The organism is Sphingomonas sp. DMC8, assembly GCF_056314185.1.
In genome coordinates, this window is record NZ_JBQUYV010000004.1 from 166,028 (window position 1) to 223,698 (window position 57,671).

Annotated in this window: 45 protein-coding genes (1 of these 45 cut by a window edge); 26 read left to right on the forward strand and 19 right to left on the reverse strand. The window is 66.3% G+C overall.

All coding sequences use genetic code 11. The features are described from left to right. Together ACT53K_RS10305 and ACT53K_RS10310 are read left to right on the forward strand one after the other, a co-directional pair. Nucleotides 1-541 carry the 3' portion of a TIGR02186 family protein gene (locus ACT53K_RS10305; protein WP_476228744.1) on the forward strand. The gene continues 182 nt to the left of window position 1, outside the view, so 541 of the gene's 723 nt are visible here — the last part of the coding sequence; its start codon lies beyond the left edge, outside the window; the stop codon is at nt 539-541. 79 nt (nt 542-620) lie between these two features. Then, nucleotides 621-2,306 carry an ATP-binding protein gene (locus ACT53K_RS10310; RefSeq protein ID WP_476228535.1) on the forward strand — a complete coding sequence of 562 codons (1,686 nt, stop codon included), beginning with the start codon at nt 621-623 and terminating at the stop codon, nt 2,304-2,306. Nucleotides 2,307-2,347: 41 nt separating this feature from the next. Here the strand turns inward: ACT53K_RS10310 and ACT53K_RS10315 are convergent, their stop codons facing one another. After that, nucleotides 2,348-3,850 carry a M23 family metallopeptidase gene (locus ACT53K_RS10315; protein ID WP_476228536.1) on the reverse strand — a complete coding sequence of 501 codons (1,503 nt, stop codon included), beginning with the start codon at nt 3,848-3,850 and terminating at the stop codon, nt 2,348-2,350. 249 nt (nt 3,851-4,099) lie between these two features. Between ACT53K_RS10315 and ACT53K_RS10320 the strand changes: the two genes are divergently transcribed. From ACT53K_RS10320 to ACT53K_RS10340, 5 genes are all read left to right on the forward strand, one after another. Continuing rightward, nucleotides 4,100-6,577 carry a helicase-related protein gene (locus tag ACT53K_RS10320; RefSeq protein ID WP_476228537.1) on the forward strand — a complete coding sequence of 826 codons (2,478 nt, stop codon included), beginning with the start codon at nt 4,100-4,102 and terminating at the stop codon, nt 6,575-6,577. Then, on the forward strand, nt 6,570-6,866 hold the full coding sequence (locus ACT53K_RS10325) for an RNA-binding S4 domain-containing protein (protein ID WP_476228538.1): 297 nt from the start codon (nt 6,570-6,572) through the stop codon (nt 6,864-6,866). The genes ACT53K_RS10320 and ACT53K_RS10325 overlap by 8 nt, the downstream gene beginning before the upstream one ends. A gap of 66 nt (nt 6,867-6,932) precedes the next feature. Next, nucleotides 6,933-7,271, forward strand: coding sequence for a ferredoxin FdxA (fdxA, locus tag ACT53K_RS10330; RefSeq protein WP_476228539.1), 339 nt, complete (start codon nt 6,933-6,935; stop codon nt 7,269-7,271). A 267-nt stretch (nt 7,272-7,538) separates the two neighbouring features. Further along, nucleotides 7,539-8,072 (forward strand): CarD family transcriptional regulator, encoded by a 534-nt coding sequence (locus ACT53K_RS10335; RefSeq protein ID WP_010545041.1) that lies wholly within the window; start codon nt 7,539-7,541, stop codon nt 8,070-8,072. 117 nt (nt 8,073-8,189) lie between these two features. Then, the gene (locus ACT53K_RS10340) at nt 8,190-8,906 is read left to right on the forward strand and encodes a head GIN domain-containing protein (RefSeq protein WP_476228540.1); all 717 of its coding nucleotides are present in this window, start codon (nt 8,190-8,192) and stop codon (nt 8,904-8,906) included. A gap of 94 nt (nt 8,907-9,000) precedes the next feature. On the opposite strand, the gene pdeM is transcribed toward ACT53K_RS10340, so the two are convergent. Together pdeM and ACT53K_RS10350 are read right to left on the reverse strand one after the other, a co-directional pair. After that, nucleotides 9,001-9,663 (reverse strand): ligase-associated DNA damage response endonuclease PdeM, encoded by a 663-nt coding sequence (gene pdeM / locus ACT53K_RS10345; RefSeq protein ID WP_476228541.1) that lies wholly within the window; start codon nt 9,661-9,663, stop codon nt 9,001-9,003. A 41-nt stretch (nt 9,664-9,704) separates the two neighbouring features. After that, nucleotides 9,705-11,093: a M20/M25/M40 family metallo-hydrolase gene (locus ACT53K_RS10350; protein ID WP_476228542.1), complete on the reverse strand. Its 1,389-nt coding sequence runs from the start codon at nt 11,091-11,093 to the stop codon at nt 9,705-9,707. A gap of 119 nt (nt 11,094-11,212) precedes the next feature. Here ACT53K_RS10350 and ACT53K_RS10355 point away from each other — a divergent pair, with 119 nt between their 5' ends. After that, a complete protein-coding gene (locus tag ACT53K_RS10355; RefSeq protein WP_476228543.1) occupies nt 11,213-12,601 on the forward strand; it encodes an esterase-like activity of phytase family protein in 1,389 nt (462 codons plus the stop codon). Between the two features lie 47 nt (nt 12,602-12,648). Here the strand turns inward: ACT53K_RS10355 and ACT53K_RS10360 are convergent, their stop codons facing one another. Then, a complete protein-coding gene (locus ACT53K_RS10360) occupies nt 12,649-14,334 on the reverse strand; it encodes a glycoside hydrolase family 125 protein (protein ID WP_476228544.1) in 1,686 nt (561 codons plus the stop codon). A gap of 558 nt (nt 14,335-14,892) precedes the next feature. Here ACT53K_RS10360 and ACT53K_RS10365 point away from each other — a divergent pair. Further along, complete coding sequence (locus tag ACT53K_RS10365; protein ID WP_476228545.1) at nt 14,893-18,015, forward strand: TonB-dependent receptor domain-containing protein; 3,123 nt, start codon at nt 14,893-14,895, stop codon at nt 18,013-18,015. A 148-nt stretch (nt 18,016-18,163) separates the two neighbouring features. Further along, the gene (locus ACT53K_RS10370) at nt 18,164-19,696 is read left to right on the forward strand and encodes a tryptophan halogenase family protein (protein ID WP_476228546.1); all 1,533 of its coding nucleotides are present in this window, start codon (nt 18,164-18,166) and stop codon (nt 19,694-19,696) included. Between the two features lie 111 nt (nt 19,697-19,807). On the opposite strand, the gene ACT53K_RS10375 is transcribed toward ACT53K_RS10370, so the two are convergent. Beyond that, entirely contained in the window at nt 19,808-21,262 is a 1,455-nt protein-coding gene (locus ACT53K_RS10375) for a glucoamylase family protein (RefSeq protein WP_476228547.1), read from the reverse strand. 10 nt (nt 21,263-21,272) lie between these two features. Continuing rightward, a complete protein-coding gene (locus ACT53K_RS10380; protein ID WP_476228548.1) occupies nt 21,273-22,274 on the reverse strand; it encodes a LacI family DNA-binding transcriptional regulator in 1,002 nt (333 codons plus the stop codon). Nucleotides 22,275-22,442: 168 nt separating this feature from the next. Between ACT53K_RS10380 and ACT53K_RS10385 the strand changes: the two genes are divergently transcribed. Then, nucleotides 22,443-24,725, forward strand: a complete 2,283-nt coding sequence (locus ACT53K_RS10385) for a glycoside hydrolase family 3 N-terminal domain-containing protein (RefSeq protein WP_476228549.1) — start codon at nt 22,443-22,445, stop codon at nt 24,723-24,725. 16 nt (nt 24,726-24,741) lie between these two features. Here the strand turns inward: ACT53K_RS10385 and ACT53K_RS10390 are convergent, their stop codons facing one another. Then, entirely contained in the window at nt 24,742-25,371 is a 630-nt protein-coding gene (locus ACT53K_RS10390) for a trimeric intracellular cation channel family protein (protein WP_476228550.1), read from the reverse strand. A gap of 80 nt (nt 25,372-25,451) precedes the next feature. On the opposite strand from ACT53K_RS10390, the gene ACT53K_RS10395 reads away from it, so the two are divergent. Then, nucleotides 25,452-26,102 (forward strand): YoaK family protein, encoded by a 651-nt coding sequence (locus ACT53K_RS10395; RefSeq protein WP_476228551.1) that lies wholly within the window; start codon nt 25,452-25,454, stop codon nt 26,100-26,102. A gap of 116 nt (nt 26,103-26,218) precedes the next feature. On the opposite strand, the gene lpdA is transcribed toward ACT53K_RS10395, so the two are convergent. The 6 genes from lpdA to mdh all read right to left on the reverse strand — a co-directional run bounded on the left by lpdA (nt 26,219) and on the right by mdh (nt 34,317). Continuing rightward, the gene (lpdA, locus tag ACT53K_RS10400) at nt 26,219-27,610 is read right to left on the reverse strand and encodes a dihydrolipoyl dehydrogenase (protein WP_476228552.1); all 1,392 of its coding nucleotides are present in this window, start codon (nt 27,608-27,610) and stop codon (nt 26,219-26,221) included. A gap of 94 nt (nt 27,611-27,704) precedes the next feature. Then, a complete protein-coding gene (gene odhB / locus ACT53K_RS10405; RefSeq protein ID WP_476228553.1) occupies nt 27,705-28,904 on the reverse strand; it encodes a 2-oxoglutarate dehydrogenase complex dihydrolipoyllysine-residue succinyltransferase in 1,200 nt (399 codons plus the stop codon). 2 nt (nt 28,905-28,906) lie between these two features. After that, nucleotides 28,907-31,837: a 2-oxoglutarate dehydrogenase E1 component gene (locus tag ACT53K_RS10410; RefSeq protein ID WP_476228554.1), complete on the reverse strand. Its 2,931-nt coding sequence runs from the start codon at nt 31,835-31,837 to the stop codon at nt 28,907-28,909. A gap of 63 nt (nt 31,838-31,900) precedes the next feature. After that, nucleotides 31,901-32,785: a succinate--CoA ligase subunit alpha gene (sucD, locus tag ACT53K_RS10415; RefSeq protein WP_476228555.1), complete on the reverse strand. Its 885-nt coding sequence runs from the start codon at nt 32,783-32,785 to the stop codon at nt 31,901-31,903. After that, on the reverse strand, nt 32,786-33,385 hold the full coding sequence (locus ACT53K_RS10420; RefSeq protein ID WP_476228556.1) for a hypothetical protein: 600 nt from the start codon (nt 33,383-33,385) through the stop codon (nt 32,786-32,788). Beyond that, nucleotides 33,355-34,317 (reverse strand): malate dehydrogenase, encoded by a 963-nt coding sequence (mdh, locus tag ACT53K_RS10425; RefSeq protein ID WP_476228557.1) that lies wholly within the window; start codon nt 34,315-34,317, stop codon nt 33,355-33,357. Before mdh ends, ACT53K_RS10420 begins: the two co-directional genes overlap by 31 nt. Nucleotides 34,318-34,587: 270 nt before the next feature. Between mdh and ACT53K_RS10430 the strand changes: the two genes are divergently transcribed. The 4 genes from ACT53K_RS10430 (at nt 34,588) to ACT53K_RS10445 (ending at nt 38,509) form a co-directional block, all read left to right on the forward strand. Continuing rightward, entirely contained in the window at nt 34,588-34,932 is a 345-nt protein-coding gene (locus tag ACT53K_RS10430; RefSeq protein ID WP_476228558.1) for a hypothetical protein, read from the forward strand. Next, nucleotides 34,932-36,071 (forward strand): glutathionylspermidine synthase family protein, encoded by a 1,140-nt coding sequence (locus ACT53K_RS10435; RefSeq protein ID WP_476228559.1) that lies wholly within the window; start codon nt 34,932-34,934, stop codon nt 36,069-36,071. Before ACT53K_RS10430 ends, ACT53K_RS10435 begins: the two co-directional genes overlap by 1 nt. A 96-nt stretch (nt 36,072-36,167) precedes the next feature. After that, complete coding sequence (locus ACT53K_RS10440; RefSeq protein WP_476228560.1) at nt 36,168-38,198, forward strand: M13 family metallopeptidase; 2,031 nt, start codon at nt 36,168-36,170, stop codon at nt 38,196-38,198. 185 nt (nt 38,199-38,383) lie between these two features. Then, nucleotides 38,384-38,509, forward strand: a complete 126-nt coding sequence (locus tag ACT53K_RS10445) for a hypothetical protein (protein ID WP_476228561.1) — start codon at nt 38,384-38,386, stop codon at nt 38,507-38,509. Between the two features lie 93 nt (nt 38,510-38,602). Here the strand turns inward: ACT53K_RS10445 and ACT53K_RS10450 are convergent, their stop codons facing one another. Then, nucleotides 38,603-40,198 (reverse strand): peptide MFS transporter, encoded by a 1,596-nt coding sequence (locus ACT53K_RS10450; protein WP_476228562.1) that lies wholly within the window; start codon nt 40,196-40,198, stop codon nt 38,603-38,605. Nucleotides 40,199-40,326: 128 nt separating this feature from the next. Here ACT53K_RS10450 and ACT53K_RS10455 point away from each other — a divergent pair, with 128 nt between their 5' ends. The 5 genes from ACT53K_RS10455 (at nt 40,327) to adhP (ending at nt 44,233) form a co-directional block, all read left to right on the forward strand. After that, entirely contained in the window at nt 40,327-40,908 is a 582-nt protein-coding gene (locus ACT53K_RS10455; protein WP_476228563.1) for a nitroreductase family protein, read from the forward strand. 37 nt (nt 40,909-40,945) lie between these two features. Beyond that, nucleotides 40,946-41,308, forward strand: coding sequence for a GntR family transcriptional regulator (locus ACT53K_RS10460; protein WP_476228564.1), 363 nt, complete (start codon nt 40,946-40,948; stop codon nt 41,306-41,308). A 10-nt stretch (nt 41,309-41,318) separates the two neighbouring features. After that, nucleotides 41,319-41,582 carry a hypothetical protein gene (locus ACT53K_RS10465; protein ID WP_476228566.1) on the forward strand — a complete coding sequence of 88 codons (264 nt, stop codon included), beginning with the start codon at nt 41,319-41,321 and terminating at the stop codon, nt 41,580-41,582. An 84-nt stretch (nt 41,583-41,666) separates the two neighbouring features. Further along, nucleotides 41,667-43,187, forward strand: coding sequence for an aldehyde dehydrogenase family protein (locus ACT53K_RS10470; protein WP_476228567.1), 1,521 nt, complete (start codon nt 41,667-41,669; stop codon nt 43,185-43,187). 20 nt (nt 43,188-43,207) lie between these two features. Next, nucleotides 43,208-44,233 carry an alcohol dehydrogenase AdhP gene (adhP, locus tag ACT53K_RS10475; RefSeq protein WP_476228568.1) on the forward strand — a complete coding sequence of 342 codons (1,026 nt, stop codon included), beginning with the start codon at nt 43,208-43,210 and terminating at the stop codon, nt 44,231-44,233. A 143-nt stretch (nt 44,234-44,376) separates the two neighbouring features. On the opposite strand, the gene ACT53K_RS10480 is transcribed toward adhP, so the two are convergent. Continuing rightward, complete coding sequence (locus ACT53K_RS10480) at nt 44,377-44,808, reverse strand: endonuclease domain-containing protein (RefSeq protein WP_476228569.1); 432 nt, start codon at nt 44,806-44,808, stop codon at nt 44,377-44,379. A 69-nt stretch (nt 44,809-44,877) separates the two neighbouring features. Then, complete coding sequence (locus tag ACT53K_RS10485) at nt 44,878-46,572, reverse strand: acyl-CoA dehydrogenase (RefSeq protein WP_476228570.1); 1,695 nt, start codon at nt 46,570-46,572, stop codon at nt 44,878-44,880. Between the two features lie 48 nt (nt 46,573-46,620). Between ACT53K_RS10485 and ACT53K_RS10490 the strand changes: the two genes are divergently transcribed. Continuing rightward, nucleotides 46,621-47,556 (forward strand): L-threonylcarbamoyladenylate synthase, encoded by a 936-nt coding sequence (locus ACT53K_RS10490; protein ID WP_476228571.1) that lies wholly within the window; start codon nt 46,621-46,623, stop codon nt 47,554-47,556. A gap of 348 nt (nt 47,557-47,904) precedes the next feature. Here the strand turns inward: ACT53K_RS10490 and msrA are convergent, their stop codons facing one another. After that, the gene (msrA, locus tag ACT53K_RS10495) at nt 47,905-48,450 is read right to left on the reverse strand and encodes a peptide-methionine (S)-S-oxide reductase MsrA (RefSeq protein WP_476228572.1); all 546 of its coding nucleotides are present in this window, start codon (nt 48,448-48,450) and stop codon (nt 47,905-47,907) included. Nucleotides 48,451-48,515: 65 nt separating this feature from the next. On the opposite strand from msrA, the gene galE reads away from it, so the two are divergent. Then, nucleotides 48,516-49,514 (forward strand): UDP-glucose 4-epimerase GalE, encoded by a 999-nt coding sequence (gene galE / locus ACT53K_RS10500; RefSeq protein ID WP_476228573.1) that lies wholly within the window; start codon nt 48,516-48,518, stop codon nt 49,512-49,514. A gap of 46 nt (nt 49,515-49,560) precedes the next feature. Here the strand turns inward: galE and pepN are convergent, their stop codons facing one another. Further along, complete coding sequence (gene pepN / locus ACT53K_RS10505) at nt 49,561-52,152, reverse strand: aminopeptidase N (RefSeq protein WP_476228575.1); 2,592 nt, start codon at nt 52,150-52,152, stop codon at nt 49,561-49,563. Nucleotides 52,153-52,317: 165 nt separating this feature from the next. On the opposite strand from pepN, the gene ACT53K_RS10510 reads away from it, so the two are divergent. The 3 genes from ACT53K_RS10510 (at nt 52,318) to ACT53K_RS10520 (ending at nt 56,596) form a co-directional block, all read left to right on the forward strand. Beyond that, on the forward strand, nt 52,318-53,970 hold the full coding sequence (locus ACT53K_RS10510) for a M28 family metallopeptidase (protein ID WP_476228576.1): 1,653 nt from the start codon (nt 52,318-52,320) through the stop codon (nt 53,968-53,970). Nucleotides 53,971-53,995: 25 nt separating this feature from the next. Further along, nucleotides 53,996-55,636 carry a M28 family peptidase gene (locus tag ACT53K_RS10515; RefSeq protein WP_476228577.1) on the forward strand — a complete coding sequence of 547 codons (1,641 nt, stop codon included), beginning with the start codon at nt 53,996-53,998 and terminating at the stop codon, nt 55,634-55,636. 141 nt (nt 55,637-55,777) lie between these two features. Then, nucleotides 55,778-56,596 (forward strand): Rossmann-fold NAD(P)-binding domain-containing protein, encoded by an 819-nt coding sequence (locus ACT53K_RS10520; RefSeq protein ID WP_476228578.1) that lies wholly within the window; start codon nt 55,778-55,780, stop codon nt 56,594-56,596. Here ACT53K_RS10520 and ACT53K_RS10525 read toward each other — a convergent pair. After that, nucleotides 56,506-57,417, reverse strand: a complete 912-nt coding sequence (locus tag ACT53K_RS10525; protein WP_476228579.1) for a DMT family transporter — start codon at nt 57,415-57,417, stop codon at nt 56,506-56,508. The genes ACT53K_RS10520 and ACT53K_RS10525 overlap by 91 nt on opposite strands. Between the last annotated feature and the right edge of the window lie 254 nt (nt 57,418-57,671).

The following is a 57,671-nucleotide window of genomic DNA, read 5'->3' on the forward strand; positions in this document are numbered from 1 at the left end:
GGTGGTGGTTCGCGAAAAGGAAAAGGTCGCCGGTATCTGGGTGAACGCCCAGCGGATGCGCTATCGCTCTGCGCCCAGCTTCTATGCCGTGGCGTCGTCGCGGCCGATCCGCCAGCTGGTCGACGAGCGGTGGCGGGCGATCTACGAACTGGGCGTCGACAGCCTGCAGCTTTCCCCGGCATCGGGCGCTGCGCCGGACGTGCAGGCGCGTTTCGACCACGGGCTGGTCGATCTGCGCAGGCGTACCGGGCTCTATTATGAAGCGCCGGGCGCCGTGGAGATCACCGACGGCGTGCTCTATCGCGCCCGGCTTACCATCCCCGCGCGCGTGCCGGTGGGGCGCTTCACGGCCGAGACCTTCCTGATCCGCGACGGGCGCGTGCTGGCAGCCGCCGTGCGGCCGATCGAGATCCGCAAGTCGGGATTCGAGCGGTTCGTCGCGATGGCGGCGGACCGGCACATGGTTGTGTACGGGCTGACTGCCGTTGCCCTTTCCCTGCTGTTCGGCTGGGGCGCGGGCGCATTGTGGCGCCGTTTCTGACGCCATTTTCCGCGCGCGAACCCAATTTTTACTTTCTGTGCGCATGTTTATTGCGCCGGGGGGCTTCGGGGGCAGACCAATGGAAGGGTTTGGCGGAGTGCAGGGGTTTGAAGGCGCGACGCCTGTTGCGGCGCGGGACGCAATTGCGCCGTTGATGCCGGTGGCGGCGAATCTGCAGGCGATTGGCGTGGTGATGGAAATCGCCGGCGCCTCGAGCCAACTGGTGTTCGACATCGCCGAGCTCGACGCCTTGGCCAGCAATCCGGATGTGGCGATCGCCAGTGCGGGCCAGGTCGGTGGCCTGGTGAAGATTCGCATGGGCACGCGCTGGCTGGTGGCCAGTGTCCGCGCCCTGCGGCTCGATGCCAAGGGCGACCGCATTATCGCTACCGTCGATTATATGGGCGAAGGCGATGAGGAGCGGCTGACGGGCAAGCTCTATCAATTCCGCCGCGGCGTCACCCGTTACCCCGTGCCGGGCGCCGATGTGTTTCCGGTCAACACCGCAGACCTCAAGCAGATCTATGCCGCGACCGAGCGCGCGCATATCGAGATCGGCACGGTGTATCCGACGCGCGACATTCGTGCTGCGCTCTATGTAGATGCGCTGCTCGGCAAGCATTTCGCGCTGCTGGGATCGACCGGTACCGGCAAATCGACGGCGACGGCGCTGATCCTGCACCGCATCTGCGAGCGGGCGCCCGAAGGCCATATCGTCATGATCGATCCGCATGGCGAATATGGCGCGGCGTTCAAGGACAACGGCGCGCTGTTCGACGTGTCGAACCTGCAAATGCCCTATTGGCTGATGAACTTCGAGGAACATTGCGAAGTCTTCGTGACCAGCGAGGGTTCGGACCGTCAGGTCGATGCCGATATTCTCGCCAAATGCGTGCTCCAGGCGCGGGGGAAGAACCGGCTGGGGCAGGAGATCGGCAAACTTACCGTCGATGCGCCGATCCCGTATCTGCTGTCCGATCTGACCGCCATCCTCCAGCTCGAAATGGGCAAGATGGACAAGGCGACCGACACGGCGCCGTATCTGCGGCTGAAGGGCAAGATCGACGAGATCCGCGGTGATCCGCGCTATGCCTTCATGTTCTCCGGCATGCTGGTCGCCGACACGATGGCGTCGTTCCTGTCGCGCGTGTTCCGCCTGCCGGGGAACGGCAAGCCGATCTCGATCATCGACGTGTCGGGCGTGCCCAGCGAAATCACTTCGGTAGTGGTCGCGGTGCTGAGCCGCATGGTATTCGACTATGCGATCTGGTCGCGCGGCGAAGCGCGGCGGCCGGTGCTGCTGGTGTGCGAGGAAGCGCACCGGTACGTGCCGAACGAGCGCAATGCCGATCGTTCCTCGGTCGGGCGCATCCTCAGCCGCATTGCCAAGGAAGGCCGCAAATATGGCGTGTCGCTGGGGCTCGTCACCCAGCGCCCATCGGATCTGGCCGAAGGCGTGCTGTCGCAGTGCGGCACGATCCTGTCGATGCGGCTTAACAACGATCGCGACCAGGCGTTCGTGAAGGCGGCGATGCCCGAAGGCGCGCGCGGCTTTCTCGATTCGATCCCGGCGCTGCGCAACCGTGAGTGTATTGCCGTGGGCGAGGGCGTTTCCACGCCGATCCGTCTGTCGTTCGATGCGCTGGACGAAGCGAAGCGGCCGGCGTCGGACGACCCGCTCTTCTCCGAACTGTGGCGCAATGTCGGCGGCGAGGAGCAGATACTGGAGCGGACGATCCGCCGCTGGCGGGCGCAGGGCAAATAATCGCCTGCCGGCCGCCGCTTCAGCGGCGGCGGCGCGCGCGATCAATCGTCGCTATCGTCTTCGCGCTGGGCGCCATGGCCCACCGGCACGGCGAGCAACTGGTTCAGCTTGGCCCGGAAGGCGCCGAGCGCGCTGCCGGTCAGCTGGTGCACCGTGCTGAACGAGACGGCACGGGGGTTGACCGCGACGCCGTTGCGGGTCGTCTCGAAATGGAGGTGCGGGCCGGTCGACAGGCCCGAATTGCCGCTGGCGGCGATCTGCTGGCCGCGCCGGACATATTGGCCGGGATGCACCAGGATGCGGCTGAGATGGGCATAGCCGGTGCCGAAGCCCTGGCCATGGTCGATGCGCACCAGATTGCCATAGCCCGACGAGCGCGCAGCGATGCGCACCACACCATCGGCGGCCGCGAATACCGGCGAGCCCCAGGGTGCGGCGATGTCGATGCCCTTGTGCATGCGGGTATAGCCGAGGATCGGATGCATCCGCATGCCGAATGCCGAGGAGAAGCGGCCATTGACCGGCATGGCCATCATGCCGCTGCGATTGCCCTTGCCGGAGGCGTCGAACCACTCGGTCTTGCCGTCGCTTTCCCACGGCACCAGCTTCACGCTGCTCGCGCAGCCGGTGATGCCGGCGTACATCAGCGAGCCATATTGCACTTCGCCGGTGGCGGCGCGGGCCTGACCGAGGATCAGGTCGAACTTGCAGCCCGAGCCGAGATGCGAGACCGGCACGCGGCTGGCGACGGTGCGCAGGAAGCTTTCGACGGCCTTGGCCGGCGCGCCGGCGGCACGCGCGGCGCGGTACAGGCTCGATCCCACCAGCCCCTGTACGCGCAGCGGCGTATGGTCGATGGCGATGGGGATTTCGCGTAGCGACAGCGTCCCGCCGCTGCGCACCACTTCCAGCCGCTTGTCGAAGGCGGCGCGGAAGGCGAGATGTTCGAGCGGGCGGGGCTGCGACTTGTCGGTGCGGCGGCCCAGCGTCATGTCGAGCAGCGTGTTGCGCTGGATGGCCGACGGCGCCATCGCCTGCGCCACCAGCGTGCGCACGGCGGCGGCGTCGGTCTTGCCGACGCCCGAGCGCTGCAGCACGCCGAGCAGCATGTCGCCCGAGGCGAGCTTGGCGGTGACGGGAATCATCGGCCGTTCGGGCGTGTCGGTCAGCGGCTCTACGGCCTTGGTGGCAGCGACGTGCACGCCGGTTGCGGAGCCTTGCGAAAGCGGGTGGATCGCCTGTGCCTGCGCGGCAATGCGGTCTGCGCCTGCCAGCGGCGCCGGCACTGCGCCGAGCACGGGGCGCTCAAAGCCCGGCGCGAGCAATATCGTCGCGCCGCACAGGCCAAGGCAGGTCGCGAGGCCCCGAAACCAGGTACGGCTGCCGATGTCGGCGCCCAGGTCCGGCACAAGATCGATTTCGGAAAGCCAGTGCTGCAGCGGGCCGAACGAGAGCTTCGGCGGGGGGGCGATCGCCAGTGCGCGCGACGCTACGGTACCGCCGCCGCCGGCCAGTCCCGAACCATGATCGTCGCGAAAGAACAAGGCGTACTGCCCCCAATCCCACACATCGGCGCCGCCAAATCCCCCGGGCGACGACGAATCAGTGTAAAATTGAGGGTTTAAAGTCAAATTAAGTACCCTGTGATGCGGGTGGCGCTGCGATAGCCCGTGCTGCGCGCGGGGCGAAAGGGCAGGCGCGCGCGAAACTGTCGTGGATTAACCATCCGCATGTGCAAAACGCAATTGGGGGGAGTTGCCTAAGGGCTCGTCCGGAACGATCTTGGGAGCACGATGAGCCAGTTCGCGCGTTCACCCGTCACGGCGGTGCTTGGGCCGACCAACACCGGCAAGACCCATCTGGCCGTCGAGCGGCTGTGCGGCCATGCCAGCGGCATGATCGGCTTTCCGCTGCGGCTGCTGGCGCGCGAAGTCTATGACCGTGTCGTCCGGATGAAGGGGCCGAACGAAGTCGCGCTGATCACCGGCGAGGAAAAGATACTGCCGCCCAAGGCGCGCTGGTTCTGCTGTACGGCGGAGAGCATGCCGCTGGAGCGCGAACTGGCGTTCGTCGCGCTCGACGAGGCGCAGCTCGGCGCCGATCCGGAGCGCGGCCATGTCTTTACCGACCGGCTGCTGCGCGCACGGGGCCGGGAAGAGACGATGATCCTGGGGTCGGACAGCCTGCGCCCGATGCTCAAGGCGCTGGTGCCCGAAGCGGAAGTGATCGGCCGGCCGCGTTTTTCGACGCTCAGCTATGCGGGCGCCAAGAAGCTCTCCCGCCTGCCGCGCCGTTCGGCGATCGTCGCCTTCTCGGCAGAGGAAGTCTATGCCGTGGCAGAGGCGCTGCGGCGGCTGCGCGGCGGGGCAGCGGTGGTGATGGGCGCGCTCAGCCCCCGCACCCGCAACGCCCAGGTGGCGATGTTCCAGGCCGGCGAAGTCGATTACCTCGTCGCCACCGACGCGATCGGCATGGGCCTCAACATGGATGTCCACCATGTCGCCTTTGCCTCGCTCTACAAGTTCGACGGGCGGCGCCAGCGCCGGCTGACGATTGCCGAAATGGCGCAGATCGCCGGCCGCGCCGGCCGCCACCAGAAAGACGGCAGCTTCGGTGCGCTGCACGAGGAAGGCCCCGATGCCTTCACGCCCGAGGAAGTGCTGGCGATCGAGGGGCATCAGGTGCCGCGTCTCGACCATCTCTATTGGCGCGAGGGCGAGCCCGATTTTTCGAGCATCGACGCGCTGGTCGACAGTCTGGAGGCCAAGCCGCAGTCCGACGTGCTGCGCGCCGCGCCGCAGGCGATCGACCTTGCCGTGCTCAAGCGGCTGGCCGAAGAGGATTGGGTGCGCGCCCGGGTGCGCCATCCGCGCATGGTCGCGCGGCTATGGGCGGCGTGCGGCCTGCCGGATTTTCGCAAGCTGGGCGTCGATCCCCATGCCCGGTTCGTCGGGCGGGTCTTCGGCCACCTGTCCGAAGGGCGCGGCCATGTGCCGCACCAATGGTTCGCCGACGAAATCCAGCGGCTCGACAATATGGGGGGCGATGTCGAGACGCTGGCCGGGCGCATCGCCGCCGCGCGGAGCTGGGCCTATATCGCGCACCGCGCCGACTGGCTGGAAGACCCGGCGCACTGGGCCGAACGTACCCGCGCGATCGAGGAGCGGCTGTCCGATGCGCTCCATGCCAGCCTGACCCAGCGCTTCGTCGACAAGCGCACCACCGTGCTGCTGCGCCAGATCGGCAGCGATGCCAGCGCGCTGCCGGTGACGATCGGGCCGGAGGGCGAAGTGATGGTCGAGGAACATCCGCTCGGCCGCCTCGAAGGCTTCCGCTTCAGCGTCGCGCCCGAAGCGCGGGCGGGTGACAAAAGGATGCTGCTCGCCGCTGCCGAAAAGCGGTTGGCGGGCGAATATCGCCGCCGCGGTGCGGCGCTCGCCGAGGCGCCCGATGCGGAACTGGCGCAGGAAGGCGCGATGCTGTTGTGGCGCGGCCATGGCATCGCGCTGCTCAAGCCCGGTGCGAACATGGTGCGGCCGCGCGTCCAGCTCGATCGCGCGCTCGACGTGCTCGATCCGCAGGCGAAGGCGGCGGTGCAGGCGCGGCTCGAGCGCTGGTTTGCCGATCGCGTGCGCGCCGATCTGCCGGTTCTCGCCAGGCTCGATGCGATCACGCGCGAGGCCGAAGCGGGCGCGCCGCTGCGGGCGCTGGCGAATGCGCTGCTGGAGGCGGGCGGCATGCTGCCGCGCCGCGCGGCGGGCGCCATGGTGGAGGCGCTCGACGCCACGGCGCGCAAGCGGCTGCGCACCATCGGCATGACGATCGGCACGCTCGATATTTTTGCGCCCTCGCTGCTCAAGGCGAAAGCGGCGGCGCGGCGACGCGCGCTGATGGGGCTGGGCGACGGCCCATCGCCCAGCGCAGTCGTGCTGCCGCGCGACGCGGCCGGTGCCGATCTGATCCATGGCTTCCGCCCGTTCGGCGCGCAGGCGGTGCGGGTCGATCTGGTCGAGCGGATTGCGCGGGCGGCCCACGACTCGCGGCAGGGGCGCAAACCCTTCGCACCCGATCCCGCGCTCGCCACCTCGATCGGCATCACGCCGGACACGCTGGCGCGGCTGATGGCGCAGCTCGGCTTCCGCACCGCGCGCGGCGAAGGCGACGCGCCGCAACGCTGGATCTGGCAGGGGCTCACGCCGCTCGCCAAGCCCAGGCCGGCGGCGGTGCCCGGCAACGCCTTTGCCGCGCTGGCAGTGCTGCGCAATGGCTGAGGTGGCGATGCGGCTCGACCGCTTTCTCTGGCATGCGCGGATCGCCAAGACGCGCAGCGCCGCGCAGGCGATCTGCGAACAGGGGCGGCTCCGGCTCGACGGGCGGCGGATCGAGCGATCGGCGGCGCCGGTACGGGTGGGGTCGGTGCTCGCCTTCCCGCTATACGGCAAGGTGCGCGTGCTCCGCGTTATTGCCTTGCCCGTGCGGCGGGGGCCGCCGGCAGAGGCGCGCGGCTGTTATGAGGATCTGATCACCGATAATGCCGCAGAAGCTGCCACAGCTGATTGACGTGCGCGGCAGCGGCGCATAGCAGGGCCGGCATTTCTTCGATCGCAACCAAGGACCGTTTCTCCCATGACCTATGTCGTCACCGACGCCTGCATCCGGTGTAAGTACATGGATTGTGTCGAGGTGTGCCCGGTCGACTGCTTCTATGAAGGCGAGAACATGCTCGTCATCAATCCGAACGAATGCATCGATTGCGGCGTCTGCGAGCCGGAATGCCCGGCGGAGGCGATTCTGCCCGATACCGAGAACGGCCTGGAAAAGTGGCTGGAGCTCAATCGCGTCTATTCGGAGCAGTGGCCGAACATCACCCAGAAGGGCGAAGCGCCGGCCGATGCGGATGCGATGAAGAACGAGACCGACAAGTTCGACAAATATTTCTCTGCCAACCCGGGCAAGGGCGATTGATCGCGCCGGCGATTCGCATCGCCGGCCGCCGACAAGACCAATATGGGACAATCCTGCGCCGTTGTGCAGTTTTCTGCGCAGCGATGGTGACGTTTGGCTGGTAATTTTATTACGAGCGTGTTAAATAGCCGGTGACGAAGGCAAAGACTCGCCTTCGCCCGGAGACGCTAGCGTATGCCCCGAGTCCCGCTTGTTCGACGCGCCACGCGCGGCCGGACCTGCACCGCAATCGATCGGGGTCGGTAATTCACGAAAGGTTCCTCGCACATGGCTGCCAAGGCGCTGTCCTTCGATGTCGGCGATTATGTCGTTTACCCCAAGCACGGCGTGGGCCGTGTGATCGAGCTGCAAAAGCAGGAAATTGCTGGGATGCAGCTCGAACTCTACGTCCTGCGTTTCGAAAAAGAAAAAATGACCCTGCGCGTACCGACCAACAAGGCCGAGAGCGTGGGCATGCGCAAGCTTTCCAGCGACAAGACGCTCAAGGAAGCGCTTGATACGCTGAAGGGCAAGCCGAAGGTAAAGCGCACCATGTGGTCGCGCCGCGCCCAGGAATATGAAGCGAAGATCAATTCGGGCGACCTGGTTTCGATCGCCGAAGTGGTCCGCGACCTGTTCCGCGCCGACGACCAGCCCGAGCAGAGCTATTCCGAACGGCAGATCTTCGAAGGCGCGGCCAGCCGCCTCGCCCGCGAACTCGCCGCGATGGAAGAAATCGACGAGCCGGCGGCGCTGGAAAAGATCCTGGACATCCTGCGCAAGGCCGCAGCGATCCATAACAAGGACAAGGTTCCCGCCTGAGGCGCGAACCCGAAGGGTCGGAGCAAAAGGGGGCGAGGCCATGGTGCCGCGCCCCCTTTTCGTTGGGCATTCGATCGTGTATTAGGATAGCAATACACAAGGATGAGGAGGATCGGAATGCGCCTGTTGCTCACCGCCGCTTTGTTGCCGCTGGCCACGGGTTGCCACGCGAGCTGGGAAGGCGGCAAGGCCGCGCCCGCCAGCGGCGGCGGCGCCAATCGCAATTACGCCGCCACCGGCTTCACGCAGGTCGAATTGCGCGGTCCCGACAATGTCGATGTCAGTCTCGGCAACAGCTTCTCCGTCCGGGCTGAGGGCGATCCCAAGGCGCTCGACCTGCTCGACATCCGGGTCGAGGGCGACAAGCTGAAGATCGGCCGCAAGCAGCATAGCGGCTGGTTCCATTCGGATCGCGGTGTGACGGTGCACGTCATCCTGCCGCGCCTGACCGCCGCCGCCGTCGCCGGATCGGGCACGCTCGACGTGGCGCGTGCCGAGGGGGATTTCGATGCCGCCGTCGCGGGTTCGGGCGATCTGAACATCGCTGCGGTGCAGGCGCACAAGCTGTCGCTCAGCATCGCCGGTTCGGGCGACCTCAGCGCGGTGGGTACGGCCGACCAGCTCGATGCCTCGATCGCCGGCTCGGGCGATATCAAGGCCGCGCGCCTTTCCGCTGCCGCTGCCGACGTGTCGATTGCGGGCTCGGGCGATGTCACCGCGGCGGTGCACGGCAAGGCATCGGTGTCGATCGTCGGCTCGGGCGGCGCAGTGCTGACCGGCGGCGCGCAATGCTCGGTCAGCAAGATGGGCTCGGGCAGTGCAAAGTGTTCGTGAGGTGATGCGCGCTGGCTTGGGACGAGGGCGGGGTGGCATAAAGCTTCCCTAATCCTCCCCCCTGGCGGGGGAGGATTGGGAAACGCCACCGTCGCTACGCAGCCAGCGGAAAGCGCAGCAGCTTGTGTTCGGTTGCCACCAGCGCCTCGGCGCCCGGGCCTACGGCGCGGACGATTTCCGGGTGTCCGGCGTCCAGCCCGCCGGTGAGCGCGCCGAAGGCGGGCAGGATCAGCTTGGTCGCCGTCGCCACGAAGCAGCGGCGGGCGACATGGCGGCCGCGTACCGTCAGGCGCAGCTTGGGGTGGAAATGGCCGGACAGTTCGGGCCGCGGCTCGCCCGCCTGGGCTTCGTGGCGCAGCACCAGCCCGTCGACCACCGCCTCTTGGTGGACGGTCCCGCCGCAATGATCGACCAGCACTGCGTCATGATTGCCGGTGATCCAGTGCCAGTCGAGCCGTGCGGTGAGGCCCAGCAGCAGCGCGCGCGCCGGGTCCGGCAGGCGCGCGCAGCCCTCGCCGTCGTGGAAGCTGTCGCCCAGGCACCAGAGCTCGGCGGGGTCGAGCCGATCGACCAGCGCGCCCAGCGCCTGCAGCGTCGCGAGTGAATCATAAGGGGGCAGCATCTGGCCGGCTTTCGCGAACCAGCTCGCTTTCTCGAAATGCAGGTCGGCGACCAGCAGCGCGCGCCGCGTCGGCCAGTAGAGCGCGCCTTCGGGCAGCGCGCGCAAATCCTGGCCGGCGAACGAAAGGGGAACCATGGCGCGGCTATCCCGCGTCCGCGCGATGGCGTCAATGCCCCTCAGGCGGCGGTTTCGCCGAGCGCCCCCAGGATGCGCACCCAGGAGCGGATGCCCTTGTGGAAGCTCTTCAGCTCATATTTCTCGTTCGGCGAATGGATATTGTCGTCGGGCAGGGCGAAGCCGACCATCACGCTGTCCATCCCCAGGATCGACCGGATCGAATTGACCACCGGGATCGACCCGCCGCAGCCAAGCAGCGCGGACTTGCCCCATTCGGCATCCAGCGCTGCGCGCGTCGCGGCGAGCGGGCCGCTGTCGCTGGAAAGCGTGACGGCGGCATTGCCGGGGCCGCGCGTGAGGAACTCGGCCGAGCAATCGGCAGGCAGGCGGCTGCGGACATGCGCCTCGAACGCTGCCCAGACCTTGTCCGGATCCTGCGTGCCGACCAGCCGGAAGCTGACCTTGGCATGGGCTTCGGCAGGAATCACGGTCTTGAACCCCTCGCCGATATAGCCGCCCCAGATGCCGTTGATTTCGGCCGTCGGGCGCGACCAGCTCTGTTCGAGCACGTCATGGCCCTTTTCGCCGGCGGGCACGCTGAGGCCCACTTCGCCGAGGAAGGTATCGGCATCGAAGCCCAGCGCGTCCCAGCTCGCCCGCACCACCGGGTCGACTTCCGGCACGCCATCATAGAAGCCGTCGAGCGTCACCCGGCCATCGGCATCCTTCATCTCGCCCAGGATGCTGCACAGCAGCTGGATCGGGTTGCGCGCCGGGCCGCCATACAGGCCCGAATGCAGGTCGCGCGAGGGCCCGCGTACCGTCACCTGGCCGGCGGTCATCCCGCGCAGGCCGATGGTGATGCCGGGCGTGTCATGGTCCCACATCAGCGTGTCGCACAGCATGGCGAAATCGGCCTTCAGCTCTTCGGCATGGGCGTGGAGGAACGGCTCGAGGCTGGTCGAACCCGATTCCTCTTCGCCTTCGAGCAGCAGGGTGACGCGGCAGGGCAGGGCCCCGGTCGCATCCTTCCAGGCGCGGCACGCCTCGATGAAGGTGCGCAGCTGGCCCTTGTCGTCCGACGCGCCGCGCCCGACGACGGTGCGCGTGCCATCGGCGCGGGTGTCGATCCACGGCTCGAACGGGTCGCGCGTCCACAGCGCGAGCGGATCGACCGGCTGCACGTCATAATGGCCATAGAAGAGGATGTGTGGGCCGGCGCCGTCATGATGCGCCACCACCATCGGATGCCCCGGCGTGTCGGCCACCCGCGCGTCGAAACCGAGTTCGCCGAGTTCGGTCGCCAGCAGTTCGGCGGCGCGGCGGCAGTCGCCGGCATAGGCGGGATCTGTGGAGATCGACGGCACGCGCATCAGCGCGAACAGACGGTCGAGGCTGGCGTCGAGCTGGCTGTCGGCGCAGGCGAGAACGGGGTTCGAGTCGAGCATGGCCGGGGGCTACGCCTGCCACCTGCACGGGGCAAGCCTTGGCTGCCGCTTGTCGCCGAACTGTCATCCGGGCAGCGTAGCCCCGCTGCTGCGGGGGCGCGGGTCGGGAAGGAACAACAATGCTACGAATGCTCGCAGGGCTCGCGGCCGGGGCGCTGGCGGCGGCCAGCCCGGCCGAGGCGCAGATCGTGCTGCTCGCACAGGGTACGCTGGCTGGCAGCAGTGCCGGCACGGGCGTCGATCTTTCCGGGCTCGACTATCGACTGGAAAACGGGCTGCCTGCCAATATGCTCGGCGGAACCGGCTCCGCGCTCGCCTGGGCGGGCGGCAACCACTTCCTCGCCGCGCCGGATCGCGGACCCAATGCCACCGATTATAACGCCGCGGTCGACGATACGGTGTCGTTCGTATCGCGCTTCGATACGCTCGACATGGTGCTGACACCCGCCGCACCGGGTGCTGCGCTGCCCTTCACGCTCAAGCCGGTGCTGACCGCGACGACACTGCTGTGGAGCCCGGCGCCGCTGGCCTATGGCGACGGCACGGGGCTCGGTACCCGGAGCGATGGCAAGCCGCTGGGCGGCGGTGCCCCGGGGATCAACACGTCCACACGCCATTCTTTCACCGGCCGTTCCGACAATTTCGGCGCGGGCAGTTCGGCCAATCCTGCCGACGCCCGGCTCGATCCGGAAGGGCTGCGCGTGGCGCGTGATGGCCGCAGCGTGTTCGTGTCGGACGAATACGGCCCCTATCTGCGCCAGTTCGACCGTGCCACCGGCGCACTGGTCAAGACCTTCGCACTGCCTGCCAATCTGGCGATTGCCAAACCGTCGCCGCACGGCAAGGCAGAGATTGCGGACAATCCGTCGGGCCGCGTCGCCAACAAGGGGATGGAAGGGCTGGCGATCACGCCCGACGGCAAGACGCTGGTCGGCATGCTGCAAGGCCCGCTGGCGCAGGACAAGGCCGTTCCCGAAAGTGCGCGGATGCTGCGGATCGTCACCGTCGACATCGCGAGCGGCGCGGCGCACGAATATGGCTATCCGCTCACCGCCGGATCGGGCGTCAGCGAAATCGTGGCGGTCAACGACCATCAGTTTCTGGTCGACGAGCGCGACAATAAGGGGCTGGGCGAGGGCAGCGCTGCGAAGGTGAAGCAGCTGTTCCTGATCGACATTGCCGGGGCTGCCGACATCACCGCGCTGTCCGGCAAGGCGGCTGCCGCGAAGATGCTGGCCAAGCCGGCCGCGCCGTTCCTCGATCTGGTGGCGCTGCTGACCAAGGCGGGGATTGCCGCCACCGACATTCCCGCCAAGATCGAAGGGCTCAGCTTCGGGCCGGATGTCGCCTGTCGCGGGCAGATGCTCCACACGCTCTACATCGCCAACGATAATGACTTCGTGCCCGATCGCACCGGCCCCAGCCGCTTCTATGTGATCGGCTTTACCGATCGAGACCTGTCCGGCTTCGTCCCCCAGCACTTCGCCCTATCGGACGACAAAAAATAGGCACCCCGCAGCAAGGCGGCGCGGACGAAACGCGCCGCCCCTTCGGGTCAGTGCCGCGCCGGCCGGTCGATGCAATATTGCTCGCAAATGGCGTGGGCGACGTATCCGGCAGCGGTCGCGAAGGCGAGGCCCTGATGGTCGGGCTGGCCGTCCTCGGGGCGGACACCCTCGCTCATGATGCCCCCGTCCCATGCGCTTTCGGTCAGGATTTTCAGCGCCAGCGCGCGCCCTGCCTTCAGCCGCAGATGGTCTGCCACCGCCCAGGAGGTGGTGAAGGGCAGGCGATAGCTGCCGGGCAGGCCATAACGCTGGCCGGCAAAGCTGTAGCGATAGTTCGGCCCGTGCAGCCAGGCATAGGTGCGCTGGAACAGCGGATCGTCTTCGCTGAGGAAGCCGATATAGGGCAGCTTCATCAGCGATCCCGGCGGCACGTCCATGAAGTCGCCGCTGCTGCCGTCGACGGTGGCGGCAAGGATCGGGCCGTCGGCGCCGGGCGCACCGGCCTGCACGCCGTACCGCAGGATCGCGGCCTTGAGATGCGCGGCTTCGTCGCGGAAGGCCCGGGCGCGCGCCGGCTGGCCCTCGCGCGTGGCGATGGCGGCGAGGGTCTGCAGCGTCTGCCAGGTCAGCACATTGTCGGAAATCGAGAAGGGCTTGCGGATATATTCATCCTGCGCGTCCTGGAAGGTCGCATAGAGCCCGGTCTTCGCGTCGCGCTGTTCGGCGAGGCGTGCGGCGATCGATGCCAGCGCGGCGCGATGTCGTTCGAGCATCGCCCGGTCCTGCGTCGCGTCGAGATACTGGCCGAGCGCGATCACCGGGGCGATCAGTTCGTCCAGCTCGAACCCCTCTTCGAGGACGATGCCGTCGATGAAACGGCTGTGCACGCCGGCGTTGCGCGCCTGCATGCCCAAGGCATAGTCGAGCGCAGCGGCGGCGCGGGCCGGGTCGCTATCGAGCAGCGCCGGGAAGCTCCACAGCATCGCATCGCGGTCCCAATAGGCGGCCGAGACATAATAGCGGTTGGAGCGCGAGGTCATGCCGACGAAGTCTTCGGTGTCGATCGCGCGGCCCCAGGCGAAATAGGTGGTGAACAGCAGGTTGCGGTTCATCACCAGATCAAGGTCGGCGCGGCCGGTGGTGCGCGTGCGGCGATGCGCATCGTCGGCGGCGCGGTCGATCACGCCGTCCATGCCATAGCGGTCGATCGCTTTTTCGAGCACGCGCATCGCATAGGCGGCCGAATATTCCTCCAGCCCCGCGCCGATCAGGAAATGCATGTCGAGCGCGGCACCTGGCGCCAGCGTCTGCGGATGCACGGCGCGCAGGCCGGGATCGCCTTCCGTCCGCACCGTCGCCTGTGAACCGACATAGGAAAAGCCCCAGGCGAAATGGCTGTCGTCGGTGCCATAGTGGAAAATCGCCATGTCGGTGTCGATCGGCGTCGGCGTGTACCAGCGGCGGCCGCTGAGCGGCACCGGCGAATAGGTGACACGGTGGGTCTCACCCCAGCGCACGTCCATGCACGGCGCCACGCGAACCGGCTGGCCGCGCCGGTTATCGACTTGAAAGCGGATCACCGCGGCGCGGGCATCGGGCGGCGCGACATAGGTAAGTCGCACGCGGAGGCCGTCCGCCTCCATGGTGGCTGTGGGAATCCAATAGTCGCGCAAACTCCATTGCAACTGCGAAAGCGGCCGCGCGACACCATCGATTTCGATGCACGGCGTCATCAATGGTTTGCCTTCTGCGCCAGCAATTTCAATCAGTCCGCGATATCGCAGCGAAATCATGTTGAGATCTCGCAGTGCACCATCGCGGGCCTGGATGGACGGGAGCGCGATCCAGTCGTTTCCGGTCGGAATGACGTCGCTTTCACTCAATTTGAGAGAGACGGTTCGCGCTGCTTCCGGCCGGGTTGCGGCCAGGGCGACCGGGCACGTCGCTGTGACCATGCCAACGGAAAATGCTGCCGCGACACAGAATTTAACCTTCGTTTTCAATGGCATTATGGTTCCTCTCCTTCGCGCGTGATGCTCTGCTCTGGTGAAGACGGCGGCGATTCGAACGGCGAAGGAAGGCTGCCGTGATCCCGAGGGGAAGCGCGCTGCGTGGCGCCAGGTGAGGCTTGCGCGCAACACGTGATTCGCAACCGTACAGGCGGGGCTTGCTGGCTATTGTAACCGGTTACTACCGGTTGTAAACGGTTACTCTGGGTAACAGGAATCGCCTCTGGACGGCGGCGCGAAGCCGATGCTCCAAGAGCGAAAAGTAAAGGGGAATGGGAGAGGATGGTAAAGCATAGAACGCGTGCGTGTGCGGCGGGTATTTCCACGCTGGCAGTAAGCATTGCGCTGGCAGTTTCTGCGCCGGCATATGCCCAGACATCGCAATCGACGCTGCGCGGCAAGGCGCCTGCGGGCGCGACCGTCATGGTGACGGAAGTCGACACGGGCGCAGTCCGCAAGACCACAGCCAGCGCCGATGGCACCTATGTGATCGCAGGCCTGCCGGCCGGTAATTATCACGTCACTGCAGGCGACAAGCTGGACGCCGATGTCACCCTGGCGGTGGCCTCGGTCTCGGTCGTCGATCTTGAAGCGCCGCGTGTCGCTGCCGACAAGGACACCGTGGTGGTGGTCGGCCGGCGTCCGACCGTCGAGGTCCATTCCTCGCAGGTCAACCAGATCGTGTCGCTGCACGACATCGCCTCGCTGCCGCAGTCGACGCGCAACTTCCTCGAATTCGCCGACACCGTACCCGGCATGACCTTCACGCGCGACCAGAAGGGCAACACGTCGATTCGCGGCGGCGCCCAGCTCGATTCGGCGGCGAACGTCTACATCGATGGCGTGAGCTGGAAGGACTATGTCGGCAGCGGCGGCGGCACCGGCGGCTCCGGCTCCGGCTTCACCGGCAGCGGTGGCTCGGACGGCAATGGCGATCCGGGCAACCCGTTCCCGCAGCTCGCCATCGGCGAATACAAGGTCGTCACCTCGAACTACAGCGCCGAATATGGCGATGCATCGAGCGCGATCATCATCGCCCAGACCAAGTCGGGCACCAACCAGTTCCACGGCGAGATTTTCGGCAACTATACCGACCAGAATCTCCGTGCCTCGCTGCCGGGCGAGACCACCAAGGCCAGCCAGTCGAGCAAGGAATATGGCGCTGCGCTGGGCGGCCCGATCGTAAAGGACGTCGCGCACTTCTTCTTCACCTGGGAGCACAAGAGCCTCGCTATCTCCAACACGGTTTACCCGAGCGGTGCCGTGCCGGCCTCTGCGATCGCATTGCTGCCCCAGAACGTGTCGAACCAGTTCGGCGCGGTGACCAACCCGTTCAAGGAAAACCTCTATTTCGGCAAGATCGACGTCGAGCCGACCGCGAACGACCGGATCGAATTTACCGGAAACCTGCGTCTGGAAACCAACATCACCGGCGCGAGCGGGCAGAATGCCGCGTCGACCGCGGTTCCGTACAAGAACGACGTCAAGCGCGGCGACATGCGCTGGCAGCACAGCGCGGACAATTGGGTCAACGAGTTCCGGATCTCCTATCAGGACTCCAACTCGGCGGCGGTGACGACCAAGGCTTCGCCGCAGTTCCAATATTCCTGGTTCCCGAATCCGCCCACGGCGTTCAACAGCGAACAGAACAGCGCGTCGATCATCAATGTCGGAGGCCCCGGCTCGGGCGTCGGCATCGTCAACCGGCAGAAGGGCTGGACCTTTGCCGACAACGTTACCTTCCCCAACGTGCATTGGATGGGGGACCACACCATCAAGATCGGCGCCAGCTATGGCGCGATCACGCTGAAGACCCAGAATGCCAGCACCGACCTGGCCAATGCCACCTATTATTATGCGGTCAGCTCCGCAGGTGTCGGTCAGACGCCGTGGCAGGTCCAGTTCGCGAACGTCGTGCCCGGCTACTCGCCGAACGTCACGACGACCGACAAGCAGTACAGCGTGTACGTGCAGGACAACTGGCAGGTTAACAACAAGCTGACCTTCGATCTCGGCCTGCGCTGGGATCATGAAGAGGTGCCGGCCTATCTGAACTACGTGACTCCATCGCCGGTCGTGGCGGCGCTCAACGGGCCGTACTGCGCGCCGGTAACGTCCACCTGTACCACGACCACGTCCTATGCCCAGGCGCTGGCCACCAGCGTGCCGGGTGCGCCGGGGATCAACATCAACGATTATGTCAGCACCGGCAGCAACCGTAAGGCGCCGCACAATTTCTCGCCGCGCATCGGTTTCACCTATGACTTCCACGAAGACGGGTCATTCGTGCTGTTCGGCGGCTATGCCCGTTCGTACAACCGCAACCTGTTCAGCACGCTGGCGCTCGAAACCACCAAGATCGCGCTGAACAACAACCCGCAGGTCTTCTTCCCGTCGGCGCAGACGAACGACACGTTCGGCGGCGGCCAGTGCAAGACCCAGGCCGATATCGACCCGAACCGGCACTGCTATCAGTGGAACGATGCCTATCTGACGCCGCAGGGCCTGGCGACGTTGCAGACCAGCCCGACTTCGCATGAAGTCGACCTGATCCGAAACAACATCAAGACGCCCTATGCGGACCAGTTCAGCCTGGGCATCCGCAACCGGATCGGCGACTGGAACACCCAGGCGACCCTGTCCTACATTGCCAGCTACGACGGCATCTACGGCCATTGGGGCGCGCGCTATGCCAATGGTGCCTTCTACCAGAATGGCAGCCAGTGGGGTGCGCAGGGCGTGCCGGGCATCGGCTCGCTGATCCTGTGGGACAACGGCTTCAAGGACCGCAACCTCCAGGTCTCTCTGGCGGCGCAGAAGCCCTACACCAAGGAATCGGGCTGGAGTGCGACTGTCTCCTACACCTATTCGGCGGCGGCGCAGAACAACTCCTACGCCTATGGGTCGGCCGGGAACATGTACATGTTCGACTATCCGACGATCAACGGCTACCCGATGCAGCGGTCGACTGCCGTGCCGCGGCACCGGCTGGTGGTGGCGGGCACCTATGATCTGCCCTGGGGCATTCAGTTCGGCGGCAAGCTGTCGCTGGCGACGTCGCAGTCGGTCAGCCAGATCTATGGCTGCAATACCGGCATCCCTGGCTGTAACCCGTACAACTCCATTGGTGGCGGCACCGCCGGGATTGCCATCCTCAAGCCAAGCGATTTCCTTGGCTACAAGGATATCGACGTGCAGTTGACCAAGAACTTTACCCTGGTCAGCGGCGTTACCGCCTATGGCCGCGTCGACATACTGAACCTGTTCAACTGGAAGAACTATGATCCGTTGGCGATCACTACGACCAGCAATAACGGGATACCTGTATCCGCCGCGTACAACCCGAACGGTTCTATCGTCGGAACCCCCTTCACGGTGAAGTTCTCGGCCGGGGTGCGGTTCTGATCTAGCCCATGACTGGGGGTGCTCCGTCGGTCCTTGTGCCGCCGGAGCGCCCCTTTTCTTTTCCGCTATCTGCTGTGACCTGCCCCTTGCGTGTACTGGTTCGGCTGCGCCGCGGGCGGTATGACGGCGTGTCGTTTTCTTCGGGGGTATGATGGCGCAGCAATCGACCAGCGCACCGATCCGCAGCATTGCGGTCATCGGCGGAGGCTCTGCCGGCTGGATGGCAGCCGCAGCCATTTCGAAGTCCTTCGGGCGCAGCATCCGCGTCACGCTTGTCGAATCTGAAGAAATCGGCCTGATCGGCGTGGGCGAGGCGACCGTGCCGCACTTGTCCGCCTTCAATCGCTTGCTTGAAATCAACGAGGCGGAATTCGTCCGCCAGACGCAGGGCACGTTCAAGCTGGGCATCCAGTTCAACGACTGGGGCAAGATCGGCGACAGCTATGTCCATGGCTTCGGCACGATCGGGCGCGATCTGGGGCTGATGCCGTTCCACCAATATTGGCTGAAGGCGCGCGCGGCGGGCAAGGCGAAGGATATCAGCGCCTATTCGCTCAACACGGTGGCCGCGCCGCTCGGCAAGTTCATGGTGGCGCCCGGCGATGCGCCGCCCAATTCGCCGCTCGCCGAAATTGCCTATGCCTATCATTTCGATGCGGTGCGCTATGCCGCCTTTCTGCGCCGCCGTGCCGAAGCCCAGGGTGTGGCGCGGATCGAAGGCAAGGTGATCGCGGTCAACCGCAACGGCGAGAGCGGCTTTGTCGACAGCGTTACCCTGGAAAGCGGCGCCGCCGTTGCGGCCGATCTGTTCATCGATTGCACGGGCTTTCGTTCGTTGCTGCTCGGCGATGCGCTGGGGGTCGGCTTTGAGGACTGGACGCACTGGCTGCCGTGCGACCGGGCGCTTGCCGTGCCGTGCGAAAAGGTCGGTCCGCCGACGCCCTATACGCGCTCGACGGCGCGGGCTGCGGGATGGCAGTGGCGCATTCCGCTGCAGCACCGCACCGGCAACGGCTATGTCTATGCCAGCAACGCGATCAGCGATGACGAGGCCGCCGCCTTCCTGCTCGCCAATCTGGATGGCAAGCCGCTCGGCGATCCCCGGCTGATCCGATTCACCACCGGCAAGCGGCACAAATTGTGGGACAAGAATGTCGTTGCGCTCGGCCTTGCCGGGGGCTTTATCGAGCCGCTGGAATCGACCGCGATCTTCCTCATCCAGTCGGGCATCAACCGGCTGATGGCGCTGTTCCCGGATACGGCGTGCGACGAGGCGCTGCGCAACACCTATAACGAACAGGCGCAGTTCGAATATGAGCGCATCCGCGATTTCATCATCCTGCATTATTGCGCCACCACCCGCGACGATTCCGCATTCTGGAATCATGTGCGCACCATGGACATCCCCGACAGCCTGCGCGCCTATATCGATCTGTTCCGCGCCAACGGGCAGTTTTTCCGCAACGGCACCGAGATGTTCGGCCTGACGAGCTGGGTGCAGGTGATGCTGGGCCAGGGCATTGAGCCGCGCGCCTATCACCCGGCGGTCAACTGGGTGCGTGACGAGGACATGCTCGGGCTGGTCGGCCATGTCGAAAAGGTGATCGAGGCGAATGTCGGGCTGATGCCGCCGCACGAGGCGTTCATCGCCCGCCACTGTGCAGCGCGCGTCGACGGGTAAGGGCGCATCACGGATTCACCAGGGTGTCCCCCGGCGCCCTGGTGGAGGGCGGCCCCTGCCGCCCGAACGGACCCGGCCCGCGCCTTCGCGGGCCGGGTTTCGCTATCGCACTCAGGCCGGCGCGCGGTCGAGCCAGCCGCCGTGGAATCCGGCGCGACGCAGGCCCCGCAGGATCGGCGGCGAACGGCGCATCACGCGCCACACCGCCTCGCTGCGATAATTGGCGATCGCCATCAGGATCGGGCCCTGGTCGATCCCCAGCCAGTCGGTCGCGACCCAGCCATGCGTTGCGTCCACGCTGCCGGTGTCGAGCTTCACGCGTGTGTCGCGGAAGCTGGGGTTGAACGAATCGCGAAAGCCATAGTCGCCATAGAGGCGCGGGTCAGCCTTGGCGCGGCGATGGAGCGCCAGCCCGGCCGGAATGGCGATTTCGGGTGCGAAGGCGAGCGAGCCCAGCGCACCTGTGGGGGCAAGGGTGCCGTCGTCAAAGCCATCCGGCTCGTCGATCGGGCCGCGCGCGCTATAGCCGCGATAGGCTGCATCCGCGCCGTGGCCGGCGGCCGGGAAATTGCCCGGCCCGTCGCACGCCGTCAGGCCCCAGATGTCGCGGCCATAGCCTGACCAGCGCATCGGGTTGCGGATGCAATAGGCGCGGTTGGCGAAGGTCTCGCGACGGCTGTTCTCGAAATAGTCGAACCCCGCCGCGCGCATCGGCGCGTCGTAAATGCCGCGGAAATCGACCCAGGCCTCGGTATATTGGTGGCCGAACAGCGGCGCGAAGGCCAGGCGGCGGGTGGCCCCTTCGCCGCGCCAGAAGCGCGGATAGGGCGCACACCAGGCCTGCCAGCTGTCGTCGCGCGCGGCATGGCGCGTCGATCCCAGTGCCAGCAGATAGACCAGCTTGCCCTCGTTATACCCATCCCAGGGGCGGTCGATGAAACCCTTTTCGGGATGCCAGCCCATCGAAATCGGGGTGCGTTCCTGCTGGAACCAGTCCCATTCGGCGCGCTCGACCAGATCATAGGCAAGGTGGCGGATTTCGGCTTCGACCGGATCGGCGCGGTCAAACCAGCCGGCAGCGAACAGCGCGCCCATATGGAACAGCGAGGTATCGACGGTCGACAGCTCGCAGCGGCCATAGCGCAGGCCGGTCTGCATATCGAGGAAATGGTAGAAGAAGCCGCGATGCCCCGCCACGCCTTCGCGCGCATCGCTCATCGGCAGGCCGCTGAGGAAGCGCAGCGTGGTGACGGTGCGGTCGCGTGCGGCGCGGCGGCTGATCCAGCCCCGTTCCACGCCCAGCGGATAGGCGGTCAGCGCAAACCCCACCGCCGCAATCGAGCAGAAGGCGGGCGTCGGCCACCGATCAGGCACCATGCCGTTGGCGGCATTGGTCCGTTCCCAGAAAAAGCGGAAGGTGCGGTGCTCCAGATCGTCGAAAAACGCAGGGAGCGCGGGCCGTGCGGCGGGAGCCGCGATCGCCGGCAGTGCGGCGGCGCCGATCGCGCCGGCAACACTGCTCCCCGCGGCGCACAGGGCGGCGCGCCGGTTCATTCCTTCGGGCATTCCAGTCTCCTCAACGCGCGGTCTGGCTGGTTCCTCGTTCGATCAGCCGCGTTTCACAAAGTTCGGTGCCAATGGCAGGTTCGTCGTCCGCATCGATCTGCGCCACCAGCGCCTCGACAGCGCGCGAGCCCATCGCCGCGATGTCGATCCGCACGGTGGTAAGGTCGGCGAACCGCGCCAGCGGCACGTCGTCAAAGCCGGTAACGGCCACCTGACCGGGCACCGCCAGCCCTGCTTCGCGCAGGGCCTGCATCGCGCCCAGCGCCATCATGTCGTTGCCGGCGATGATCGCGTCCAGCGGCGCACCTTCGGCCAGCAGCATGCGGGCCAGCGCCACGCCGCTTTCCTCGCGGAAATCGCCGTTCAGCACGCGCTGCGGCAGCTCGGGTGCCAGCGCGGTCATCGCGGCGCGATAGCCCTCTGCCCGCTCGCGCGCGTCGATATTGGCCGGGTCGCCGCCCAGATGGACGATCGCGCGGCGTCCGCCCGCCAGCAGATGTTGTACCACCGCCCCAATGCCGCTGCGATTGTCAACGCGGAGCGCGAAATGGTCGTCGGTCTCGGGGCTGTTGATCAAGACGGTCGGCAGCGCCTGGGGCAGGGTGGATTCGCGCTCGGCGGCATCGAGCTGCGGCGCCATCACGATCAGCCCGTCGACGCGGCCGCGCATCGCCGCGAGTGCCTGGCGCGCCAGCACCGGGTCGGCAAGCATGCTGGACAGCAGCAGCACATAACCCTGCTCACGCGCTGCGGCCTCCATGCCGCGCACCAGCTCGCTGAAGAACTCGCCATAAATGCCCGGCAGCACGACGCCCAGCGCGTGGCTGCGTGCGGTGCTGAGGCTGCGCGCGCCGGCATGCGGCGTGTAGCGCAGGTCGCGCATGGCCGTTACCACCTTGTCGCGCGTCTCGGCCTTTACGCTGGCATGGCCATTGAGCACACGCGATACCGATGCCACCGACAGGCCGGCGATCCGGGCGACATCACGAATGGTGGCCGTGGATCGGCTCAAGCTTTTTTCCTCCCGACGCAGACTTTGCCAGCGCATTTTTAGGCGCGCCGCCGAGGATTGCCAACATTGCGACGAGCCAATAAGTAACCGGTTACAACAATCGGTCAACTGTTATGCAGCGGGCATTTTGATGCATCGCGCCAGCGGGCCATGGGAGAGAGACACGAAATGGCCATTGCTACCGTCTCGAGACGCGGCGCCATCACTGCGCTGGGCCTCGCCAGTGCCTGGGTGGCCAGTCCCTTGCGGGCTGCGCTGGTGCAGGCACATGCGTCGCTCAGCCCTCGCCACAGCGCGATGATCGACGCGCTGATGGCGCGGATGACGCTGGAGGAAAAGGCCGGGCAGCTGACGCTGCGTGCCTCGGCCTGGGGCGGCGACCGCGCCGCCGGGTTCAATCCGCCGGCTTCGGGCAATTTCGACAAGCAGGTTGAGGACGCAGTCGCCGGGCGGCTGACCGGCGTGTTCAACGGCAATGGCGCAGTGATGGCGCAGCGCATGCAGCAGGCGGTAATGACGCGATCGCGGCTGAAAATTCCGCTGCTGTTCGCCGCCGATGTCGTCCATGGCCATCGCACCATCTTCCCCAGCCCGACCGGCGAAGTGGCGAGCTTCGAACCCGAACTGGCCGAACGCACCGCCCGCATCGCCGCCTATGAAGGGGCGGGCGCCGGCATCGACTGGACCTTCTCGCCGATGGTCGACATCGCGCGCGACCAGCGCTGGGGCCGCGCGATGGAAGGCGCCGGTGAGGATGTGCTGCTCGGCCGGCTGTTCGCCGCCGCGCGCGTGCGCGGGTTCCAGGGCAAGGATCTGGCCGCCGACGATGCGATGATGGCCTGTGCCAAGCATTTCGCGGGCTATGGCGCCGTCGAGGCCGGGCTCGATTACAACAGAGTCGACATGTCGGAGCGGACGCTGCGCGAAACCTATTTCCCGCCCTTTCAGGCGGCGTTCGATGCCGGGTGCGGCACCACCATGGCGTCGTTCAACGAAATTTCGGGCATGCCCTCCACGGCGAACCACTGGCTGCTGACCGACGTGCTGCGCGGCGAGTGGAAATTCCCCGGCGTGGTCGTGTCCGATTATACGGGCGATGAGGAACTGATCGCGCACGGTGTCGCCGCCGATGGGCGCGACGCGGCGCGTCTGGCGCTGATTGCGGGCGTCGACATGAGCATGGAGAGCAACCTCTATATGCTCCACCTGCCTGAGCTGGTCCGTTCCGGTACGGTGTCCGAGGCGCTGGTCGATCGTTCGGTCCGCCGCGTGCTGGCGATGAAGGCGATGCTCGGGTTGTTCGACGATCCGTTTCGCCGCATCGATCCGGCGCGCGAAAAGGCCCGCTCCCGCAAGCCGGCGTCGATCGCGCTGGCGCGCGAGGCGGCGTGCAAGTCGATCGTAATGCTGCGCAATCAGGGCGATCTGCTGCCGCTTGCGAAATCGGCAAAGGTGGCGTTGGTCGGCCCGTTTGCCACTGGCCAGCACGACTTGATCGGCGGCTGGTGCGTCTATGGCGACGATGCGCAGGCCGTGGCGCTCGACACCGGCATGAAGGCGGCCGGCGGACAGGTGACGGTGGTGGAAGGCTGCAAGCCGGATGCCGCGATCCCCGGCGGAATCGAAGCAGCCGTCGCCGCGGCGCGCGCCGCCGATGTCGTGGTGCTGGCGGTCGGCGAGCCGCAGGACTGGTCGGGCGAGGCGCAGTCTCGCACCGAAATCACTATTCCCGATGCGCAACAGGCGCTGGCGGAGGCACTCGCTGCCACCGGCAAGCCGATGGTGGTGGTGCTGAAGAACGGCCGGGCGATGGCGCTGGAAGGCGCGATCCGCGATGCCGCGGCATTGCTCGTCACCTGGCAGCTCGGCTCGGAGACCGGCAACGCGATTGCCGATATTCTGTACGGCGTGCACGGCCCCAGCGGCCGTCTGCCGGTCAGCTTTCCGATCGCCGGGGGGCAGGAGCCGTACCATTATGACCACAAGCCGACCGGCCGTCCCAATGGGGACGGGCTGCTTGAATCGTTCAAGACGCATTATCGCGGCCTGCCCAACGAAGCGCTGTTCCCGTTCGGCCACGGCCTGACCTATGGCCGGATCGCCTATAGCGACCTGAAGCTCGCCGCGGTGATGGCATGGGAGGGCGCGCTGACCGTCAGTGCCACGCTGACCAACCATGGCAGCCGCGCCGCCGTGGAAGTGGCGCAGCTCTACATTCACGATCGGGTAGCGAGCGTCACCCGGCCGGTGCGCCAGCTCAAGGCGTTCGCCAAGGTGCCGCTGGCCCCGGGCGAGAGCCGGGTGGTGCAGTTCACGCTGCGTCGCGCCGATCTGGAATTTTTCGGCCTCGCCAATCGCCGTACGGTCGAGCCGGGGCAGTTCGATATCTGGGTGGCGCCGTCGGCACAGGCGGAAGGGGTGCGGGGCAGCTTCACCTTGCAGGCGGCCTGAACCCGCAGCGACGGTGTTACCGCCCGCCGCGATAGGCGGGCAGGCCCAGCTTCCAGATGATCGCCGCCGCCCGCAGCGCAAACCCTGCTGCTGCGGCGGCCAGCCCGGCGGCGAGGGGCGGCATGCCCAGCAGGCTGAGCGCGACATAGACCGAGGAGGCGAGCGCAGCTGCCGTCACATAGAGTTCCGGCCGCATCAGGATCGACGGCTCGCCGGCCAACACGTCGCGAATGATGCCGCCGACGCACGCCGTCACCACGCCCATCACCGCGGCCGGCACCGGCGGGATGCCATAGCCGAGCGCCTTGGCCGCGCCGAACGCGGCATAGGCGGCAAGCCCCAGCGCATCCAGCCAGGCAAAGGTCCGGTCGTTCCACCAATGCTGCGGCGTGAACCAGACGATCAGCGCCATCGCCAGGCACAGGCTGGCGACGGTCGCATCGTGCACCCAGAACACCGGCGCACCGATCAGCAGGTCGCGCACCGTGCCGCCGCCGACGCCGGTGATCAGCGCGAAGAAAGTTGCCGTCACCATCGTCTGGTCGCGCCTTGTGGCCGCCAGCGCACCCGTGGCGGCGAACACGGCGATGCCGAACAGGTCGAGCCAGGGCAGGATCGGGCCGATCTGGGGGACGGGAACGGGCATGGTCCGTCTTTGGCGCGGCGCATCGCGACAAGTCAAACGGGGTCTGGCGATACGCGCGCTGCTGGGGCAAATAGCGGGCCATGCAACGTACGGAATCTCCGCTGATTGTGATGGCGGTCTGTCTCGCGGCGCTCGCCGGGTTCGTCGATGCGCTTGCCTATACCTGTTTCGGTGGCTTCTTCGCTTCGTTCATGAGCGGCAACTCGACCCGGCTCGGCGTCGGGCTGGGTGCCTATGTGCCGGGCGACGCGGCCATGGCGGCAGCGCTGGTGATGAGTTTCGTGGCCGGTGTGATCCTGTCGAGCGTGCTCGTGCGGGCGCGGCCGGCGGCGCATCACGGTGCAGTGATGGCGGTGGTGACCTTGCTGCTGCTGCTCGCCGCGATCGTCGCCAGCATCGCGCCGGGGCCGCAGGTGCTGTTGCTGCTCGCGGCAGCGATGGGCACCGAAAATGGCGTGTTCAACCGCGACGGCGAAGTGACGATCGGCGTGACCTACATGACCGGATCGCTGGTCAAGATGGGTCAGAAGCTGGGCGCTGCGCTGATGGGCGACCGCGACCCGTTCGGCTGGGTGCCGTTCCTGGCGCTGTGGCTGGGCTTTGTCGCCGGCGCGGTATCGGGCGCATCGGCGCAGTTCCGCTGGGGCTGGGGCGCGCTATGGCTGGCGCCGATGGCGGCAGCGGTGCTGACGGTAGCGGTGTCGCGGGTTACGCGGCGGCTGCGGGGGTAGGCTCGAAAACGTTCACCCTCACCCTTCCGCGGCTGCGCCGCTCCGTCCCTCTCCCAAAGGGAGAGGGAGATATACACCTCTCCCTTTGGGAGAGGGAGGGTGAGGGTGGCTTACCCTCAGATATGGATCGGCTTGCCGCGCACGCCCATTGCCGCTTCCTTGATCGCCTCGGAATGCGTCGGGTGGGCGTGGCAGGTATAGGCGATGTCCTCGCTGGTCGCGCCGAACTCCATCGCTTGCGCGGCCTGGGCGATCATCGTGCCGGCGACGCTGGCGATCACCCATACGCCGAGCACGCGGTCGCTCTTGGCATCGGCGATGATCTTCACGAAGCCGTCGGGCTCGTGATTGGTCTTGGCGCGGCTGTTGGCGAGCATCGGGAACTTGCCGACCTTCACTTCGCCGCGTTCCTTGGCCGCTTCCTCGGTGAGGCCGACGCCGGCGATTTCGGGCCAGGTGTAGACGACGCTGGGGATCACGTCGTGGTTCACGATGCCGGTCAGGCCGGCGATGTTCTCGGCGACGGCAATGCCTTCGTCCTCGGCCTTGTGGGCGAGCATCGGGCCGGGGATCACGTCGCCGATCGCCCACACGCCATCGACCTTGGTGCGGAAGCTGTGGTCGGTCTCGATCTGGCCGCGCTGGTTGGTGGCGAGGCCGATCTTGTCGAGCGCCAGCCCGTCGGTGTTCGGACGGCGGCCGATAGACACCAGCACGCAATCGGCTTCCAGCGTCTCGGCAGCGCCGCCGGCGGCGGGCTCGAGGGTGAGGGTGGCCTTGTCGCCGTTCACCGCCACGCCGGTCACCTTGGTGCCCAGCTTGAACTCGATGCCCTGCTTCTTGAAGATCTTGTTGGCTTCCTTGCGGACGTCGCCGTCCATGCCGGGCAGGATCTGGTCGAGATATTCGACGCAGGTGACCTTGGCGCCCAGGCGGCGCCACACGCTGCCCAGCTCAAGCCCGATCACACCGCCGCCGATGACGACCATGTGCTCGGGCACCTTGGGCAGTTCGAGCGCGCCGGTCGAATCCACGACGACCTTCTGGTCGATCGTCACGCCCGGCAGCGGGGTGACCGACGAGCCGGTGGCGATGACGATGTTCTTGGCGGTGACCTTCTGGTCGCCCACCGAGACGGTGTGTGCGTCCTCGAAGCTGGCGCGGCCCTTCAGCCAGGTGACCTTGTTCTTCTTGAACAGGAATTCGATGCCGCCGGTCAGCTGCTTCACCGCGTCGCGGCGCTGGCCGTGCATGGTGTCGAGGTCGAGCTCGGGCGTGACCTTGACGCCCATCTTCGCCATCGCGCCATTGGCGGCGGCGTCGAAATATTCCGACGCATGGAGCATCGCCTTCGAAGGAATGCAGCCGACGTTGAGGCAGGTGCCCCCAAGCGTCTCGCGGCTTTCTGCGCAGGCGGTCTTCAGGCCCAGCTGCGCGGCACGGATCGCAGCGACATAGCCGCCGGGGCCGGCACCGATCACCAGGACGTCGAAATCATATTCAGCCATTTTATGCTCCATGCGTGCTCCGGCATCGGCGGGAGCGCAGGGGGGTGGCCCAAAAGGGCGTTGCGCCCCCGCTTCGGGCGGGGGCGCAAGGGAATTACAGGTCGATCAGCAGCCGGGTCGGATCCTCGATCGCGTTCTTGATCGCGACGAGGAAGGTCACGGCTTCACGGCCGTCGATCAGGCGGTGGTCGTAGCTGAGCGCGAGGTACATCATCGGGCGGACGACGACCTGACCGTTGCGGACCACAGGACGATCCTCGATCCGGTGCAGGCCCAGCACAGCCGACTGCGGCGGGTTGATGATCGGCGTCGACATCAGCGAGCCGAACACGCCGCCGTTGGAGATGGTGAAGGTACCACCCTTCATTTCGTCCATCTTCAGCGTGCCGTCCTTGGCGCGCTTGCCGAAATCGCCGATCGTCTTTTCGATGCCGGCGACCGACAGATCCTGCGCATCGCGGATCACCGGCACGACCAGGCCCTGCGGGGCCGAGACCGCGACCGAGATGTCGCAATAATCGTGATAGACGATCTCATCGCCCTCGATCGAGCCGTTTACGCCGGGGATGTCCTTCAGCGCCATGCAGGCAGCCTTCACGAAGAAGCCCATGAAGCCCAGACGGACGCCGTGCTTCTTCTCGAACAGGTCCTTGTACTTGGCGCGCGCCTCGATCACCGCGCTCATGTCCACGTCGTTGAACGTGGTGAGCATCGCGGCGGTGTTCTGGGCTTCCTTCAGGCGCTTGGCGACGGTCTGGCGCAGGCGAGTCATCCGCACGCGCTCTTCCTTGCGACCACCGGTGGCGGCGGGCGCAGCGACCGGGGCAGTGTCCTGCGCCGGGCTGGCGGCAGGCTTGGCACTGGCGGCGGCAATCACATCTTCCTTGGTCAGGCGACCGTCCTTGCCGGTTCCCTGCACGGTGGAGGGATCGACGCCCGTTTCCAGAACCGCACGGCGCACCGAAGGCGACAGCGCAGCCGCATCGGCGGCAGGCGCCGGTGCAGCGGCCGGAGCGGGGGCAGCCGCAGGTGCAGCAGCCGGAGCAGCCGCAGCGCCTTCGCCAGCGATGATCGCGATCACGGCACCGACTTCGACGGTATCGCCGACCTTGACGATCTGTTCGCCCATCACGCCGGCGACCGGCGACGGGACTTCGACCGAGACCTTGTCGGTCTCGAGGCTGGCGATCGGCTCGTCGGCACGGACGGGATCGCCCGGATTCTTCAGCCATTCACCGACGGTTGCTTCGGTGATCGACTCGCCCAGCGTGGGGACTTTGACTTCGGTGGCCATTCTCAACCTTTCCGGGTGCGGCGGATTTCTTCGCGGACATTATGGCCGAGCGCGTCGGCAACGAGCGCGCCCTGCTCTGCGGTGTGGCGCTTCATCAGGCCGGTGGCGGGCGATGCCGCCGCGGCCCGACCGGCATAGCGCGGACGCTGCGGCTTGACGCGCGCATCGATCAGGCACTGCTCGATCAGCGGCTCGACGAAGAACCAGTAACCGTTGTTCTTCGGCTCTTCCTGCGCCCACACCACCTCTTCGAGGTTGGTCATGCGCTTCAGCCGTTCGGTCAGCGGCTCGCCAGGGAACGGGTAGAGCTGCTCGATCCGGACGATCGCCGTGTTCTTGTCGCCGGCGGCGTCGCGCGCTTCCATCAGGTCGTAGGAGACCTTGCCGGTGCAGAGCACGAGGCGCTTCACGTCGGTGTCCGCCGGCGCGTTGGGGTCCGACAGGATCCGCTTGAAGTGGCTGTCGCCCAGGAACTCCTCGGCGCTGGAGACCGCCAGCTTGTGGCGGAGCAGCGACTTGGGCGTGAACTGGATCAGCGGCTTGCGGAAGTTGCGGTGCATCTGCCGGCGCAGCAGGTGGAAGTAGTTGGCCGGCGTGGTGATGTTCACCACCTGCATATTGTCCTGCGCGCAAAGCTGCAGGAACCGCTCCGGACGCGCCGAGCTGTGCTCGGGGCCCTGACCTTCGTAACCGTGCGGCAGCAGCATCACCAGGCCGTTGGCACGGAGCCACTTGGCCTCGCCCGACGCGATGAACTGGTCGATCATGATCTGCGCGCCGTTCACAAAGTCGCCGAACTGCGCTTCCCACAGCACCAGCGCCTTCGGATCGGCAAGCGCATAGCCATATTCGAAGCCGAGCACGCCATATTCGCTGAGCGGCGAGTCGAGCACCTCGAAGCTGCCATGCGGCACCGTGGTGAGCGGCACATATTTGGCTTCGGTCTTCTGGTCGACCCAGACGGCATGGCGCTGCGAGAAGGTGCCGCGGCCCGAATCCTGGCCGGACAGGCGCACGGTATAGCCTTCCGAGAGCAGCGAGCCGAAGGCAAGCGCTTCGCCGGTCGCCCAGTCGAAATTGGCGCCGGACTTGAACATCTCGCGCTTGGCGTCGAGCACGCGACCCAGAGTTTTGTGGATCTCGAGGCCCTCGGGAACCGTGGTCAGGGTGCGGCCGAGGCTGTCGAACAGCTTCTTCTCGATGCCGGTCTCGACATTGCGCCGCGCGCCTTCGCCGTCCGACGGCGCGCCGAGGCCCGACCAGCGGCCGGCGAACCAGTCTGCCTTGTTCGGCAGATAGGTCTTGCCCGCCTCGAACTCGCCTTCGAGCAGCGTGTTGAACTGGTTGGTCTTCTCGTCGATGAAACCCTGATCGACCACGCCTTCTGCGATCAGCTTCTGACCATAGATGCTGCTGACACCGGGGTGCTGGCGGATCTTCTGGTACATCAGCGGCTGCGTGAAGCCGGGCTCGTCGCCTTCATTGTGGCCGAAGCGGCGATAGCACCACATGTCGATCACGATGTCGCGGTGGAAGGCCTGGCGGAACTCGATCGCCACCTTGCACGCGAAGGTCACGGCTTCGGGGTCGTCGCCGTTGACATGGATGATCGGCGCCTGGACGCCCTTGGCGACATCCGACGGATAGGGCGAGGAACGCGCGAATTGCGGGCTCGTCGTAAAGCCGACCTGGTTGTTGATGACGAAATGGATGCAACCGCCGGTATTATAGCCGCGGATGCCGGAGAAGCCGAGCGTCTCCCACACAATGCCCTGGCCCGCGAACGCTGCGTCGCCGTGGATCAGCACCGGCAGCACCTGATCGTGCTTTTCCAGGTCGCCACGGATCGTCTGCAGCGCGCGCGCCTTGCCGAGCACGACCGGATCGGCCGCCTCAAGGTGCGAGGGGTTGGCGACCAGCGACATATGGACGCTGATGCCGTCGAACTCACGGTCGGTGGAGGTGCCGAGATGGTATTTCACGTCGCCCGAACCGCCGACATCCTCGGGGTTGGCCGAGCCGCCGCCAAATTCGTGGAAGATGACGCGGAACGGCTTCGCCATCACGTTGGCGAGCATGTTCAGGCGGCCGCGATGGGCCATGCCATACACAATCTCGCGGACGCCCTGCTGGCCGCCGTACTTGATGATCGCTTCCATCGCCGGGATCATCGATTCGCCGCCGTCGAGGCCGAACCGCTTGGTACCGACATATTTCTTGCCGAGGAACTTTTCCCACTGCTCGGCTTCGATCACCTTGGACAGGATGGCCTTCTTGCCATCCGGCGTGAAGGTGATCGCCTTGTCCTTGCCTTCCATGCGCTCCTGAAGGAAGCGGCGCTCCTCCACGTCGGAGATGTGCATATATTCCAGGCCGACATTGCCGCAGTAATTGGCCTGGAGGATTGCCACGATCTCACGCACGGTGGCCTGCTGCAGCCCCAGCGTGCCGCCCAGATAGATCGGGCGATCGAGGTCGGCACCGGAGAAGCCGTGATATTCCGGCGTCAGGTCGGCAGGCAGGTTCTGGCGGGCAAGGCCCAGCGGGTCGAGATTGGCGGCCAGGTGCCCACGCACCCGATAGGTGCGGATCAGCATCATCGCGCGGATCGAATCTTCCGCGGCCTTGGTCACGTCCGCGGTCGAGGCGGCGGGCGCCGCCGGCTTGGCCGGGGCGCCGCCCTTGGCGGGCTTGGGCGCCGGCTCCATCTGGGTGGGATCGAGACCGGCGGTGAGCGCGTCGGTCTCGGTCAGCGGCCAGTTCGGACGCTGCCAGCTGGGGCCGGAGGCCGTGTTTTCGAGGCCCTCGAACCAGGCGCGCCAGCTTGGTTCGACCGATGCCGGATCGCTCTTGTAGCGCCGGTACAGAGTCTCGACGAAGGCGGGGCTTACGCCGCCAGCGATGTCGTCGAAGTCGAGGCCTTCATAGCCCATGATCACAGTTCCGTTCGTGTTAGCGCTCCCATCCCACCTATATAGGAGCGCTCCCGTTGCAGTTTAGCCCTTGAGCACTTCCATCAGCGTCTCGCCGAGCAGCGAGGGGCTGGGGGAGACACGGATGCCGGCGGCTTCCATCGCCGCGATCTTGTCTTCGGCGCCGCCCTGGCCGCCCGAAACGATCGCGCCGGCATGGCCCATGCGGCGGCCCGGAGGCGCGGTGCGACCCGCAATGAAACCGGCCATCGGCTTCTTGCGGCCACGCTTGGCCTCGTCGATCAGGAACTGCGCCGCTTCTTCTTCGGCCGAGCCACCGATTTCACCGATCATGATGATCGACTTGGTGGCTTCGTCGGCCAGGAACAGCTCGAGCACGTCGATGAAGTTGGTGCCGTTGACCGGATCGCCGCCGATGCCGACTGCGGTGGTCTGGCCGAGGCCCGCATTGGTGGTCTGGAACACCGCCTCATAGGTGAGGGTGCCCGAGCGCGACACGACGCCCACCGAACCCTTGGAGAAGATCGAGCCCGGCATGATACCGATCTTGCATTCGCCCGGCGTCAGCACGCCCGGGCAGTTCGGGCCGATCAGCCGCGACTTGGAACCGGAAAGGGCGCGCTTCACCTTGACCATGTCGAGCACCGGAATGCCTTCGGTGATGCACACGATCAGCGGCACTTCGGCGTCGATCGCCTCGAGGATCGAGTCGGCCGCGAAGGGCGGCGGCACATAGATGACGCTGGCGTCGGCGCCGGTCTTCGACTTGGCCTCGGCGACCGTGTCGAACACGGGCAGGCCGATATGCGTCGAACCGCCCTTGCCGGGGGTGACGCCGCCGACCATCTGCGTGCCATAGGCAAGCGCCTGTTCGGTATGGAAGGTGCCGGTGGCACCGGTCATCCCCTGGACGATGACCTTGGTGTTCTTGTCGACGAGGATGCTCATTCAGTTCGCCTTTTTCGGGTCGCTGGGAGGGGCTGGGGTATAGGAGCGCAGCGCAATCCAGCCGCCATAGGTGGCAAGCGAGAATTGCGTCGCTCCGGGAGGCGAGGCGACGAAGGTTGCGCCGTCGGGCTTGGACGCGGGCAGCGCATAGAGCGGCACCTTGTCTTCGCCCGGCAGCACGATCTTGCGTGCCGTCAGATAATCGTCGCCGGAACCCAGCCACAGGACGAGGCAGGAATCGGCGATAGGGCCGGCGACGGTGCCGGCCTTGGGGACGAACAGATAGATATTGCCGCCGGCGATGCGGTAGATGCTGTTGGGCACCGCCGCCGGCGCCGGCACGGGCGCCTTCAGCGCGTCCGCCGCATCTGCCGCGCCGGCCTTGCCAACGGTTCGCTGGGCTGCCGGGGGCAGCGTGGGAAAACTGGCCGGTTCGGCCATGCCGCGCGACAGCTTCGCGCTGCCGCCCATGCACACCGCACGGAACAGCTCGACCGGCTCCGTCGGCGCGACGGCAACCGCTTCCTGGGCGGAAGCGGCCGCCGGCGCGACGAGCAGCGCCGGGAGGATCAGCCGAGCGAGGAGTCGATTGACTTGCATGCAGCGACCAGCTCCTTGACCGCGTCGACCGAGACGTCGAAATTCTGCTTCGCAGCAGCGTTCAGCTCGATCTCGACGATGCGTTCGACGCCCTCGGCGCCGATCACGATCGGCACGCCGACATACATGTTGTCGACGCCATACTGGCCGGTCAGGTGCGCGGCACAGGGCAACAGGCGCTTCTTGTCCTTCAGATAGCTCTCGGCCATCGCGATCGCGCTGGTGGCCGGGGCATAGAAGGCCGAGCCGGTCTTGAGCAGGCCGACGATCTCGCCGCCGCCCGAACGGGTACGGGCGACGATGGCGTCGATGCGCTCCTGAGTCGACCAGCCCATCTTGATCAGGTCGGGCACCGGGATGCCGGCAACGGTCGAATATTCGATCACCGGGACCATGGTGTCGCCGTGGCCGCCGAGCACGAAGGCCGTGACGTCTTCGACCGAAACCTTGAATTCCTCGGCGAGGAAGTGGCGGAAGCGTGCCGAGTCGAGCACGCCGGCCATCCCGACCACCTTCTGGTGCGGCAGCCCGGAGAATTCGCGCAGCGCCCAAACCATCGCGTCGAGCGGGTTGGTGATGCAGATAACGAAGGCGTCCGGTGCGTGGGCGGCAATGCCTTCACCGACGGCCTTCATGACCTTCAGGTTGATGCCCAGCAGGTCGTCGCGGCTCATGCCCGGCTTGCGCGGCACGCCAGCGGTGACGATGCAGACGTCGGCGCCGGCAATGTCCTCATAGCTGTTCGCGCCCTTGAGGTTGGCGTCGAAGCCTTCGACCGGACCCGACTGAGCGATGTCGAGCGCCTTGCCCTGCGGCGTACCTTCGGCGATGTCGAACAGGACGATGTCGCCCAGTTCCTTCATCGCGGCGAGGTGCGCGAGGGTGCCGCCGATCATGCCAGAGCCGATCAGCGCGATCTTCTTGCGGGCCATGGAATCTCCTTGGTTCGTCCAAGCAAAGCGGCCGCACGAGGCGCGCGCCGCGAAAGCGGAGGCGGGATAGGCCCATAATAGCGCGGCTGCAACCCGGGATTCGGTGTAGCGTGCAGATTATTTTTGCAATTTGTTCGCAGAAGCAATAACAGCCTCGACCCGCAGATTTGCGTGCTGCGGGCGTGTCGGCTTCTCCGCGACAGGCGCCAGCGTACCCGCTATAATGTGCCCGAGGCAGCCGCCCGTGCAGCGGCTGCGGTAGGGGGTGGGATGCGGAAAGCGCCAGATTTCAGCCGGTTGCGAATTACCGTCGCCACGTCGGTGGCGTTGCTGGCGGCCGGCTGTGGCCGCAGTGATGTCGCCGATCAGCCGGTGCGCTATTGCACCGATTTGAGCGGTCGTCGGATCGACGACGCGAATTGCAACCATCCCTCCTATTGGGGCGGCGCGCATTATTATTATGTCGGCCGCGGTGCCCATATTCCCGCGATCGGGCAGCCGGCGTTCGGCGGGTCGAACCAGGCTGCGGCGGGCGTTCGCTACACGACGCCGGAAGGGGTGACGCGCGGCGGTTTCGGGCGGATCGGCGCCTTCTTCGGCAGCAGGGGCGGCTGATGCAGCGCACGCCTGTCCCGCCGCGCGACGACTGGCAGGCGCGGGTCGAATCGCTCGGCTTCGTCTGGCACAGCGTGGATGGTCGGCCCTATTGGGACGAAAGCGCCTGCTATCGCTTCACTGGCGTCGAGGTGGCGGAAATCGAGGCGGCGACGGCGGAGCTGTACCGGCTCTACCTCGCCGCCGGCGAACATATTCTCGCCGAGGGGCGGCTGGGCGAGCTGGGCATTCCGCGTCCCGCATGGGATGCGGTGGCGGCAGCGTGGGAAGCGGAGCCGCCGGCGCTCAATTTCGGACGGTTCGATCTTGGCTATGCCGGCGACGGCCCGCCCAAGCTGTTCGAGTTCAATTGCGACACGCCGACGAGCCTTTTGGAAGCCGCGGTGATCCAGTGGGACTGGAAGGAAGCGCTGTTTCCCGCGCTCGACCAGTATAACAGCCTGCACGAAGCGCTGGTGGCGCAGTGGCGGGCGATCGCGCCGTTGCTGGCGGGTCCGCAGGTGCATTTCGCCCATATGGCGGATGTAGCGGGCGAGGACGCCGTCACCATCGCCTATCTTCGCGACACGGCGGAAGAAGCGGGGCTGGCGACGCAGGCGATCGAAATGGCGGCAATCGGCTGGGACCAGGGACGGCGCTGCTTCGTCGACCTGGCCGACCGGCGGATCGATACGGCTTTCCACCTCTATCCGTGGGAATGGCTGCTCGCGGAGGATTTCGCGCCGATGCTGGTCGAAAGCCTCGCCACCACGCGCTGGATCGAGCCGATCTGGAAGGCCATGTGGAGCAACAAGGCGATCCTCCCGATCCTTTGGGAGCTGTTTCCCGGCCACCCCAATTTGCTCGAGGCGGGCACCCGGCCGATCGGCGGCAAGCAGGTGGCCAAGCCGTTGTTCGGACGCGAAGGCGCGAATGTCTCGATCCGGTTCGGCGATACCATTATCGCCGAGACCGAGGGCGATTATGTCGAACAGGGCTGGATCTACCAGCGCTTCCACCCCTTGCGCGATTTTGGTGCGGGTTATCCCGTGATCGGGGCGTGGATCGTCGATGGCGCGCCGGCCGGCATGGGGATTCGCGAGGATGGGCTGATCACCGGCAACCACGCCCGGTTCGTGCCGCACGTGATCGAGGGATAGCCCCCGCACCTGGTATCGCACGCAACAAAATAACATTGCCCGGCCGGGCGGGTGGCGTTATCCTCGACTAATACACATGTCTTGGGGGATATCCGCATGCGATTTCGTCGTTCTTTGTTGCTGGCGGGCGTTTGCGCCACGCTGGTGTCGGCATCGGCCCATGCCCAGACGGGCAAGCCGCGCTATGGCGCTTTCGGCGTCGACCTGACCGCGCAAAAGGCCGGGGTGAAGCCGGGCGATGATTTCTGGACCTTCGTCAATGGCGGCTGGGATGCGCGGACCGAGATTGCGCCCGACCGCGCCTCGGCCGGTTATGGCGTGCAACTGGTTCTCGAGGCCGAGGCGAATGTCCGCGACCTCTTGAACGAGATGGCAAAGAACCCCGCCGCCTATGGCAAAAGCGGCAGGCAGATTGGTGACTTCTATGCCAGCTGGATGGACGAGGCGGGTATCGAGGCGCGCGGTACGGCGCCGCTGAAACCCTATCTCGCCCGCATCGCCGGCGTACAGGACAAGACGGCATTGCAGGTACTGTTCGCCAGCATCGGCTATGCCTCGCCGGTTGAAGTCGGGATCAGCCCCGGTCTTGCCGACCCGACGCATTATACGGCGGTGGTCGGTCAGGGCGGCCTCGGCATGCCGCGCGACTATTTCCTGAAGGACGGGGAAAAGTTCGAGGCGTTCCGCAAGGCGTATCGCGCCTATGTGCAGCATATTCAGGAACTGGCCGGCATCCCCGACGCCGGCGCCAAGGCCGATGCCATCGTCGCGCTCGAAACCGCCATGGCCAAGGTGCAATGGTCGCCCGAGCAGAGCCGTAATATCGCCGCGCAGAACGATCCGCAGACGATCGCCGGGCTCACCGCCAAGGCGCCGGAATTCGACTGGGCGCTGATGCTCAAGACCGCCGGGATCGACAGCTCGCCGCAGATTCTGATGACCCAGAACACCGCGCTGATCGCGCTGGGCAAGCTGTTCGCCACCACCCCGCTCCAGACCTGGAAGGACTATCTCGCCTATCGCTTCGTCAGCGACCATGCGACCTTCCTGCCCAAGGCATTCGACCAGGCGCGGTTCGACTTCTATTCGAAGACGCTGTCGGGCGTGCAGGTGCAGCGCGAACGCTGGAAGCGCGGCGTGCAACTGGTCAATGGCGCGCTGGGCGAGGCAGTGGGCCGGGTCTATGTCGCCAAATATTACCCGCCGGCCGCCGAAAAGCAGATGGCCGAACTGGTCGAGAATCTGCGCGATGCCTATCGGGAACAGATTACCGCTTCGACCTGGATGGATGACGCGACCCGCAAGGGCGCGCTCGCCAAGCTGACGGCGTTTGAGCCGCGCATCGGGCATCCGGAGAAGTATGTCGACTATTCGTCGCTGCAGGTGCAGCGTGACGACCTGCTCGGCAATGTCATGCGGTCGGGCGAGTTCGAGCATCAGCTCGAACTGTCGCGCTTCCCCAAGCCGGTTGATCGCAGCCTGTGGGCGATGACGCCGCAGACGGTGAATGCCTATTACAACCCGTTCTCGAACCAGATCACCTTCCCGGCCGCGATCCTGCAGCCGCCCTTTTTCGACCCCAATGCCGATCCGGCCGTGAACTATGGCGCAATCGGCGCGATCATCGGCCATGAGATGGGCCATGGCTTTGACGATCAGGGCAGCCAGTTCGGGCCGACCGGCAAGTTCGAAAACTGGTGGACGGAAAAGGCGAAGACCGATTTCGCCGCGCGCACCAAGGCGCTGGCGGATCAGTATAGCAGCTATGAGGCTGTGCCGGGCCTGAAGGTGCAGGGCGGGCTGACGCTGGGCGAGAATATCGGCGATCTCGGCGGCGTTGAGGCTGCCTATGCCGCCTATCAGCGTTATCAGGCCAAACATGGTCAGGCCAAGGTGATCGACGGGCTGACAGGCGATCAGCGCTTCTTCCTTGCTTATGCCCAGGCCTGGCAGGCCAAGGTGCGCGACGATGCGCTGCGCCAGCAGGTGCTGACCGATCCGCACTCGCCGGCGAAGTTCCGGGTCAACGGCGTCGTCCGCAATGTCGATGCCTGGTACAAGGCCTTTAACATCCAGCCGGGCGACAAGCTGTACCTGCCGCCCGAGCAGCGCGTGCATATCTGGTAAAGCTGCATCGGCCCGGTGGAAACACCGGGCCGATTTGCTTTGCGGGCAGACAATACGATTGCACGAATTGCAATCGTACACGGAAATCATTGCAGTTGCGGGATCGGGCGCGAGCGACCAGATGCGCCTCCGCGTCGCTGCACTGCAGCATGCCAGTTCCCCGCCCAGAAGGCTCGATATCCGCGATGTTTTCCTTGATTGCCCTGTTCGTCGCCTGGCGTCGCCAGACTGCCGCGGCACCCGCGCCTGCCCTCGGCGTGGCCGGCAATGATTGCGAACCGCTGGAGATCCTGTTGCCGCAGGCGGCCTAGTCCCCCTCGTCCGGCTCTCCCCCTCTCTCTGCCGGACGAAAGGAAAAGGGGCGTCGCATCCCTTGGTGCGGCGCCCCTTTTCTGTTTTCTGCGTTACTTGCGTTCCGCGTCCGGATGCGTTCCCGGCGCCGCCGGTTCGGCCAGTTGCCCTTCGCCGGCCAGAGCGTGGCCAGTCTCATCCTTGCCGATCGTGTCCAGATGCATCAGCCGCGCGATCAACCAGCTGATCGGCACCGCGATCACGCCGATGACGATGATGTACCAGCCGATCGACCAATAGACATCGAGCACCCGTTCCGGACCGGCGCCTTCCCCGCCGGTTGCCTGGGCGATCCGGGCCGCCAGGAAATTGCCTGCCGCCGTCGACAGGAACCAGGTGCCCATCATCAGGCCGACCATCGACCCGGTCGAAAGGCGCGTCATGCTCGACAGGCCGACGGGCGAGAAGCACAGTTCGGCGGTCGAATGGAGCAGATAGAGCAGGATGACGAACAGCATCGGCGTCATCGCCCCACCCTTGCCCGCGCCCAGCACCAGCACGATGAAGCCGAGGCCGACTTGAATTAGGCCAAGCGCGAATTTGAGCGGCGCGCTGGGTTCCAGCCCGCGCTTGCCCAACCAGACCCACATCATGCCGAACAGCGGCGCCAGCGTGATAATCCAGAAGCTGTTGACCGACTGGAACCAGGATGCCGGCATTTCCCAGCCGAACAGATGGCGGTCGACGCGCTGGTCGGTGAAGACGTTCAGTGACGAACCGGCCTGTTCGAACAAGGCCCAGAAGAGCGGGCACAGCACGATCAGGTACAGTGCGCCGAAGATGCGATGGCGTTCCACCTTGGGCAGGGTGAATAGTGCCCGGTAGAAGATGTACAGGAATGTAAGGCCGAACGTGGCGAGCAACAGCGTGCCGACAAGGCCTTCGTCGCGGATCAGCAACCAGGACACGCCGACCGTGGCGAGCGCGCCCAGATAGATCAGCCATTCGCGCGAAAGGCCTATCGGCGTCCTTGCCGCGAGCAGCGCCGGCGCCGGCGGTGCGCCCGCCTCGTGCAGATCGCGGCGGAACAGCACGAACACCACCAGCCCCAGCAGCATGCCGATGCCCGCTGCACCGAAGCCCCAGGACCAGCCGACCCGCTCGCCCAGATAGCCGACCAGGATCGGGCCGATAAAGGCGCCCAGATTGATGCCCATGTAAAAGATCGAGAAGGCGCCATCACGCCGGGCGTCGTCGCGCGGATATAGCTGACCGACCAGCACCGAGATATTGGCCTTCAGGAAGCCGGTGCCGACGATGATGAAGGCCAGGCCGGCATAGAAGCCCTGGAGATAGCCGGCCTGCTCGCCCTTGGGGCCTTCGACCAGCGCGATCAGCAGGTGACCGGCGGCAATGAACAATCCGCCCGCCAGCACGGCCTTGCGCGCGCCCAGATATTTGTCGGCAAGATAGCCGCCGACCACGGGCGTGATGTACACCATCGAGGTATAGGCGCCGTACACCGCATAGGCAGGGCTTTCGGTGAACAGGAAATGCTTGGTCAGATAGAAGACCAGGATCGCCCGCATCCCGTAATAGGAAAAGCGCTCCCACATCTCCGCGAAGAACAGCATGAACAGCCCGCGTGGGTGCCCAAGCAAGGTTTTTGCCGTAGCGGGTACGCCCCCGCCCGTCGTCGGTGTCGCCATGCGCCCGATGATTCCCTTTTATAGCCTTGCAGGCCGTGCGGCCCGCCAAAGCGCGGCAGACTAGCGGCGAAAGCGGCGCTGTGAAGAGCGGTTGTTGCGATCGTAACCAGTTGATAGGGCCGGTGCCCATGACCTTTAACGACCGCTCAACTCCGCTCAGCCTCCTCCAGACCCGCCGTTCGGGCAAGCCGCGCGATCTGGTGGCGCCGGGGCCGGGCCCGGAACAGCTCGATCAGATGGTGGCAATTGCTGCGCGCACGCCCGACCATGGCAAGCTCGCGCCGTGGCGCTTCGTGATCGTGCCCGATGCGGCGCGTCCGGCGCTGGCGCTGAAGCTCGTGGACATCCTGCGCACCGAAAACCCTGACGCGACAGCCCGCGACGAAGAGGCTGCCGCCCAGTTCGCCACCCAGGCGCCGGCGCTGGTGGTGGTGCTCTTCGCGCCCGTGCAGCCGCACAAGATTCCGCTGTGGGAGCAGGAATTGTCGGCCGGCGCGGCGTGCATGAACCTGCTCCACGCCGCGCATGCGATGGGGTTCGCCGGCGGCTGGCTGACCGGCTGGCCCGCCTATTCGGATGCGGTACGCGATCTGTTCGGGGGCGAGGGGCAGCGGATCGCCGGCTTCGTCTTCATCGGTACCCCGACACGGCCGCTGGAAGAGCGGCCGCGCGGTGAGCTGTCCCAAATCGTGTCTCAGTGGAATCCCTGAGTCTGGACTCAAGGGACATGTGCTGTATTATGCCAGCATGACAGCCCTGGAGCATGAAGACAGCCCGGTTTATCTGAAGCTGCGTGCAACGATCGCTGCGGCGATTCTGCGTGGCCAGTATCGCGCCGGCGACCAGCTTCCTTCGGTGCGCGCCCTCGCCGCCGAACATGGTGCCAACCCGCTGACGGTGGCCAAGGCCTATCAGAGTTTCCAGGACGACGGCTATGTCGAGGTGCGCCGCGGCGTCGGCATGTTCGTGCTGCCGGGCGCGGTCGAACGGCTGCGCATCGCGGAGCGTGACCGCTTCCTCACCGGCTTCTGGCCGCGCGTGAAGGATCATATCGCGCTGCTCGGCCTCGACGTGCGCGAACTGCTCGACGGCAGCCACGAAATCGCCTGAGGCGGTGCCGGTGCACGCCCTGATGCAATGGGCGATCGCAATCGCGATACTTGCGGCCATCCCGCTGCTGGTGCGGGTCGGGCGGCGTAACGCCCGTGGTCGGGCAGGCGGCGTGGCGCTGATGCTCGGCCTCGCCTTTGGCCATCTGTTCGATCCCGCGCGCGCCGAAGCCACCGAGTCGATCCAGAAGCGCCGCGAACAGCCTGAAGAAGCCGAAGCCGCTGCGGGCGGCACCGGGGAATCAGGAAACCTCCCTAAGCACCTCTCCGAATAGGGCCTTTGGCGCCGAGAGCGCATCCCTTCCGACGATCCGGGCATGGGCCATCGGGCCCTGCCTGCAAAGTCGTGGAGGGAAGCAATGTTCGAGCAAGCGATCCAGACCGTGCGGACCCAGGGCCATCAGCCGGCCCGCTATGGCAATTTCATCGGCGGCCGTTGGGTCGATCCCATTGAGGGCCGCTGGTTCACCGACCACAGCCCGATCAACGGCAAGCCGCTCGCCGAAATTGCCCAGTCGACGCCCGCTGATGTCGAGGCCGCGCTCGACGCCGCCCATGCCGCGCGGCGCCGCTGGGCCGCCGTCTCGCCGCAGGAGCGCGCGCTGATCCTCAACCGCGTCGCCGACCGGATGGAAGCAAATCTGGAGCTGCTGGCGCTCGCCGAGACGATGGATAACGGCAAGCCGATCCGCGAGACGCGCGCCGCCGATGTGCCGCTGGCGATCGACCATTTCCGCTATTTCGCCGGCTGCGTCCGTGCCGCCGAAGGCACGATCTCGACGATCGACGAAAAAACCATCGCCTATCATTTCAAGGAACCGATCGGTGTGGTCGGCCAGATCATCCCGTGGAACTTCCCGCTGCTGATGGCGGCGTGGAAGATCGCCCCGGCACTGGCGGCGGGCAATTGCACTATCATCAAGCCGGCCTCGCAGACCCCGCTCAGCCTGCTCCTATTCGCCGAGTTGACGGCCGACATCCTGCCGCCGGGCGTGGTCAACATCGTTACCGGACCGGGCGCCTCGGTCGGCCGCGCCATCGCCGCCAATCCGCGCATCGGCAAGGTCAGCTTCACCGGCGAGACCACCACCGGCCGGCAGATCATGCAATATGCCGCCGAGCATCTGATCCCGCAGACGATGGAACTGGGCGGCAAATCGCCCAACATCTTCCTGGCCGACGTGATGCAGGAAGACGATGCGTTCCTTGACAAGGCGCTGGAGGGTTTCGCCCTGTTCGCCTTCAACAAGGGCGAAGTCTGCACCTGCCCCAGCCGCGCGCTGGTGCATGAATCGATCTTCGACAAGTTTGTCGAACGCGCCGTCGCCCGTGTGGCCGCGATCCGCGTCGGCGATCCGCTCGATCCCGCGACGCAGATGGGTCCGCAGGCATCGGAGGACCAGCTCCACAAGATCCTCGGCTATATCGACATCGGCAAGGGTGAAGGCGCGCAGTGCCTGACCGGCGGCGAACGCGCGCTGCCCGGCGGCGAGCTCGACCAGGGCTATTTCGTGCGCCCCACCGTGTTCACCGGCAACAACAAGATGCGCATCTTCCAGGAGGAAATCTTCGGGCCCGTCCTGTCGGTCACCAGCTTCAAGACCGTGGAAGAGGCGATCGAGATCGCCAATGATACGGTTTATGGCCTGGGCGGCGGCGTGTGGAGCCGCAACGGCACCCATGCGTACGAGATCGGCCGCGCGATCGAGGCCGGACGCGTCTGGACCAATTGCTACCATGTCTATCCCGCGCACGCGGCGTTCGGCGGGTACAAGGAATCGGGCTTCGGGCGCGAAACCCACAAGATGATGCTCGATCACTATCAGCAGACCAAGAATCTGCTGGTCAGCTACGACACCGCCGCGCGCGGTCTGTTCTGAACATCGGGAGAGGAACCACCATGCTCAAGACTATGAAAGCCGCCGTCGTCCGTGAATTCGGCAAGCCGCTGGTGATCGAGGAAGTGCCGGTGCCGCAGGTCGGGCCGGGCCAGATTCTGGTGAAGATCGCCGCCAGCGGCGTCTGCCACACCGATCTCCACGCCGCCGAGGGAGACTGGCCGGTCAAGCCCAAGCCGCCCTTCATTCCGGGCCATGAAGGCGTCGGCCATGTCGCGGCGGTCGGTGCCGGCGTCACCCATGTCAAGGAAGGCGACCGGGTCGGCGTGCCGTGGCTCTACACCGCCTGCGGCCACTGCGTGCATTGCCTGGGCGGCTGGGAGACGTTGTGCGAAAGCCAGCAGAATACCGGCTATTCGGTGAATGGCGGCTTTGCCGACTATGTGCTGGCCGATCCCAACTATGTCGGCATTCTGCCCGACAATGTCGGCTTTGTGGAGATCGCCCCGGTGCTGTGCGCGGGCGTCACCGTGTACAAGGGGCTGAAAGTTACCGACACCAAGCCCGGCGACTGGGTGGCGATCTCGGGTATTGGCGGGCTCGGCCATATGGCGGTGCAATATGCCAAGGCGATGGGGCTCAACGTCATCGCCGTCGACATTGACGATGCGAAGCTCGACCTGGCGAAGAAGCTGGGCGCCGAGCTGACGGTCAATGCGCGTAACGAAGACCCGGTCGCGTTCGTGAAGAAGAGCGTCGGCGGCGCCAATGGCGTGCTGGTCACGGCGGTGTCGACCAAGGCGTTCCAGCAGGCGCTGGGCATGGTCGGGCGCGGCGGCACCGTCTCGCTGAACGGCCTGCCGCCGGGCGACTTCCCGCTGTCGATCTTCGACACGGTGCTGAACGGCATCACCGTGCGCGGCTCGATCGTGGGGACGCGGCTGGACCTGCAAGAGGCGCTCGACTTCGCCGGCCAGGGCAAGGTCCACGCGACGGTGGCGACCGAGAAGCTCGAGAACATCAACAGCGTGTTCGACCGGATGCACAAGGGCGAGATCGAGGGCCGGATCGTGCTCGATATGGCGTGAGGAAAGTTTCGCACTAATCGCCCGCCTGTCGCCTGCTGAACTGCAGGCGCGGACTTTGGCTCTCAGTCGCTCTGGCTGCCTCCCCCTCCGACCCGCTACGCGGGCCACCTCCCCCTGGCGGGGGAGGATTGGTCAGGTTCCCTCTATCCTCCCCCGCCAGGGGGAGGTGGCGCCGAAGGCGACGGAGGGGGAGGACGACCCGCGGGTTGTAAAGCGGCCCGGCGCTCGATCGCGATCGTAAGGATCTGGTGGACGACGCCCTCCATGTGGTTCAGCACGTCCGCCGCTTTGTAGCGGAGGACGCGGACGCCCTGGGATGCGAGCCATGCGTCCCGGCTCGCGTCGCGTTCGGGGCGATTACCGCGTGCGTGCGCTTCGCCGTCGACTTCGATCGCGAGCATTGCTGGGGCACAATAAAAATCGAGGACATAGCAGCCGGCGGGGTGTTGCTTCCGGAAACGCAGGCCTGCGTCGTTTTCGCGGAGGGCCAACCAGAGGGTGATTTCTGGCGGGGTCATTGCCTTGCGGAGGTGTTTGGCGTTGCGACGACTTGGGTGGGATCCATTTAGGCGCATCGCTCACCTCCCCCTCCGACCCGCCGCGCGGGCCACCTCCTCCTGGCGGGGGAGGATTGTCCTAGCCCCTCACGCCGCGAATGCCTCCGCTTCCACTGCATACAATACCGCCGCCTTGGCCATCGCCGCTGCGCGCAGGCCCATCGCCTCGGGCACGATCTGCTCGACATAGAAGCGCGCCGCCGCCTGCTTCATGTTCAGGAAGCCCGGCTCGCCCTCGCTCTGCGCTGCCAGCCGGCCGCTCTTCTCCATCAGCCAGCCGCATACGGCCACCGACAGCATCGTCAGGAACGGATAGCTCGCCGCCAGCCGGTCGTCCGCGTCGGAGCCGAGCAGGTTGCGGCCGACCTCCTCGCACAGGTCGATCAGTTGCAGCAGCACCGCGTCCTCGGCCTCGGCGCGCATGTCGGCGAGCAGGCCGAGCAGCGTTGCGCCATTGTCCATGCTCAGCTTGCGGCCGACCAGATCGGCGGCCTGGATGCCGTTGGTGCCTTCGTAAATCGGCGTGATGCGCGCGTCGCGGAAATGCTGGGCGGCGCCGGTTTCCTCGATATAGCCCATGCCGCCATGCACCTGGATGCCAAGGCTGGCGACCTCGTTGCCCAGGTCGGTGGCATGTGCCTTGGCGAGCGGGGTGAGCAGTTCGACGCGCTTGTCGGCCTCGGCATCCCCGGCCCTGCCGCGATCGAGCTGGCCGAAGGCGTAATAGACCAAGGCGCGTGCCGCCTGGGTCTGCGCCTTCATCCGGAGCAGCATGCGGCGGACATCGGGATGCTCGACGATCGCCACCGGCGCGCCGCCACGATATCCCTGCACCCGCTCGCGGGCATAGGCGACCGCGCGCTGGGTAGCGCGCTCGGCGACCTGCACGCCCTGCAGACCGACATTGAGCCGGGCGTTGTTCATCATCGTGAACATCGCGCGGATGCCGCCCAGCTCGGGGCCGATCAGCTCGCCGATGCAATCGTCGTTGTCGCCGAAGCTCAGCACGCAGGTGGGCGAGGCATGCAGGCCCATCTTGTGCTCGATCGAGACGACGCGGACGTCGTTGAAGTCGCCCGGCGTGCCGTCCGCATGCAGCCGGTATTTGGGCACGAGGAACAGCGAAAGGCCCTTGGTCCCCGCCGGCGCACCCGGCGTGCGGGCGAGGACGAGGTGGACGATATTGTCGGCCATGTCATGGTCACCGAACGAGATGTAGATCTTGGTGCCCTTGATCTTCCACGTGCCGTCGCCCACCGGCTCGGCCTTGGTCTTGAGCGCGCCGACATCGGAGCCGGCCTGCGGTTCGGTCAGGTTCATCGTGCCGGTCCATTCGCCGGTGGCGAGCTTCGGCAGATAGAGCGCCTGCTGCTCCGGCGAGCCGTGATGCTGCAGCGCCTCGACCGCGCCGACCGTCAGCACCGGGCACAGGCAGAAGCCCATATTGGCGGTACCCAGCGTCTCCAGCACCGCGATCGACAGGCTGACCGGCAAGCCCTGCCCGCCGAACTCGGCCGGCGATCCGATCGTCCCCCAGCCGCCCTCTACATAGGCGCGATAAGCATGGGCAAACCCCGCCGGCATCTTCACGCCCTGTTCGGTCCAGCGTGCGCCTTCGGTATCGCCCAGCCGTTCGAGCGGCGCCCATTCGCCGGCGGCGAACTGGCCCGCGCCATCCAGCACCGCATCAACCAGGTCGGGCGTTGCCTCTTCGCTGATCTCGTGCAGGCGGACGATATGGTCGAGCACGAAACGCTGCTCGGCGGTGGCGGGGGTGAACATGCTACCTCTCACTTGTCGTCTGTTTCCCCAGGCTATAGCGCCTTCCCGGTGAGCCCGACAAATCCGCGAATCTTACCCTACGGCACCGCCGCGATTGCCGAAGCTGCCGCGCTAATTCGCGCCGGCCAGTGCGTCGCGGTGCCCACTGAAACCGTCTACGGGCTCGCCGCCGACGCGGGTGATTCGCAGGCCGTGGCGGGCATTTACGCAGCCAAGGGGCGGCCGTCGTTCAACCCGCTGATCGTCCATGTCGCCGACATGGCGATGGCGGCGAAGATCGCGCGGTTCGACGGGGAAGCCCGCGCGCTGGCGGCGCGGTTCTGGCCGGGGCCGCTTACCATGGTGCTGCCGCTCGCCCCCGGCGCGCCGGTCGCCAGTCTGGTGACGGCGGGGCTCGACACCGTGGCGGTGCGGATGCCCGCGCACCGGGCGATGCAGGCGCTGCTCGCCGCCAGTGGGTGCGCGCTCGCCGCGCCCTCCGCCAACGCCAGCGGCGGCATCAGTCCCACCCGCGCTGCGCATGTCGCTGCCAGCCTGGCAGGCCGCATCCCACTGGTGATCGACGACGGCGCGACGGCGCAGGGGATCGAATCGACCATCGTCGATCCGAGCGCGCGGCTGATCCTGCGCCCGGGGCCGATTACGGCCGAGGCGCTGGGGGGCTATGCGGTGGCGGCTGCGGACGGGAGCGCGATTACCGCGCCCGGCCAGCTATCCAGCCATTATGCCCCGTCCAAGCCCGTGCGGCTGGAGGCGCGCGCGCCGATGCCGGGCGAATGGATGATCGGCTTCGGCCCGGTGGATGGCGACGATACGCTGTCCGCCACCGGCGATCTGCGCGAGGCGGCGGCGCGTCTGTTCGATGCGCTGCACGCTGCCGATGCCGCGCCGGCGCAGCGCATCGCTGTCGCGCCGGTGCCGATGCTGGGCCTGGGTGTAGCGATCAACGACCGGCTTGCCCGCGCGGCCGCGCCCCGCGGCTGAAACCGGTTTCATTTATCTCAAAATGGGTATACCAGGGCGTATACGATTCTTTACAGACGCGCCGCAAACCATAGACTTGCCAACTGTTCGTAGCCCTGCGTTCAGAAAAAAGATGGGGTGCGGCAAGATGGAGGCGTGCATGTTCACGACATTTCGCAATAATGGACGGTATGTGGAAAGTCGTGCGCGTTTCAGCAATTTGCCGAAACGCGCAAAGCATTTGTCTCTTTGAGAGCGGAGTCGAACATCGTTGACGCGACCTTGGTTGGGGCGCGGGACGAGGTTTTTGGACGCTGCGGCCGGGGGCGGCACGCAGCGGATTAACCCCCCGTGGGAGGGCGCGACCTGTTACAGGGACGCGCCCTCTTTCGTTCGTGCGGCAAAGCTCTTGCGCAGCTTGCGGAGTTTGGGCGGAATGACGGCGAGGCAATAGGGGTTACGCTGCCCCTCGCCCTGCCAATATTCCTGGTGATAGTCTTCGGCCGGCCACCACTGGCCCAGCGGTTCGATCGCGGTGACGATAGGCGCCGGCCAGTCGGGCCGGGCACGCTCGATCGCGTCCAGTGCCTCGCGTTCCTGCTCGGCGGAGTGCGGGAAGATCGCCGAGCGATATTGGGTGCCGATGTCGTTGCCCTGGCGGTTGAGCTGGGTCGGGTCGTGCGTCGCCAGGAAAATGTCGAGCAGATCGCCATAACTGACCACGTCATTGTCGAAGCTGACGCGAATCGCCTCCGCATGGCCGGTCGTGCCGGTGCACACTTCCTTGTAGGTCGGGTTTTCCTTGGTGCCGCCGATATAGCCGCTTTCGACCGCCTGCACGCCGATCACGTCGTTGAACACCGCTTCGGTGCACCAGAAGCATCCCCCGGCGAGGGTAGCCGTTTCGATTGCCATGACGAACTCCTTGCTTGAGGCCCGAAGATAGGGTGAAGGGCGGGCGGAACAAAGGGGACTGTGTGATGCGTGACGGTACGGTTCTGGTTACGGGTGGTGCGGGCTATATCGGCAGCCATGCGGTGCTGGCATTGCTCGATGCGGGCTGGCGCGTGGTGGTGGTGGACAATCTCGTCACCGGCTTCGATTGGGCCGTCGATCCGCGCGCGACTTTGGTGATTGCCAATATCGAGGACGACGCAACTGTCCGCGCGGCAATGCGCGAGCATGGCGTGATTGCCGTCATGCATTTCGCCGGATCGGTAGTGGTGCCGGAATCGGTGACCGATCCGCTCAAATATTATCGCAACAACACCGCCGCCAGCCGCGCGCTGATCGAAAGCGCGGTCGCCGAAGGCGTGAAGCATTTCATCTTCTCCTCGACGGCGGCCACGTACGGCATTCCCGAACAGGTGCCGGTGCGCGAGGATACGCCGAAGGCGCCGATCAATCCCTATGGCATGTCGAAGCTGATGACCGAGATCATGCTGAAGGATGTCGCTGCCGCGCACCCGATCAACTATTGCGCGCTGCGCTATTTCAACGTTGCCGGTGCCGATCCGCAGGGGCGCAGCGGCCAGTCGACGGCAGGCGCCACCCATCTGATCAAGGTCGCGGTAGAAGCGGCGACTGGCAAGCGCAGCCATGTCAGCGTGTTCGGCACCGATTTCGCCACCCCGGACGGTACCGGCGTGCGCGACTATATCCATGTGACCGACCTCGCCGCTGCGCATGTCGACGCGCTCGACCTGCTGATCGCGCGGCCGGAGGAGAACCACACGCTCAACGCAGGCTATGGTCGCGGCTTCTCGGTGCTCGAAGTGCTCGACGCCGTCGACCGCGTGACCAACATGACGATCGAGCGCCGGCTGGAAGGTCGCCGCGCCGGCGATCCCGATGCGCTGGTGGCGGACAACAGCGCGATCTTGGCGGCGCTGCCGTGGCGGCCGAAGCATGACGATCTGAACGGTATCGTCCGCGACGCGCTGGCTTGGGAACGCAAGCTCGCCGAACGCGGCAAATAAGTCAGGCCAGGCCCGGCCGCAGTGATTGCGGGCCGGACCTGCCCGGTCATCCGTCGAGCGATTTTGTCGCCTGTTCGAACATGTCCTTGCTCAGGCCCGGCGCTGCAACGATGCGTTCCAGCTCGGCCCGCATCTTGGCGGCGCGGTCTGCGTCGAACCGCTTCCACCGGCCGAGCGGCGGCACCAACTTGGCCGCGGTCTGCGGGTTGAGCCGGTCGAGCGCGATCAACTGGTCTGCCACGAACCGGTAGCCACGGCCCGAAGGATCGTGGAAGGCGCGCTGGTTGACGCTGAACGCGCCGATCAGCGCGCGCGCCCGGTTCGGGTTCGCCAGCGTGAAATCGGGGTGACGGGCCAGCCGCTCGACGGCGTCCGGCGTGTCGTCGCGCGACGACAGCGCCTGGGTCTGGAACCATTTGTCGAGCACCAGCGCATTGCCGGCATACCGGTCGTAAAAGCCGGCCAGCGCCCGCTCGCGCAGCGTCGACGCGCCGTTGGCCAACGTCGCGAGACCGCCCTGGCGGTCGGTCATGTTGTCGGCAGCCTCGAACTGGGCAAAGGCCAGCTCGGCCGCGTCCTGCGCGCCGCTTGCGGCGATATAGCCGAGCGCGACATTCTTCAGCCGCCGCGCGCCCTTGGCTGCCGGCGAATATTCGAAGCGGTTGGCCCGCGCGCCTTCATAGGCGGCGCGCCATTCGGTCTCCAGCGCCCGGCCCAGATCGGCCCGCAGCGCCTCGCGGGCATGGAAGATCGCCTCGGGGTCGACCACCGCCATCTGGTCGCCGATGAAGCTGTCCGACGGCAGCAATACCGCCTCGCCGATAAAGGCGCGGTCGAGCGCCTGGTCGGTCAGCGTATTGCGCACCGCATCGATCACCGCGCCATGTTCGGCCTTGCCGCTGGTGACGGCGGCGACCAGCGTATCGAGCATCAGCTGCTGCATCGCTTCGTACCGGGCGAAGGGATCGTCGTCATGCGCCGACAGGAAGGCGAGGTCGGCGGCGCTGCGATTGGCGTCGACGATCACCGGCGCGGAAAAGCCGCGGTTGATCGACAGCACGGCGCGTTCGCCCAGTCCGTCGAAGCGCAGTTCCTGCTCGGGCTGGTCGAGCAGCACCAGTCGCTCCTCCGTCAGCGGTTTGCCGCTCGCCTCGCCGAACAGGCGGATCTTGAGCGGCAGGACCATCGCGTCCTTCGCCGGCTGGCCCGGCGTCGGCGGCACCGTCTGGGCGAGCGCCAGGCGAGTCGTTTCCCCTTCCTGCGCCAGCGTCGCGGAAACCCGCGGCGTGCCCGCCTGGCTGTACCAGCGGCGGAACTGGCCGAGATCGACGCCGCCGGCTTCTTCCATGCAGCGGACGAAATCCTCGCAGGTGGCAGCGGTGCCGTCGAACCGGTCGAAATACAGGTCGGTCGCGGCGCGGAACTTCTGCGGGCCCAGGATGGTCGCCATCATCCGGATCAGCTCGGCGCCCTTGTTGTAGATGGTCGCCGTGTAGAAGTTCGAAATCTCGATATATTCGTCGGGGCGCACCGGGTGGGCGAGCGGGCCGGCATCCTCGGGAAACTGGCTGGCGCGAAGCGAGCGTACATCCTCGATCCGCTTGACCGCTGCCGATCCCTGATCGGCCGAGAAGCTCTGGTCGCGGAATACGGTGAAGCCTTCCTTCAGGCTCAGCTGGAACCAGTCGCGGCAGGTGACGCGATTGCCGGACCAGTTGTGGAAATATTCGTGGGCGACGACCGCGGCGATCGCGTCATAGTCCCAGTCGGTCGCGGTGTCGGGGTCGGCAAGGATGTAGCGGCTGTTGAAGACGTTCAGCCCCTTGTTCTCCATCGCGCCGAAGTTGAAGTCGTCGACCGCGACGATGTTGAACACGTCCAGGTCATATTCGCGGCCATAGACCTCCTCGTCCCACTTCATGCTGAGCTTCAGGGCGTGGAGCGCGTGGTCGGTCTTGGGCAGGTCGGGCGAACGGACCCAGATGCCGAGCTGCACGTCGCGGCCGGACATGGTGGTGAAGCTGCCCGTGTTGGCAACCAGGTCGCCCGCGACCAGCGCGAACAGATAGCTCGGCTTGGGGAACGGGTCGTGCCATTCGGCCCAGTGGCGGCCGCCGTCCAGATCGCCCTGCGCGATCGGGTCGCCATTGGCCAGCAGCACCGGGAAGCGCGCCCTGTCGGCTGCCATCCGCACCTTGTACTTCGACAGGACATCGGGCCGGTCGGGGAAGAAGGTGATGCGGCGGAACCCTTCCGCCTCGCACTGGGTGCACAGCATGCCCGACGAGGCATAGAGCCCCTGAAGCTGGGTGTTGCGTTCGGGTGCGATCACCACTTCGGTTTCGATCTGGTGGCTGTCGCCGGCAAGCGGGATCACCAGATCGGCGCCGTCCATCTGCCAGCCTGCCGCCTCGGCACCGTCGACGCGCACCGTCTGGGCGGTGAGGCCATCGCCGTTCAGCACCAGTGGCCGGTCATGTGCGCCATTGCGCGTGACAGTCAGCGTCGCCCGCACCCGCGTCGCCGCAGGGTCGAGATCGAATTCGAGGGCGATTTCCGGCACCAGCCAGTCGGGGACGCGATAGTCCTCACGACGAATGATCCGGGGGGCTTCGGTTGCGGTACGGGCATCGGTCATACAGCGCCCGATATAGAGCCAAGCCCCGGCACCGCTACATCATTCTGTCGATTGCACTGTTCGAAAAGCAACTTGATCGCCGGCGGCGCCTTGCGGGGCGGGGAATTGACCGCGTCCGAACCGCTGCTAGGTTTGAAACATTATTACGACTTCCAGGGATCTCCGATGCATCGAATGACTGCGCCGCTTGCTCTTCTGCTGCTCGCGGCTGCCCCGGCCTTTGCCCAGTCCGCCGCCGAGCGGAACGCCGTCATCACGGCGCCGCTGCCGGCCGATCAGGCGGCGCTTAAAAGCCATGTGATGTTCCTCGCCTCCGACGCGCTGAAGGGACGCGAGGCGGGTTCGCCGGAGTTCGACATCGCCGCGCAATATGTCGCGGCGCAATTCTATGCGGCCGGGCTGAAGCCGATGGGGGACGATGGCGGCTATCTGCAGAAAGTGCCGCTGGTCACCTATCGCCTGGACGGCGCCGGCGCGATGGCGCTGGGTCGCGGCAAGGCGGCGCCACTCGCGCTTGAATCGGGCAAGGACTTCGTCGCTGCCGCCAATCCCGAACGGCCCGAATACAGCCTCACCGCACCGGTGGTGTTCGTCGGCTACGGCATCGTCGGCATGGGCCGCGACGATTATAAGGGCGTGGACGTGAAGGGGAAGATCGTCGCCTTTTTCGGCGCCGTCCCCTCCGCCATCACCGGCGAGGAAGGCGCCCATTTCCAGGGCAGCACCGCCCGTGCCGAGATCGCTCGCAAGCGCGGCGCGATCGGCTATATCACGCTGGAAGGCCCGCCGGCGATGCACGGCCGGCCTTTCTCTATGATGGCGGCCTTTGCCGGCCGCCCGCGCGTCACCTGGGGTGCGGCCGACGGCACCGGCCATATTCCTGCGCCGGGCACGCCCAATCTCGGCATGCTGAGCCTGACCGGCGCCGCCAAGCTGTTCGAAGGCGCGAAAACGCCCTGGGCGACGGTCCTCAAGACTGCCGAAGTCGATGGTGCCCGCTTCAAGCCCGAACTGCTGCCGGGCACGCTGACGGTGGCGGCCAAGACCCGGCTGACGACGGTGACGAGCTATAATGTCGCGGGCTTCATCCCGGGCAGCGACCCCAGGCTCGCAGGCGAAGTGGTCGTGCTCTCCGCCCATCTCGACCATATCGGCGTGGGCAAGCCCGATGCGAAGGGCGATACGATCAACAATGGCGCCCTCGACGACGCGATCGGCATCGCCTCGCTGATCGAGGAAGCGAAGCGGTTCAAGAACACCAACAGCCAGCCGCGCCGCTCGGTGCTGTTCCTCGCCGTCACGGCGGAGGAAAAGGGGCTGATCGGTTCGGACTATTTCGCCAACCACCCGACGGTGCCGGGGACGATCGTGGCGGACGTCAATCTCGACATGCCGATCATCACCTATCCGTTTCAGGATATCGTCGTGTACGGCGCCAACCATTCGACGCTGGGGCCGATCGTCGCCAAGGCAGCGGCCGAGATCGGCGTGAAGATGTCGGACGATCCGCTGCCGGGCGAGAATATCTTCGTCCGTTCGGACCACTATAACTTCGTGCGCAAGGGCGTGCCCTCGGTGTTCCTGTGGCCGGGTGCGGGCGGGCCGGGCCGGGCGGCGATCGATGACTTCATGAAGAACCATTATCACCAGCCGTCGGACCAGATCGACCAGCAGCCGGCGCTCAACTGGGAATCGGGCGTGCGCTTCGTCGACGTGAACTATCGCATCGCCCGCGCCATTGCCGATGGCGACCAGCGGCCGGTGTGGAACAAGGGGGATTTCTTCGGCCTGACCTATGACGGTCCGGGCGCGAAGTAACGAGACGCAACAGGGGGGATAGAGGATGCTTCGATCGCTAGCGGCGCTGTTGCTGCTCGCCACGCCGGCCTATGCGCAAACGGCGGCGCCCAAGCCGGTACCGGCGGCTGCCGCGCCGCTCACGCCCGAACAGGCCGGGCTGAAGGCGCATGTCCAGTTCCTCGCATCGGATGCGCTGCGCGGGCGTGAGGCAGGGACGCGCGATTTCGATGTGGCGGCCGAATATGTCGCGGCGCGGATGCTGGCGATGGGGCTGAAGCCGGCGGGTGGCGACGGCAGCTGGTTCCAGCCGGTCAAGCTCGCCACCTATCGCCCGGCCGAAAAGGCGAACTGGACGCTGACGCGGGGCGGGGTGGCAGTGCCCTTCACCTTCGGGGAAGATTTCCTCAACGGCCCGGTCCCCAGCAGCCCGGATTTCACGGCAAGCGGGGACGTGGTCTTTGCCGGCTATGGCATCGTCTATCCCGAGGGTAAGCTCGACGAATATCAGGGCCTGGACGTGAAGGGGAAGATCGTCGCGATCCTGCCCGGCGCGCCCAAGGGGCTGGCGAGCGAAGTCGCCGCCCATTTCAGCGATGACGACCAGAAGGCGCGGCTGGCCGAAGCGCGCGGCGCCAAGGCGGTGATCGTCCTCGAATCGCAGGCGCGGCACAGCGACTATGCGTTCAAGTCGCTGGCGCCCTTCTACAATTATCCCCGTCGCGGCTGGGCCGATCCCGAAGGTGTGGTGCATGTGCCGGCGCCCGGCGCGCCGGTGGTCGGCTATGTCAGCCAGCAGGGCGCGGCCAAGCTGTTCGAAGGCGGCCGTGTCCGCTGGCTCGATGTGCTGATGGCGGAAAAGAAGGGCAGCCGCATGCCCACCGGCGCCCTGCCGGTCACGCTGGCAGTCGCCGCCAAGACCAAGATCTCCACCAAGGACAGCCGCAACGTCATCGGCCTGATCGAGGGCAGCGACCCTGCGCTGAAGGGTCAATATGTCATCCTGTCGGCGCATCTCGACCATGTCGGGCTGGGCGAGGCGGTGAATGGCGACCGCATCTATAACGGCGCGATGGACAATGCGATCGGCACCTCGACCGTGTTGGAGATCGCCCGGACCATCCAGGAATCGGGCCGCCGCCCGCGCCGCTCGCTGCTGTTCGTCGCGCTGACGGCGGAGGAAGAGGGGCTGATCGGCTCCGACTATTTCGCCCATCTGCCGCCCGTGCCGAAGGAGGCGCTGGTCGCCGACGTCAATTTCGACATGCCGATCCTCACCTACAAGCTGCAGGATCTGGTGGTGCTGGGCGGCGAGCGATCGAGCATCGGCGCGGCGGTCGCCGCTGCGGCCAAGGGCGAGGGGCTGGGCGTGGTGCCCGATCCGTCGCCGGAGGAGAATTTCTTCGTCCGCTCCGACCATTACAGCTTCGTCCAGTCGGGCATCCCCGCAGTGTCGATCGACACCGGCCCGGGCGGCGAGGGCAAGGCGGCGGAGGAATATTTCCTCAAGAACAACTATCACAAGCCGTCCGACCAGATCGACCTGCCGTTCAACTGGGAATCGGCGGTGAAGTTCAAGCATGTCGGGCTGGAAACGGTGCTCGGCATCGCCAATGCCGACAAGCGGCCCAGCTGGAACAAGGGCGACTTCTTCGGCACGCTGTTCGGCGGCTATGGCGCGAAGTGATGGCGCGGTCACCCTCACCCTTCCGCGCCTGCGGCGCTCCCTCCCTCTCCCACAGGGAGAGGGAGCATCAACCCCTCTCCCTGTGGGAGAGGGAGGGGCCCATCGCGCCAGCGATGGGAGGGTGAGGGTGACTTTTCCTCGATGCGCCTGCTGATCTTCGGCCCCGGCTACAGCGCCTCCCGTCTGCTCGCGGCGGCCGCGGCGCGCGGTATCGCCACCGCCACCGTCACTCGCGCGACCTTTGCCGACACCGCCCGCACCCGCGCCGAAATCGCCGCCGCGACCCATATCCTGTCGAGCGTGCCGCCGACCGATACGGACCCGGTGCTCGAAGCGTACGGAGACGATCTCGCCCAAAGCGGCGCCTGGCTCGGCTATCTCTCCTCGACCGGCGTCTATGGTGATACCGGCGGCGGCTGGGTCGATGAAAGCGCGCCCCTGCGCGGCCGGCGCGGTCCCCGGCTTGCCGCCGATCAGGCCTGGGCGGCGCTGCCCCATGCCCGCATCTTTCGCCTGCCGGGCATCTATGGTCCCGGCCGCTCGCCGCTGGAACGCATGGCGGCGGGGGCGGTGCGTGTTGCGGTGCCGGGGCAGGTGTTCAGCCGCATCCATGTCGACGATCTGGTCGCCGGGGTGCTCGCCGCGTTCGATGGCCCGCCCGGTATCTACAACCTCGCCGACGACCTTCCCGCGCCGCAAAGCACTGTGCTCGCCTATGCTGCCGCATTGCTGGGCATCGATCCCGGCCCCGAAGTGCCGCTCGACCAGGCCGATCTCAGCCCCGCGTCGCGCGCCTTTTATGCCGAGAACCGCCGCGTCGCGAACGGCAAGGCGAAGCGGCTGCTAGGCTGGCGGCCGCGTTACGCCGATTACCGGTTGGGCCTGCGCGCCCTAAGCGCCAGCACCAGCCCCGCCAGCACCAGCACCGCGCCGGCACCCGCCAGCAGCGACCAGCGATAGCCTTCGAACAGCGTCGAGAGCAGCATCGCGATCACCGGGATCAGCACGCTGGTATAGGCGGCCTTGGCCGGGCCGATCGTGCGGATCAGCTGGAAATAGATGCTGAAGGTGATCGCGGAACCAATCACCCCCAGATAGGCAATGCCCAGCAGATAGGCCGGCCGCGTCTCGATCACCGGCGCACCGGTGGTGGCGAGCGCAAAGCCCGCATCGATCGCCGCGCCGATCAGCATCGCCCAGCCCAGCGTCGTCGCCATCGGATAGGCCTTGGCGGTCTGTGTCGCCTGCATCACATTGGCGACCGAGGCGGAGAACACCCCCGCCAGCGCAATGCCGATGCCGATCAGCGCCTCGTGCGGGCCGACGGGATTGAGCCGCGCCTCATGCACGAACAGCAGCGCCACGCCTGCCATCGCCACTGCCGATCCGGCCAGCAACTGACGCCCCATGCGCTGGCCGAGGAACAGCCGCGCCAGCACTGCATTGGGCACCAGCAGCAGCGCATAGACCACCGCCACCACCCCCGAGGTGACATGCGCCTCCGCCCGATAGACGAAGTTGAAGTTGAGCACGAACTGGGCGAGCCCCAGGCACGTCGCGAATATGATTCCGCGCCCATCGAGCCACAGCCCTTCCCGCCGCAGCAGCGCCCAGCCAAGCATCGTCACGCCGGCGACGGTGAAGCGATAGCTGACCGACCAGCTCGGTGGCACCACCGCCAGCTGGTCCTTGATGACCAGCCAGGTCGACCCCCAGATCAGCGTGACGAGCAGGAAGGGGAGCAGCACCGAAAGGCGCGCGGAGCGGGGCGGGGAGGGCATCAAGGCGTGCTCCGCCGCGCATACCACCGCTGCGGAGACGCGCTCCCCTCCCGCTTGCGAGTTTCAGGTCGATCAGGCCCCCGGCCTGATCTGAACGACGCGGGGCGTCGTTCACCTGAAACTGGGCTGGGGGAGGGAATGACGTGGAGGAAGCGCTCTGCGGCTTCAGCCCCTCCCCTAACCCCTCCCGCAAGCGGGAGGGGAACCGACAGCCTGACGGCTGTACGCCGCCCTTGTTCGGCGTTGGGGTAGGC

Excerpts from the sequence above, each read along its gene's own strand:
- sucD (WP_476228555.1), bottom strand. The coding sequence starts at position 32,785 with ATGAGCATCCTCGTCGACAAGAACACCAAGGTCATCGTCCAGGGGATG.
- ACT53K_RS10410 (WP_476228554.1), bottom strand. The coding sequence starts at position 31,837 with ATGGGCTATGAAGGCCTCGACTTCGACGACATCGCTGGCGGCGTAAGC.
- ACT53K_RS10515 (WP_476228577.1), top strand. The coding sequence starts at position 53,996 with ATGCTTCGATCGCTAGCGGCGCTGTTGCTGCTCGCCACGCCGGCCTAT.
- ACT53K_RS10455 (WP_476228563.1), top strand. The coding sequence starts at position 40,327 with ATGACCTTTAACGACCGCTCAACTCCGCTCAGCCTCCTCCAGACCCGC.
- ACT53K_RS10355 (WP_476228543.1), top strand. The coding sequence starts at position 11,213 with ATGCTACGAATGCTCGCAGGGCTCGCGGCCGGGGCGCTGGCGGCGGCC.
- ACT53K_RS10395 (WP_476228551.1), top strand. The coding sequence starts at position 25,452 with ATGCAACGTACGGAATCTCCGCTGATTGTGATGGCGGTCTGTCTCGCG.
- ACT53K_RS10390 (WP_476228550.1), bottom strand. The coding sequence starts at position 25,371 with ATGCCCGTTCCCGTCCCCCAGATCGGCCCGATCCTGCCCTGGCTCGAC.
- ACT53K_RS10485 (WP_476228570.1), bottom strand. The coding sequence starts at position 46,572 with ATGTTCACCCCCGCCACCGCCGAGCAGCGTTTCGTGCTCGACCATATC.
- pepN (WP_476228575.1), bottom strand. The coding sequence starts at position 52,152 with ATGACCGATGCCCGTACCGCAACCGAAGCCCCCCGGATCATTCGTCGT.
- ACT53K_RS10520 (WP_476228578.1), top strand. The coding sequence starts at position 55,778 with ATGCGCCTGCTGATCTTCGGCCCCGGCTACAGCGCCTCCCGTCTGCTC.
- ACT53K_RS10340 (WP_476228540.1), top strand. The coding sequence starts at position 8,190 with ATGCGCCTGTTGCTCACCGCCGCTTTGTTGCCGCTGGCCACGGGTTGC.
- ACT53K_RS10360 (WP_476228544.1), bottom strand. The coding sequence starts at position 14,334 with ATGACGCCGTGCATCGAAATCGATGGTGTCGCGCGGCCGCTTTCGCAG.
- ACT53K_RS10510 (WP_476228576.1), top strand. The coding sequence starts at position 52,318 with ATGCATCGAATGACTGCGCCGCTTGCTCTTCTGCTGCTCGCGGCTGCC.
- ACT53K_RS10440 (WP_476228560.1), top strand. The coding sequence starts at position 36,168 with ATGCGATTTCGTCGTTCTTTGTTGCTGGCGGGCGTTTGCGCCACGCTG.
- ACT53K_RS10525 (WP_476228579.1), bottom strand. The coding sequence starts at position 57,417 with ATGCCCTCCCCGCCCCGCTCCGCGCGCCTTTCGGTGCTGCTCCCCTTC.
- ACT53K_RS10310 (WP_476228535.1), top strand. The coding sequence starts at position 621 with ATGGAAGGGTTTGGCGGAGTGCAGGGGTTTGAAGGCGCGACGCCTGTT.
- ACT53K_RS10435 (WP_476228559.1), top strand. The coding sequence starts at position 34,932 with ATGCAGCGCACGCCTGTCCCGCCGCGCGACGACTGGCAGGCGCGGGTC.
- msrA (WP_476228572.1), bottom strand. The coding sequence starts at position 48,450 with ATGGCAATCGAAACGGCTACCCTCGCCGGGGGATGCTTCTGGTGCACC.
- ACT53K_RS10460 (WP_476228564.1), top strand. The coding sequence starts at position 40,946 with ATGACAGCCCTGGAGCATGAAGACAGCCCGGTTTATCTGAAGCTGCGT.
- ACT53K_RS10420 (WP_476228556.1), bottom strand. The coding sequence starts at position 33,385 with ATGCAAGTCAATCGACTCCTCGCTCGGCTGATCCTCCCGGCGCTGCTC.
- fdxA (WP_476228539.1), top strand. The coding sequence starts at position 6,933 with ATGACCTATGTCGTCACCGACGCCTGCATCCGGTGTAAGTACATGGAT.
- lpdA (WP_476228552.1), bottom strand. The coding sequence starts at position 27,610 with ATGGCTGAATATGATTTCGACGTCCTGGTGATCGGTGCCGGCCCCGGC.
- ACT53K_RS10325 (WP_476228538.1), top strand. The coding sequence starts at position 6,570 with ATGGCTGAGGTGGCGATGCGGCTCGACCGCTTTCTCTGGCATGCGCGG.
- ACT53K_RS10365 (WP_476228545.1), top strand. The coding sequence starts at position 14,893 with ATGGTAAAGCATAGAACGCGTGCGTGTGCGGCGGGTATTTCCACGCTG.
- ACT53K_RS10320 (WP_476228537.1), top strand. The coding sequence starts at position 4,100 with ATGAGCCAGTTCGCGCGTTCACCCGTCACGGCGGTGCTTGGGCCGACC.
- odhB (WP_476228553.1), bottom strand. The coding sequence starts at position 28,904 with ATGGCCACCGAAGTCAAAGTCCCCACGCTGGGCGAGTCGATCACCGAA.
- ACT53K_RS10375 (WP_476228547.1), bottom strand. The coding sequence starts at position 21,262 with ATGCCCGAAGGAATGAACCGGCGCGCCGCCCTGTGCGCCGCGGGGAGC.
- adhP (WP_476228568.1), top strand. The coding sequence starts at position 43,208 with ATGCTCAAGACTATGAAAGCCGCCGTCGTCCGTGAATTCGGCAAGCCG.
- galE (WP_476228573.1), top strand. The coding sequence starts at position 48,516 with ATGCGTGACGGTACGGTTCTGGTTACGGGTGGTGCGGGCTATATCGGC.
- ACT53K_RS10430 (WP_476228558.1), top strand. The coding sequence starts at position 34,588 with ATGCGGAAAGCGCCAGATTTCAGCCGGTTGCGAATTACCGTCGCCACG.
- ACT53K_RS10450 (WP_476228562.1), bottom strand. The coding sequence starts at position 40,198 with ATGGCGACACCGACGACGGGCGGGGGCGTACCCGCTACGGCAAAAACC.
- mdh (WP_476228557.1), bottom strand. The coding sequence starts at position 34,317 with ATGGCCCGCAAGAAGATCGCGCTGATCGGCTCTGGCATGATCGGCGGC.
- ACT53K_RS10335 (WP_010545041.1), top strand. The coding sequence starts at position 7,539 with ATGGCTGCCAAGGCGCTGTCCTTCGATGTCGGCGATTATGTCGTTTAC.
- pdeM (WP_476228541.1), bottom strand. The coding sequence starts at position 9,663 with ATGGTTCCCCTTTCGTTCGCCGGCCAGGATTTGCGCGCGCTGCCCGAA.
- ACT53K_RS10470 (WP_476228567.1), top strand. The coding sequence starts at position 41,667 with ATGTTCGAGCAAGCGATCCAGACCGTGCGGACCCAGGGCCATCAGCCG.
- ACT53K_RS10480 (WP_476228569.1), bottom strand. The coding sequence starts at position 44,808 with ATGCGCCTAAATGGATCCCACCCAAGTCGTCGCAACGCCAAACACCTC.
- ACT53K_RS10370 (WP_476228546.1), top strand. The coding sequence starts at position 18,164 with ATGATGGCGCAGCAATCGACCAGCGCACCGATCCGCAGCATTGCGGTC.
- ACT53K_RS10385 (WP_476228549.1), top strand. The coding sequence starts at position 22,443 with ATGGCCATTGCTACCGTCTCGAGACGCGGCGCCATCACTGCGCTGGGC.
- ACT53K_RS10445 (WP_476228561.1), top strand. The coding sequence starts at position 38,384 with ATGTTTTCCTTGATTGCCCTGTTCGTCGCCTGGCGTCGCCAGACTGCC.
- ACT53K_RS10350 (WP_476228542.1), bottom strand. The coding sequence starts at position 11,093 with ATGCTCGACTCGAACCCCGTTCTCGCCTGCGCCGACAGCCAGCTCGAC.